53 protein-coding genes and 1 pseudogene (1 of these 54 only partly in view) are annotated in these 56676 nt (G+C 59.9%); 18 read left to right on the forward strand and 36 right to left on the reverse strand.

The genetic code is table 11. The annotated features are described in order from the left end of the window. Window positions 1-274 precede the first annotated feature (274 nt). A complete protein-coding gene (locus J2X66_RS19265; protein WP_310267190.1) occupies window positions 275-871 on the reverse strand; it encodes a DUF4157 domain-containing protein in 597 nt (198 codons plus the stop codon). 177 nt (window positions 872-1048) lie between these two features. On the opposite strand from J2X66_RS19265, the gene J2X66_RS19270 reads away from it, so the two are divergent. After that, entirely contained in the window at window positions 1049-1537 is a 489-nt protein-coding gene (locus J2X66_RS19270) for a VOC family protein (protein WP_310267192.1), read from the forward strand. Here the strand turns inward: J2X66_RS19270 and J2X66_RS19275 are convergent. Continuing rightward, window positions 1517-2620: a DNA alkylation repair protein gene (locus J2X66_RS19275; protein ID WP_310267194.1), complete on the reverse strand. Its 1104-nt coding sequence runs from the start codon at window positions 2618-2620 to the stop codon at window positions 1517-1519. The genes J2X66_RS19270 and J2X66_RS19275 overlap by 21 nt on opposite strands. A 25-nt stretch (window positions 2621-2645) precedes the next feature. Beyond that, window positions 2646-3257, reverse strand: a complete 612-nt coding sequence (locus J2X66_RS19280; RefSeq protein WP_310267195.1) for a glutathione S-transferase — start codon at window positions 3255-3257, stop codon at window positions 2646-2648. Between the two features lie 367 nt (window positions 3258-3624). Between J2X66_RS19280 and J2X66_RS19285 the strand changes: the two genes are divergently transcribed. From J2X66_RS19285 to J2X66_RS19295, 3 genes are all read left to right on the forward strand, one after another. After that, window positions 3625-4029, forward strand: a complete 405-nt coding sequence (locus J2X66_RS19285) for a TraR/DksA family transcriptional regulator (RefSeq protein WP_007907888.1) — start codon at window positions 3625-3627, stop codon at window positions 4027-4029. A 580-nt stretch (window positions 4030-4609) separates the two neighbouring features. Continuing rightward, the gene (locus tag J2X66_RS19290; RefSeq protein WP_405046797.1) at window positions 4610-5833 is read left to right on the forward strand and encodes a methyl-accepting chemotaxis protein; all 1224 of its coding nucleotides are present in this window, start codon (window positions 4610-4612) and stop codon (window positions 5831-5833) included. A 120-nt stretch (window positions 5834-5953) separates the two neighbouring features. After that, window positions 5954-6157 (forward strand): hypothetical protein, encoded by a 204-nt coding sequence (locus J2X66_RS19295; RefSeq protein WP_310267210.1) that lies wholly within the window; start codon window positions 5954-5956, stop codon window positions 6155-6157. Between the two features lie 9 nt (window positions 6158-6166). On the opposite strand, the gene J2X66_RS19300 is transcribed toward J2X66_RS19295, so the two are convergent. The 3 genes from J2X66_RS19300 to J2X66_RS19310 form a co-directional block, all read right to left on the reverse strand. Further along, on the reverse strand, window positions 6167-6406 hold the full coding sequence (locus J2X66_RS19300) for a DUF2789 domain-containing protein (RefSeq protein ID WP_310267212.1): 240 nt from the start codon (window positions 6404-6406) through the stop codon (window positions 6167-6169). Window positions 6407-6536: 130 nt separating this feature from the next. Continuing rightward, window positions 6537-6767: a hypothetical protein gene (locus tag J2X66_RS19305; protein WP_027925363.1), complete on the reverse strand. Its 231-nt coding sequence runs from the start codon at window positions 6765-6767 to the stop codon at window positions 6537-6539. A 158-nt stretch (window positions 6768-6925) separates the two neighbouring features. Further along, a complete protein-coding gene (locus J2X66_RS19310; protein ID WP_310267214.1) occupies window positions 6926-7174 on the reverse strand; it encodes a hypothetical protein in 249 nt (82 codons plus the stop codon). A gap of 410 nt (window positions 7175-7584) precedes the next feature. Here J2X66_RS19310 and J2X66_RS19315 point away from each other — a divergent pair, with 410 nt between their 5' ends. The 4 genes from J2X66_RS19315 to J2X66_RS19330 all read left to right on the forward strand — a co-directional run bounded on the left by J2X66_RS19315 (window position 7585) and on the right by J2X66_RS19330 (window position 9904). After that, window positions 7585-8055, forward strand: a complete 471-nt coding sequence (locus tag J2X66_RS19315) for a hypothetical protein (protein WP_310267216.1) — start codon at window positions 7585-7587, stop codon at window positions 8053-8055. Beyond that, on the forward strand, window positions 8055-8258 hold the full coding sequence (locus tag J2X66_RS19320) for a hypothetical protein (protein WP_310267218.1): 204 nt from the start codon (window positions 8055-8057) through the stop codon (window positions 8256-8258). Before J2X66_RS19315 ends, J2X66_RS19320 begins: the two co-directional genes overlap by 1 nt. Window positions 8259-8375: 117 nt before the next feature. Next, entirely contained in the window at window positions 8376-9392 is a 1017-nt protein-coding gene (locus J2X66_RS19325; protein WP_310267220.1) for an ABC transporter substrate-binding protein, read from the forward strand. A 74-nt stretch (window positions 9393-9466) separates the two neighbouring features. After that, window positions 9467-9904, forward strand: coding sequence for a DUF3995 domain-containing protein (locus J2X66_RS19330; protein ID WP_310267222.1), 438 nt, complete (start codon window positions 9467-9469; stop codon window positions 9902-9904). An 88-nt stretch (window positions 9905-9992) separates the two neighbouring features. Here J2X66_RS19330 and J2X66_RS19335 read toward each other — a convergent pair whose 3' ends face one another. The 7 genes from J2X66_RS19335 to J2X66_RS19365 all read right to left on the reverse strand — a co-directional run bounded on the left by J2X66_RS19335 (window position 9993) and on the right by J2X66_RS19365 (window position 17275). After that, window positions 9993-10355, reverse strand: coding sequence for a Na+/H+ antiporter subunit G (locus J2X66_RS19335; protein ID WP_310267224.1), 363 nt, complete (start codon window positions 10353-10355; stop codon window positions 9993-9995). Then, window positions 10352-10630 (reverse strand): K+/H+ antiporter subunit F, encoded by a 279-nt coding sequence (locus J2X66_RS19340; protein WP_027924693.1) that lies wholly within the window; start codon window positions 10628-10630, stop codon window positions 10352-10354. Before J2X66_RS19340 ends, J2X66_RS19335 begins: the two co-directional genes overlap by 4 nt. Further along, the gene (locus J2X66_RS19345; protein ID WP_310267227.1) at window positions 10627-11115 is read right to left on the reverse strand and encodes a Na+/H+ antiporter subunit E; all 489 of its coding nucleotides are present in this window, start codon (window positions 11113-11115) and stop codon (window positions 10627-10629) included. Before J2X66_RS19345 ends, J2X66_RS19340 begins: the two co-directional genes overlap by 4 nt. Next, window positions 11112-12797, reverse strand: a complete 1686-nt coding sequence (locus J2X66_RS19350) for a monovalent cation/H+ antiporter subunit D (RefSeq protein ID WP_310267229.1) — start codon at window positions 12795-12797, stop codon at window positions 11112-11114. Before J2X66_RS19350 ends, J2X66_RS19345 begins: the two co-directional genes overlap by 4 nt. Continuing rightward, window positions 12794-13138 (reverse strand): Na+/H+ antiporter subunit C, encoded by a 345-nt coding sequence (locus tag J2X66_RS19355; protein WP_007944721.1) that lies wholly within the window; start codon window positions 13136-13138, stop codon window positions 12794-12796. The genes J2X66_RS19350 and J2X66_RS19355 overlap by 4 nt, the downstream gene beginning before the upstream one ends. Continuing rightward, the gene (locus tag J2X66_RS19360; protein WP_310267232.1) at window positions 13138-16056 is read right to left on the reverse strand and encodes a monovalent cation/H+ antiporter subunit A; all 2919 of its coding nucleotides are present in this window, start codon (window positions 16054-16056) and stop codon (window positions 13138-13140) included. Before J2X66_RS19360 ends, J2X66_RS19355 begins: the two co-directional genes overlap by 1 nt. A 193-nt stretch (window positions 16057-16249) precedes the next feature. Further along, a complete protein-coding gene (locus J2X66_RS19365; protein ID WP_310267234.1) occupies window positions 16250-17275 on the reverse strand; it encodes a DMT family transporter in 1026 nt (341 codons plus the stop codon). Between J2X66_RS19365 and J2X66_RS19370 the strand changes: the two genes are divergently transcribed. From J2X66_RS19370 to J2X66_RS19380, 3 genes are all read left to right on the forward strand, one after another. Further along, entirely contained in the window at window positions 17270-17833 is a 564-nt protein-coding gene (locus tag J2X66_RS19370; protein ID WP_310267236.1) for an XRE family transcriptional regulator, read from the forward strand. The two genes, J2X66_RS19365 and J2X66_RS19370, sit on opposite strands and share 6 nt — an antisense overlap. A 157-nt stretch (window positions 17834-17990) precedes the next feature. Further along, window positions 17991-19442, forward strand: a complete 1452-nt coding sequence (locus tag J2X66_RS19375; protein WP_310267238.1) for an LLM class flavin-dependent oxidoreductase — start codon at window positions 17991-17993, stop codon at window positions 19440-19442. A 105-nt stretch (window positions 19443-19547) separates the two neighbouring features. Beyond that, a complete protein-coding gene (locus tag J2X66_RS19380) occupies window positions 19548-20972 on the forward strand; it encodes an FAD/NAD(P)-binding protein (protein ID WP_310267240.1) in 1425 nt (474 codons plus the stop codon). Between the two features lie 131 nt (window positions 20973-21103). On the opposite strand, the gene J2X66_RS19385 is transcribed toward J2X66_RS19380, so the two are convergent. Both J2X66_RS19385 and katG read right to left on the reverse strand, forming a co-directional pair. Beyond that, window positions 21104-21328, reverse strand: coding sequence for a hypothetical protein (locus J2X66_RS19385; protein WP_123435812.1), 225 nt, complete (start codon window positions 21326-21328; stop codon window positions 21104-21106). Window positions 21329-21520: 192 nt separating this feature from the next. Continuing rightward, on the reverse strand, window positions 21521-23776 hold the full coding sequence (gene katG, locus J2X66_RS19390; RefSeq protein WP_310267243.1) for a catalase/peroxidase HPI: 2256 nt from the start codon (window positions 23774-23776) through the stop codon (window positions 21521-21523). Between the two features lie 454 nt (window positions 23777-24230). On the opposite strand from katG, the gene J2X66_RS19395 reads away from it, so the two are divergent. Continuing rightward, the gene (locus tag J2X66_RS19395) at window positions 24231-24602 is read left to right on the forward strand and encodes a hypothetical protein (RefSeq protein WP_310267245.1); all 372 of its coding nucleotides are present in this window, start codon (window positions 24231-24233) and stop codon (window positions 24600-24602) included. Window positions 24603-24654: 52 nt separating this feature from the next. Here J2X66_RS19395 and J2X66_RS19400 read toward each other — a convergent pair whose 3' ends face one another. Then, window positions 24655-25515, reverse strand: coding sequence for a CAP domain-containing protein (locus tag J2X66_RS19400; protein WP_310267247.1), 861 nt, complete (start codon window positions 25513-25515; stop codon window positions 24655-24657). 221 nt (window positions 25516-25736) lie between these two features. On the opposite strand from J2X66_RS19400, the pseudogene J2X66_RS30300 reads away from it, so the two are divergent. Beyond that, a pseudogene (locus J2X66_RS30300) lies at window positions 25737-26492 on the forward strand (MCP four helix bundle domain-containing protein); the annotation flags it as partial. 132 nt (window positions 26493-26624) lie between these two features. After that, window positions 26625-27350: a methyl-accepting chemotaxis protein gene (locus J2X66_RS30305; RefSeq protein WP_405046798.1), complete on the forward strand. Its 726-nt coding sequence runs from the start codon at window positions 26625-26627 to the stop codon at window positions 27348-27350. 131 nt (window positions 27351-27481) lie between these two features. Here the strand turns inward: J2X66_RS30305 and ilvD are convergent, their stop codons facing one another. Both ilvD and J2X66_RS19415 read right to left on the reverse strand, forming a co-directional pair. Beyond that, entirely contained in the window at window positions 27482-29164 is a 1683-nt protein-coding gene (gene ilvD / locus J2X66_RS19410; RefSeq protein WP_310267251.1) for a dihydroxy-acid dehydratase, read from the reverse strand. Between the two features lie 66 nt (window positions 29165-29230). After that, window positions 29231-30127, reverse strand: a complete 897-nt coding sequence (locus tag J2X66_RS19415; RefSeq protein ID WP_310267253.1) for a LysR family transcriptional regulator — start codon at window positions 30125-30127, stop codon at window positions 29231-29233. A gap of 128 nt (window positions 30128-30255) precedes the next feature. Between J2X66_RS19415 and J2X66_RS19420 the strand changes: the two genes are divergently transcribed. Further along, window positions 30256-31596, forward strand: coding sequence for an MFS transporter (locus J2X66_RS19420; protein ID WP_310267254.1), 1341 nt, complete (start codon window positions 30256-30258; stop codon window positions 31594-31596). Window positions 31597-31927: 331 nt separating this feature from the next. Next, entirely contained in the window at window positions 31928-33994 is a 2067-nt protein-coding gene (gene treS / locus J2X66_RS19425; protein ID WP_310267256.1) for a maltose alpha-D-glucosyltransferase, read from the forward strand. On the opposite strand, the gene J2X66_RS19430 is transcribed toward treS, so the two are convergent. The 15 genes from J2X66_RS19430 to rfaH all read right to left on the reverse strand — a co-directional run bounded on the left by J2X66_RS19430 (window position 33972) and on the right by rfaH (window position 52024). Then, a complete protein-coding gene (locus tag J2X66_RS19430; RefSeq protein WP_310267258.1) occupies window positions 33972-35102 on the reverse strand; it encodes an acyltransferase in 1131 nt (376 codons plus the stop codon). The genes treS and J2X66_RS19430 overlap by 23 nt on opposite strands. Before the next feature lie 191 nt (window positions 35103-35293). Next, window positions 35294-36772 (reverse strand): family 16 glycosylhydrolase, encoded by a 1479-nt coding sequence (locus tag J2X66_RS19435; protein WP_310267260.1) that lies wholly within the window; start codon window positions 36770-36772, stop codon window positions 35294-35296. A 28-nt stretch (window positions 36773-36800) separates the two neighbouring features. Beyond that, entirely contained in the window at window positions 36801-37856 is a 1056-nt protein-coding gene (gene galE / locus J2X66_RS19440; RefSeq protein ID WP_310267262.1) for a UDP-glucose 4-epimerase GalE, read from the reverse strand. A 29-nt stretch (window positions 37857-37885) separates the two neighbouring features. Beyond that, on the reverse strand, window positions 37886-39304 hold the full coding sequence (locus J2X66_RS19445) for an oligosaccharide flippase family protein (RefSeq protein WP_310267264.1): 1419 nt from the start codon (window positions 39302-39304) through the stop codon (window positions 37886-37888). A gap of 13 nt (window positions 39305-39317) precedes the next feature. Then, window positions 39318-40271: a glycosyltransferase family 2 protein gene (locus tag J2X66_RS19450; protein WP_310267266.1), complete on the reverse strand. Its 954-nt coding sequence runs from the start codon at window positions 40269-40271 to the stop codon at window positions 39318-39320. 16 nt (window positions 40272-40287) lie between these two features. Further along, window positions 40288-41601, reverse strand: coding sequence for an O-antigen ligase family protein (locus tag J2X66_RS19455; RefSeq protein ID WP_310267268.1), 1314 nt, complete (start codon window positions 41599-41601; stop codon window positions 40288-40290). Next, the gene (locus tag J2X66_RS19460) at window positions 41598-42710 is read right to left on the reverse strand and encodes a glycosyltransferase (protein ID WP_310267270.1); all 1113 of its coding nucleotides are present in this window, start codon (window positions 42708-42710) and stop codon (window positions 41598-41600) included. The genes J2X66_RS19455 and J2X66_RS19460 overlap by 4 nt, the downstream gene beginning before the upstream one ends. Then, complete coding sequence (locus J2X66_RS19465) at window positions 42707-43789, reverse strand: glycosyltransferase (protein WP_310267272.1); 1083 nt, start codon at window positions 43787-43789, stop codon at window positions 42707-42709. Before J2X66_RS19465 ends, J2X66_RS19460 begins: the two co-directional genes overlap by 4 nt. A 2-nt stretch (window positions 43790-43791) precedes the next feature. After that, entirely contained in the window at window positions 43792-44496 is a 705-nt protein-coding gene (locus J2X66_RS19470; RefSeq protein WP_027924669.1) for a WecB/TagA/CpsF family glycosyltransferase, read from the reverse strand. Window positions 44497-44509: 13 nt separating this feature from the next. Further along, window positions 44510-45850 carry a UDP-glucose/GDP-mannose dehydrogenase family protein gene (locus J2X66_RS19475; RefSeq protein WP_310267274.1) on the reverse strand — a complete coding sequence of 447 codons (1341 nt, stop codon included), beginning with the start codon at window positions 45848-45850 and terminating at the stop codon, window positions 44510-44512. Between the two features lie 30 nt (window positions 45851-45880). Continuing rightward, a complete protein-coding gene (locus tag J2X66_RS19480; RefSeq protein WP_310267276.1) occupies window positions 45881-47272 on the reverse strand; it encodes an undecaprenyl-phosphate glucose phosphotransferase in 1392 nt (463 codons plus the stop codon). 147 nt (window positions 47273-47419) lie between these two features. Then, on the reverse strand, window positions 47420-49735 hold the full coding sequence (locus J2X66_RS19485) for a GNVR domain-containing protein (RefSeq protein WP_310267278.1): 2316 nt from the start codon (window positions 49733-49735) through the stop codon (window positions 47420-47422). A 2-nt stretch (window positions 49736-49737) separates the two neighbouring features. Next, on the reverse strand, window positions 49738-50271 hold the full coding sequence (locus J2X66_RS19490; protein WP_310267280.1) for a polysaccharide biosynthesis/export family protein: 534 nt from the start codon (window positions 50269-50271) through the stop codon (window positions 49738-49740). A 12-nt stretch (window positions 50272-50283) separates the two neighbouring features. Beyond that, window positions 50284-51444 (reverse strand): outer membrane beta-barrel protein, encoded by a 1161-nt coding sequence (locus J2X66_RS19495; RefSeq protein WP_310267282.1) that lies wholly within the window; start codon window positions 51442-51444, stop codon window positions 50284-50286. A gap of 37 nt (window positions 51445-51481) precedes the next feature. Continuing rightward, on the reverse strand, window positions 51482-52024 hold the full coding sequence (rfaH, locus tag J2X66_RS19500; RefSeq protein WP_310267284.1) for a transcription/translation regulatory transformer protein RfaH: 543 nt from the start codon (window positions 52022-52024) through the stop codon (window positions 51482-51484). Between the two features lie 607 nt (window positions 52025-52631). Here rfaH and J2X66_RS19505 point away from each other — a divergent pair. Beyond that, window positions 52632-53609 (forward strand): NAD-dependent epimerase, encoded by a 978-nt coding sequence (locus tag J2X66_RS19505; protein ID WP_310267286.1) that lies wholly within the window; start codon window positions 52632-52634, stop codon window positions 53607-53609. Between the two features lie 2 nt (window positions 53610-53611). Here J2X66_RS19505 and J2X66_RS19510 read toward each other — a convergent pair whose 3' ends face one another. Beyond that, window positions 53612-54511, reverse strand: a complete 900-nt coding sequence (locus J2X66_RS19510) for a bestrophin family protein (RefSeq protein ID WP_310267288.1) — start codon at window positions 54509-54511, stop codon at window positions 53612-53614. A 113-nt stretch (window positions 54512-54624) separates the two neighbouring features. After that, window positions 54625-55413, reverse strand: a complete 789-nt coding sequence (locus J2X66_RS19515) for an alpha/beta fold hydrolase (protein ID WP_310267290.1) — start codon at window positions 55411-55413, stop codon at window positions 54625-54627. A gap of 98 nt (window positions 55414-55511) precedes the next feature. Between J2X66_RS19515 and J2X66_RS19520 the strand changes: the two genes are divergently transcribed. Next, complete coding sequence (locus J2X66_RS19520; RefSeq protein WP_310267292.1) at window positions 55512-56456, forward strand: aldo/keto reductase; 945 nt, start codon at window positions 55512-55514, stop codon at window positions 56454-56456. On the opposite strand, the gene J2X66_RS19525 is transcribed toward J2X66_RS19520, so the two are convergent. After that, on the reverse strand, window positions 56453-56676 hold the 3' end of the coding sequence (locus J2X66_RS19525) for a glutathione S-transferase family protein (protein ID WP_310267294.1). It continues 448 nt past the right edge of the window; only the last 224 of its 672 coding nucleotides appear in the window; its start codon lies beyond the right edge, outside the window; its stop codon occupies window positions 56453-56455. The genes J2X66_RS19520 and J2X66_RS19525 overlap by 4 nt on opposite strands.

Below are 56676 nucleotides of genomic sequence, written 5' to 3' on the forward strand. Positions count from 1 at the left end.
AACTGGATTCGCCCCCATCAATTCAACGGTGGGCTGGCGCCAGCTCGGGCCGAAGAAAAACTTAACGTCGTGTCCGGGATTAGTTGACCACTACAACCTTCATGGCGGACTAAGTTGTCACCGCACATCTGGATCTCAATAGTCTTACTAGAGTCTCGAGAGTCGAGTATTTAATGAGTGCCTTATTCTTATCTGGGCGACCCTAAGAAAGGGAGCGGATTTATTTTCAGTTTTTTTCAATGCTTCCCCACGATGAGGCCAGCATCGCAACTCTTCAAAAATTCCCATCCCGCACCCACCGCCTGACCTCACCCTGCACGGCATAAGCCGGCGCCTCCACCGCATTGAAATCCTGCGTATACCGCTGGGCAAACCCCTCAACCCCCCATTCCTGAAACTGCTGCACATGCTTCAGTTCATGAGACCAAAGCGCGACGTTCTGCTCTGCCGTTTGAGCATCCCGAAAGAGAATGACGTCGATCAACGTCACTGCACCAACATCAGGATTTTGCAGCATGGCCGTGGCGGCGCTGAATTGACCGTTGTCGCTCACTTTGTAGCGTGCGGCATCGAGGACGCCGGGGTCATACCAGCGCAGCAGTTGCTCGCGGATGTGCGGCGGAATGGGCTGGGTGTCGGCGATGGCTGCTTCAGCTCGGGCTTGAGTCAGCCATAGCGCCAGTGCAGGTGCAGCGATCTGATAGATGCCATCAGGTGGAAGACCGAGTAATTGCCCCACGTCTGGCAGGCAGATGCAGCTGTCCAGGCACACTTGTTTTTCACCCGCCGGGCAGGGGGTTGTCTGGGCTGGCACTTCAAGGGTCAGGCAAAGAATAAGCAGCGTCATCAGGCGCGTGGTGATGGGCGGCATTGGGCGCTCCAAGGACGCAGTGTGAACAGTGGATCAAAATTGATCGACGACCCGGATCGCTTCAGCCTAGACCCGAACCAAGTCCCTCAGCATAATTTCAAAAAAAGGGAAGGATGGACTTATTTTCTATTTCTCATCCAAGGGTCAACAGGGCGCCGGGGCGGCAGGGGGCATGCTATGGAATTGAAGTTCAGCCACATCGATGTACTGGTCAGTAATCTCGACGAAGCTTGTGCTTACTACGCGAAAATACTGCAAGCCAGGATCTCTAAAACCCTCATTTGGGAACGCGGTGGTCTGCACGTGCGTTACGCGATTGCGCTGATTGGTCAAGAGCGCTTCATGTTGGTACAGCCGTTGGCGGGGAACCTGAAGGAACTGTTGGACGCCTCGGGCGAGGGGATGATTTATCGCCATTGTTACTCGACACCGGACATCGAGAAGGCCTTTGACGAATTGATAGCCGCCGGTGTTCTGCCGGAAGATGAAAACGGCAAGCCATTGGCCCGCGCGAACCTGCAATCCCCATCCGGGACACGCATCATCTGGTTGCCAAAGCGTTTCGGGCACTTCTCTATCGAAATCCTGGAAGAGAAAGCGCTGGAGGCATTTGTTGAGGCAGCGTTCGAGGACGAGGTCCTCGGGTCAGGGGAGGATTTCGAATGAGGTGCTGGCCAGGCGTTCGCCGTTTACGAGGATGTGCACGGCATGCACGCCCACGTAGTGTTTGCGGGTGGTGAGTTCTTTGATCTGCTGGCCACGGCTGACGAATTCGGTGGCGTTGCCGGGCAGCGTCAAGGTCTTGAGCTTGAACACCTTCGCCGACGTGCTGCCATTGGCTTTGACGTAATCAATCGCATAGTCGATCACCAGTCGTTGGCTGTCGGGTACGGTGGATGTCACACCAAACGACAGGGTGATTTTCTCTCCGAGTCGAATCACCGCCGGCTCGACCGTCACCCCGACAATCTCGACCTCAGCCTTGCCACTGGCGCCAATAATCGCCAGCGCTCGCTGATTGCCCTGTTTGATCAAGCTGCGCAACGCATGCCTGGCAATCCACGCCGTGTGCTTGTTATCCAGCGCCCAACCCTCGATCAGGTCCAGCACCCATTCCGGATGATCCTTGGTGATGTCATTGAGGTGGTTGGCCACGGACTTGCGCACATAAAGGCTTTCATCGGCCTTCAGGTTGTCGAGTATCGCTGCCGCCAGCGTCGGATCTGCCTGGATCTGCTCAAGTCGGAACGACCACGGCAACCGCGGTCGACTGCCTTCGCTGGCCAGACGGCGAACATGCTCATTCTCATCCCGCGACCATTCCTGCATCAGCGCCAATGAACGCTGCAAATCGCTGCGCAGAAAATACCGGACCGCAAATTCCGCCGAGCCAAACGCGGTGAAGTACTTGAGCGCCTCCATCGACTGCTCGAAATCATGTTCACCATACATCGCCACATAATGCGGCAGCGAAATGCTGACGAAAGCACTGTTCAGCCGAGGGGCGAGGGCGCGCAGCACCTCAAGCGACTCGTCATACCCCAGCGGCAGCACTGCATGCAGGCATTCACTGACTCGCGCCATGCGCTGCATGATCGACAGGTCGGCGAGGCCGTCGTTGGCCATCCTCAGGAAGGCCTTGGCCTTGAACCCGGGGTAAACCGCCGTCATTTCGGTTGCGATGTGCTTGAGGCGCTCGGCGTTGAAGATTTCCTTCAGCGCCGGGGCGGGTTGTTCGGCGGCGGTCATCGGTGATTCCGGTCAGGTGGGCGGCTCAGGTTATCGGGGTATTGATGAACGCCTCAAGCTTTTCTGCCTGCGCGGTGAAGGCGGCAATTCGCGGGAAGCGCTCGGCATCGACCTGATCCGGGATCACCAGATTGGTGAAGCTCCAGGCGACTGCCACTGTAATCCCGTCCTGCGCGATCAAGGCACCATTCGCTAACGGCTGCTTTTCCAGTTCACGTTCAAGTGATGAATAAGCGGCGGCCAATTGGCCTTCGACACGTTCGACCCACGGTTGAAACTGGATTTCGGCGGGGCGCAGGTTGCGTTCGTAATAAAGCTGCACTGATTTTTCGCACGCCGCCAACGCCAGGCCGATCACCCGCAAGGCGCGCAGCCGTTGCTTGAGGTCGCCGGGCATCAGGCTTTTGCCGGGGCTGGCGAGGGCTTCGAGATAGTCGATGATCAGGGTTGAATCCATCAACACGTCGCCGTCTTCCAGTACGAGCGTCGGCGCCTTGACCACCGGGTTGATCTGTTGAAATTGCTCGAAGTGCCGAAACACTGAGACCGATTGGTGCTCCAGGTTGATGCCCAGGTGTTGGGCAGAAATGGCCACGCGCCGTACGTAGGGTGAATCCAACATGCCGATCAGCTTCATCAATACACTCCTGCAGAGGACCCTTTTCGGGACGGTCAACCTTAGCTGAGGATCCGCATCCTGCAAGCAAAGGGAGGGCTTGTGCGGCCGTTTGTCTTCTATATACAGCCGCTCGATTGAATTTCTTGCTATAAACGCACTCCGATAACCGCCGCAACGGTCGCAGTAGAGCACTTTGCGTACCTTGTCGGACAAATTCGCTGACTTTTCAGTTGCTGGGGCCTCAAGTCGGCCTTAGACTGCCGCCCCTCGTAAATTGAGTGCCGGGTGGCGCTTGGAATAAACGGCGCCTTTCCGATGGCCTTCAACAGGTCCGCCGGAACGCTCCCTAATTCGCCTTAATGCACGTTTTTTTATAGAGATATCAATGACAAAGGACAAGTTGCTGGCCATGCCGGCGGATGACTACATGAATGCTGAGCAACATGCTTTTTTCAGCGAGCTGTTGCAGAACATGAAAGTCGAAACCCATGAGCGCATCGAGCAGAACCGCATCGCCATCGAGAGCCTGGACACCCCGGCCGATCCGGCAGACGCGGCTTCGGTCGAAGAAGAGCGCACCTGGCTGGTCAACGCGATCGATCGCGACCAGCGCATGCTGCCTCAGTTGGAACAGGCTCTGGAACGCATCAAAGAAGACAGCTTCGGCTGGTGCGACGACAGCGGCGAGGCCATTGGCCTGAAACGCCTGCTGATCAGCCCGACCACCAAGTACTGCATCGAAGCGCAAGAGCGTCACGAACAGATCGACAAGCACCAGCGTCAGGCCTGATTTCGTAGCGCCCCGCATCGCGGGCGAGCCTCACTCCCAAAGGAGCAAGGCTGGCCCGCGATGCTTTTTTTCGTCTGTAAAAAAGCTCATGCGCCTCTATTGATCTGCTGCACTACCCACGACTAATGGACCATAGATAATGGCCTTGTAGTGGCGTTTAATGCGAAGACAACAATTAGAAGATCGTGGGGTGACGAAGATGACGAGAGACGGATCTCTGGCGACGGCCGCGCCTGCGCCAGTACTTTTGCCGAAAAGCCCCTGGCTGACGCCGACCCTGCAAAGCATCGCCCTGATGCTGTTGTTGTGCGGCATGGCGCTGGGTGGATGGCCGCTTTACCTCGGCTTGCCGTTGGCGGTGTTGATTATCTGGTTGCCGCGTCTGCGTTCCCGCGCTGCGCCTCAAGATTCGCCGGCGGAAAACGCCAGCGCCATCACCACATTGACCCGCGATCTTTCCTACACCACCAGTCATAACGCACTGTCTGCGGCTGGCGTGGCCTTTTCAGTCAAGCAACTGGCGGACAAGCTGCAGTCGCAACTCAGCGCGGCGGCGCAGATTGTCCGCAATGCCGAGGCGATGATCGCGACCGAGGAAGTCACTTCCAAACTCAGCCGCGAAGCGCTCGGCGCCGCCAGTGAAGCGCATCAGAGCGGTGCCGCCGGGCGCCAGGAGTTGATCGAGTCCATCGCCCGCATGCATCAACTCAGCGAACGCGCCAGCAACAGTCGCGAGCTGATCGAGGCCCTGAGCCTGCGCAGCGACGATATCCAGCGGGTGACGCTTGTAATCCAGTCCATCGCCAGCCAGACCAATCTGCTGGCGTTGAACGCCGCGATCGAAGCGGCGCGGGCCGGAGAGCACGGGCGCGGTTTCGCGGTGGTGGCCGATGAAGTCCGGGGCTTGGCCGCGCGGACCGCGACGGCGACCGGTGAAGTCGGCGAGATGGTCGCCGATATCCAGCAACGCACCGCCCAGGTCGTCGAGCAGATCCGCCAACTCTCCAGCGACCTCGATACCGGTGTCGAGCAAGTCGAGCATACCGGTCAGCACCTGGAAAACATTGCGCGCCTGGCGGCGGGTGTCGAGCATCAGGTCGGGGAAATCGCCCGTGGCGCCGACACCAATCGCGAACAACTCGACAGCCTGTTTCATGCCATCGAACAGATGCGCAGCGATCTGGCGATCAGCGACCAGCAGACCCAGCGCCTGGCCCTGGCCGCCGTGCAAATGGAAGGACAGGCCGAATCCATCAGCGAGCGCCTGGCCGAAGTCGGACTGGATGACTATCACCAACGGATTTATGACCTGGCCCGGGAGGGCGCAAGCCAGATTGCCGCGCGTTTCGAAGCGGATATCGACCAGGGACGCGTCAGTCTCGATGACTTGTTTGATCGCAATTATCAGGCGATGCCCAATACCAGCCCGGCCAAGTTCCAGACCCGTTTCGACCGCTACACCGATCAGGTCCTGCCGACGATTCAGGAGCCGTTGTTGCCGCGTCATGAAGGGCTGGTGTTTGCCATCGCCTGCACACAGCAGGGTTATGTGCCGACTCATAACACGGTCTTCAGCCAGCCGCTGACGGGCGACACGAAGGTCGATACCTTGCAAAACCGCACCAAACGAAAATTCGCTGATCGTACCGGCATCCGCTGTGGCAGCCATCAACAGCCGGTGTTGTTGCAAACGTATACCCGCGACACCGGCGAACTGATGCACGATCTCTCGGTGCCGATCCTCGTGAAGGGCCGGCATTGGGGCGGTTTGCGCCTGGGTTACAAACCACAAGGGCCGCGCTAGCCGCTGGCGATTGTTACGATTCCGGCAACGAAGCTGTGCAGCCTCGTTGCTGTTTCCTCTCGGATGAACTCATTAACATGCCTTCATTGTTAGGTTGCTAATGAAATTCGAGAGGCCAACATGCAAAGCAAAGTGGATGTCGCGGTGATGATTGGCAGCGGGGTGCCCGCCTGTTTGCGCGCGATGGGGCAGAGCGTTTGTTGGGTGGTACTGCTCAACGGCGAGCGCCGGGGGACGGCGTTTTCCAGTCGCGGTGAGGCAGAGGAGTGCAGGGCTGCCTGGCTGGCGCAATTGAACGTCGAGTCAGCGGGCAGCCTGCACTGAGTGTGCGGGCTAGTGAACCTGGTGCAGGCGCAGGTTCAAGTCGTCGACCACTCGCGCCCAATCGGCGTCTTCACGCAGTTGTTCTTTGAGGAAGCCGGCTTGCTGCGGGGTCCAGAACTCGGCGTCGATCATTTTCTTGTCGTCGGCCAACGGTGAATGCTTGGCAATGAAATCGTCGATGCCTTTCTGGCTGGAGTCCAGGCCGAGTTGGTCGAACAAACCTTTCAAGTCGTGTGTAGGTGAATCCATGTTCATCTCCTGGTGGGTCGCGTCGAATGCGAGATCTGAAGGGCGGCTTCAATGCATCTGAGGCGGCCGCGCTTCAGGAGTTCGATGGATGTTTCAAAGCAGGAGTGAGCATAGACGGCAAATTCCAGGATCAGGCTTTCAGTGCACCTGCATCGACGGCTGCCTTCAGTTCAATGGCCGCTTCCTGAGCCGCGATGGCGGCGACATCTGCCGTTTTGAACCAGCGATCTTTCTCGACCTGGTGATACGTCACCGTGGTCAATTTTGGTTTGGCGCGCATGACTATCACTGCCTGGAATTCGCCGTCGATCTCTCTGGCTTCGCCCCGGATAATAAATTCGCCGATATCAAATTCCGTCACGTAGCAGCCTTCCCTTGGAAATGTTTTGTTGTTTTGAGCGCCGTCCGACGTGGGAACGGGTTTCATGGGGCGGGCAGTATGGCAGTAGTTGCCCGCCGACGGCTGAGTTAACTCGACGGTGTGACGAAACGACTATTGGAATGAACTCAGGCGTGGCTTTATTCGCGTGATTCAAGTGAGCGAGCAAGCGCACAAGCCTGGTTGTGGTCACCGCGGAAACCTCTGACACGTCCTGTGGAAGTTTCCTTGATATGGAAAAACGCGTTACCGGCCAGGACGACCTGAAACCTGGGGCGGGCAGGGCTTACAGGAGGGAAGGGCGGTTGTTCGTGTAACGCCTGCGACAGCGCTAAGGCGTCGTGCGTGTAAGGCGATTGGTCGGTTGCAAAGTGAGTCATTGTGCACATATGAAGTCCTTTTCATTGTTTTGCCGACGTATGTATGCCGTTTTGGCTAGTCTCTGTCAGCATCGCTGCTCTAGAATCGCCATCAAGGTTGGGCGAATGGTGCCCATCTAAAGCAATTTTTTGCGTGCGATATGTCGGAAAAGTGCTTTTCTTGTAGGGTTTTTTCCTTAAAGTTGGTAGTCCTGTTTCCTCTGGCAGCAAGAAGGGCATTTTCCTTCAACATCTGACGACGTTGAGGGAAGACGGCGCGAGTGTTAATCCAGTACGCTCACTGACCTCGCGATGCATAAGCCCTCTGCCCGGATCAGGATTTCAACCCGGTTTTTTAGCTAGACCCTCGGCATGGCCGCTTTTTTCTGCTGCGCGTTTTTCCTGCGTGCGGCATTCATTTCAGATGTGGGGATGTTTCCTTGGCAGTAAGTAATCTCGATATGCATGCTTTGTTCGTGCTGGGTGATTTGCGCGCAAAGTTGGTTAAACAGTTTCAATCTCGTTTCGTCTATGTCACCGAACAGAGCGCCGAAGGCATTTACATTGCCGAGATCGACACCGAAGAAGCACTGGTGGTGGATGACAAGCCAGGACTCAAACTCAAGGTTGGCGATCATTTCAGCGCCTCGGTACTGCCCAGTCGCGAAGGCGGCAAGCTGGACATCAAGTTCCGTGAGATCAAACTGACGGTGTATGGCTTGGGCGATTACGCATTTGTCACCACCGCCGATGGTCAGGCGATTGTGTTCAAGGAAGGTCATAGCGTGGTGATGGTGTTTGCCGCTCATCAACAGCTGCAGGAAGGCCTGACCAAAACCCTGAAAGCCGTGACCGCCAAGGCCGCCAAGTGGCGCAAGGGCGAGCTGGTGACCTTCAAGGCCAGCGAGTAATGACCCTGACCCGCGCCGACTTCCACGAACAGAACCAGGCCAGTGCCCATACTGAAGCCCTTCGGTTGTTCGAGCACAAGGCTGTTCTGCAGGGAGCCTGGCTGAATTGGGTGGCGTCACAGCTCTATACGCTGCGCCCGGCGGCGTACGCCAGCATGGTCAGAAGAGAGCTATCCCTCTTGCAGGAATCTTCCGAAAATTAAATCCCGTCCCTCGAAATCAGGATCCTCTACTACAGTCAATTGACTGAATATTTTGAGGCTCGCGGTCTTTCATCAGGCCATTCTGCTATTGCTGTGAACAGCACGAGGTGCAAAAGCATGAAAGGATTTCGACGGTTACTGGCTGCGTCCGTGGCCAGTTTCGGGTTGTTGATGTCACCTGTTCCGGTGTTCGCCGCCCAGGCACCGATCCACTTCGCCGACCTGAACTGGGAAAGCGGCAGCTTGATCACCGATATCCTGCGGATCATTGTCGAGAAGGGCTACGGGCTACCGACGGATACCTTGCCGGGCACCACCATCACCCTGGAGACCGCCCTGGCCAATAATGACATTCAGGTCATTGGTGAAGAGTGGGCCGGCCGCAGCCCGGTCTGGGTCAAGGCTGAGGCCGAAGGCAAGGTCGCCAGCCTGGGCGATACGGTCAAAGGCGCGACCGAAGGGTGGTGGGTTCCGGAGTACGTGATCAAGGGCGACCCGGCCAAAGGCATCAAGCCACTGGCGCCGGGGCTGCGCAGTGTCAGCGACCTGCCCAAGTACAAAGACGTGTTCAGCGACCCGGAATCCCCTGGCAAGGGCCGCTTCCTCAACAGCCCGATCGGCTGGACCTCGGAAGTGGTGAACAAGCAGAAGCTCACTGCCTATGGCCTGAACGACAGCTACGTGAATTTTCGCAGCGGTTCCGGAGCGGCGCTGGACGCGGAAATCACCTCGTCGATCCATCGCGGCAAGCCGGTGCTGTTCTATTACTGGTCACCGACGCCCTTGCTCGGACGCTTCAAGCTGATCCAGCTGGAGGAGCCACCGTTCGACGCCGAAGCCTGGAAGACCCTGACAGACGCTGACAATCCGAATCCAAAACCGACCCGTTCACTGGCCTCGAAGCTGTCCATCGGTGTGTCTACGCCGTTTCAAAAACAGTACCCGCAGATCACTGAGTTCTTCAGCAAGGTCGATTTGCCCATCGATCCATTGAACAAGGCCCTGGCCGAGATGAGCGAAAAACACACTCCGCCTCGCCAGGCCGCGGAAGCGTTCATGAAGGCGCACCCGGACGTCTGGAAGGCATGGCTACCCAAGGAGGTGGCTGATAAGGTCTCCGCCGACCTGAAGTAAACAGGTGCTCCACACAACTGCATTCGCTATCACCGCCCGGAGCGCGTGCGCTCTCACTGGATGGATAACTGAATATGAACCTGTTGGTTGCGCAATGGATGGCTTCAATCTTTCTGATGATAAGCCTGGTCCATGTGTACTGGGCATCGGGCGGCAAAGTAGGCAGTGAGGCGGCAGTACCGCGATTGCCCGGGGAGGGCGGCGCGCAATCAAGGCCTGCGTTCAAGCCGTCGGGGTTGGTGACGTTGCTGGTGGCGGTGGGATTGCTGCTGATCGCGATGCTGGTGTGCCTGCGGGGCGGGCTGTGCTTGCCGGCGGTGCAGGATGGGTGGCTGCAATGGGTGATCAGTGGCATCGCGATACTGATGTTCGCCCGGGCGATTGGCGATTCGAACTTGGTGGGTTTTTTCAAAGAGGTGAAGGATTCGAAGTTTGCCCGGCTCGATACCTGGGTGTATTCGCCGTTGTGCGTGGCGTTGGGGGCGGGGTTGTTGGCGGTGGCCTGGATTTGAGTGGTTGCGGAAAATGCCATCGCGACCAAGCTCGCTCCGGGCAGCGTTCCGACGATGAGGCCCTCCCCGTCAATACAAATCCCCGGATTCAGCTGCCCCTCTCATTCCGCCGACTACTCACCTCCGCCGGCACATCATCCCCAGCCATGCGCTTGCGAAACAGCGCCGCCCGAGCCAGCAACAAGGTCGTCACCGGCACGGTAATCGCCAACAGAATCGGAATCAGCCACGCATGCAGCACCGGCCCCGATTTGAGCGCCGAAAAGTAAATGATCGATGCCAGTGCCACGCACCACGCGCCCAAGGTCGAGGCCAGCGCCGGTGGGTGCATGCGCTGGAAGTAATCTTTCATCCGCACCAGTCCAATGGCGCCAATGAGCGCAAACAGACTGCTGAGCAGCAGCAGAATCGCCACTGGAATCTCAACCCACAGCGACAGTTCGCCAGTCATTCGATCACCTCGCCACGCAGCAGGAATTTCGCCAGGGCAAACGAGCCGACGAAGCCGAACAGGGCGATCAACAACGCCGCCTCGAAATAGGTGTCACTGGCATAACGAATGCCGAGCGTCAGCATCATCAGCATCGCGATGATGTACAGGTAATCCAGCGCCAGTACCCGATCCTGGGCCGATGGTCCTTTGAACAGACGCAGCAGCGTCAGGATCATCGCCACGGAAAACAGGAACAGGCTCGCCAGGATGGCGTTCGACAGCAGCGCGCTCATTCGAAGATCTCCATCAAGGGGCGCTCATAGGTCGCCTTGAAGTGCTGGATGAACAGCGCTTCATCATCCAGATCGAACACATGCAGCAACAGGATGCTGCGATCAAGCGCCAGTTCCGACCAGACGGTGCCAGGCACTACGGTGCAGATTGCCGACAGCGCGGCGAGGCCGTTGGCGTCACGCAAGTCCAGCGGCACCTTGATGAATCGCGAGCGGGGCGGACGGCGACCGGCGTTCAGCACGCCCCAGGCCACGGCGAGGTTGGACACCACCACATCGCGACCGACCAGCAGCAGCAAGCGCAGGATCACCCCCGGACGACGAATGCGAATGGGCAGCGGCCGCAACCGGCGCATCATCAACGGCGCGCAGAAACCCAGCATCGCACCGAGCAGCAGATTGCCAGGGCTGATCGACTGGTTCAGCACCAGCCATAACAGCAAGAGTGCCAAGGACAACCAGGGAGCAGGGAACAAGCGCTTCATGGCTGCACCTCCGCCATCGCCGCCTTGGCTTCCGGGCTTGGCACCGCACGGGTGCCGAGCACCGCCATCACGTATTGCTGCGGGTTGTTCAAGGTGTCAGCGGCCGCTTGGGTGTAGCGCAGCAGCGGTTCAGCCTTGAAGGTGAGTGCAATGCTCAGCCCCAACAGGAGGATGATCGGCACGCATTCAAAGCGACGCAGCAGCGGTGATGGGCGTTCTTGCGGGGTCCAGAAACGCTGGATGCCCAGGCGCGAGAATGCGATCAACGAGGCGAGCCCCGACAGAATCAACAGGGCCAGCAATCCCCACGCCGCATTCGATACCGGTTCGCCGACGCCATTCCCCAGGCCCAACGGGTTGAGAAGGGCGTTGAGCAGGCTGAGTTTGCCGATGAACCCGGAGAGCGGCGGCATGCCAATGATCAGCAGCGCGCAGGCAATGAAGCTCAGGCCGAGGAAGGCCATGGTCCAGGGAATTACCTGACCGACTACGGCTTTCTGGTCGTCATCGAGGTTAATGCCTTTGAGCGGTTGCGCGGCCGGCGATGGTCGCGCAATCAGGTCGGCGTCGTCGAACAGCGGCAGTTCATTGACCGAGCGCGAGCGCTCGATCAACTCGGCCAGCAGGAACAACGCACTCAACGCCAGGGTCGAGCTGACCAGATAAAACAGCGCCGCCGCGATCAGGTTTGGCTGGGCGAAACCAATGGCGGACAGCAGGATCCCGGCCGACACCAGAATGCTCAGGCTGGCCATCTTTTCCAGGCGTTGCGCCGCCAGAATCGCCAATGCCGCGCAGACAATCGTCGCCATGCCGCCGTAGATCAGCCAGTCGCCGCCAAAGTAGGCGGACGCCCCGGCCTGACCGGAGAACAGCAGCGTCCACAGGCGCAGCAAGGTGTAGACACCGACCTTGGTCATGATCGCGAACATCGCCGCCACCGGAGCGCTGGCCGAGGAGTAGGCCGGCACCAGCCAGAAGTTCAGCGGCCACATCCCGGCCTTGGCCAGAAACGCCACCGCGAGAATCCCCGCGCCGGCATGCAGCAAGCCGCGATCAGCTTCCGGCACCAGCGGGATTTTCAGCGCCAGGTCGGCCATGTTCAGCGTGCCTGTGACGCCGTAAATCAGCGCCGCGCCAATCAGAAACAGCGACGATGCCAACAGGTTGATCGAAATGTAATGCAGCCCCGCCGACACCCGCGGCCGGCCCGAGCCGTGCAGCATCAAGCCGTAGGACGCCGCCAGCAGTACTTCGAAAAACACGAACAGGTTGAACAGGTCGGCGGTCAGGAACGCACCGTACAGCCCCATCAATTGAATCTGGAACAGCGCGTGGAAGCTTGACCCGGCGCCGTCCCAACGGGCCATGGCGAACAGCAAGGCGCTGACACCGATGATCCCGGTCAGCACCAGCATCAAGGCCGACAGCCGATCGACCACCAACACCAGGCCGAACGGTACTTGCCAGTTGCCCGGCAGGTACACGCCGATGGAACCCGGCACGCCAGTGGTTTGTGTCCATTGCAGCAGCCACACGGAAATTCCCAGGCCGAGCAGGCTGGAGAACAGGTTGATCTTGGCCTTCAGCGGGCGGTGTTTCTCGCCGAGCATCAACATGATGGCGGCGGTCAGCAGCGGCAGCAGAATCGGTGCGGCGATCAGGTGCGTCATCGCATTCATTCTTTAGGCTCCCGGCCATCCACATGGTCGGTCCCGGTCAAGCCCCGGGAAGCGAGCAGTACCACCAGAAACAATGCGGTCATGGCGAAGCTGATCACGATGGCGGTCAGCACCAGTGCTTGCGGCAGGGGGTCGGTGTAATGCAACAAGTCCTGCGGCACGCCATCCTTGATGATCGGCTCGCGGCCGATGAACAGGCTGCCCATGCTGAAGATGAACAGGTTGACGCCATAGGACAGCAGGCACAGGCCCATCACCACCTGAAAGGTCCGTGGCCGCAGGATCAGCCAGACGCCGGAGGCCGCAAGCACGCCGATCGCGATTGCGATGACTTCTTCCATCAGACGGCTCCTTGCGTGGCGACGGGTTTAGGCTGGGCCGCGGTTTTGTGGCCGCGAACCGATTGGTGAGCGAGGGCGGTGAGGATCAACAGCGTCGAACCGACCACCACGGCATACACGCCAACGTCGAAAAACAGCGCGCTGGCGATGTGAATGTCCCCCAGTACCGGCAGTGAAAAATGCCAGGTGTGGGTGGTCAGGAACGGGTAACCGACCACCATGGCCCCAAGCCCGGTGACCGTGGCGAACAGCAGCCCGGTGCCCATCCAGCGCAGCGGTCGCAGGCTCATTTGCGCCTCGACCCACTGCGTGCCGGCGACCATGTATTGCAGGATGAACGCCACCGACATCACCAGCCCGGCGACAAAACCGCCGCCCGGTTGGTTGTGCCCGCGCATGAACAGGTAGAACGACACCACCAGGGCAATAGGCAGCAGCAGGCGTACCAGCACCGCCGGAACCATCATGAAACCCAGTGCGGTATCGCTGGCGTGGCGCGGGTTGACCAGATCGGTGACCACGTCCGGTGCCAACAGGCGTTGCTGCGCCGGCAGCTGCAGGCTTTCTTTCGGCGGGCGGAAGCGTCGCAGCAAGGCGAACACGGTCAGGGCGACGGCCACCAGCACGGTGATTTCACCGAGGGTGTCGAAGCCACGGAAGTCCACCAGCATCACGTTGACCACGTTGCTGCCGCCGCCTTCGGGCAGGGCGCGACTGAGGTAGAACGAGGAAATGTCGTTGGGCGTCTGGCGCGTCAGCATCGCGTAGGCCAGCAAGGCCATGCCGCCACCGACCCCGGTCGACAGCAGCAAGTCGCGGATACGTCGGATGCGCGCCTTGCGCAGGGTGCTCGGTAGTGGCGAGACTTCTTCGATCCGTCGTGGCAGCCAGCGCAGGCCCAGCAGGATCAGCACCGTGGTCACCACTTCGACCGCCAGTTGCGTCAACGCCAGGTCCGGCGCGGAGAACCAGACGAAGGTTACGCAGGTCATCAAGCCGCAGACGCTGACCATGGTCAGGGCCGCGAGCCGGTGATACTTGGCCTGCCACGCTGCGCCGAGGGCGCAGGCAATCGCCAGCAGCCACAGGGTCACGAACACGATTGAACCGGGGATTTTCGGCCGCTCGCCCCAGCTCAGGCTGCTGTGAAGCATCGGGATCAGCCCGGCCAGCACGGCGGCGAGCACCACGAGGAACAATTGGGTTTGCAGGCGGTTGGTGCTGATCCGGTGCACCAGGCGACGGGCCAGGCGCATCATGATCACCAGGCCGCGCTCGAACAGGCGCTTGCCGTTGAACCGGCCAATCACCGGCGGGTATTTGAAGCGCCCGCGCTTGAGCTGATTGCGCAGCAGCAGATAGAGCACGATGCCGCCGGACATGGCGATCAAGCTCATGATCATCGGCGCGTTCAAGCCGTGCCAGATCGCCAGGCTGTATTCCGGCAGGGTTGCGCCGACCACCGGCAGGGCCGCGGCGGCCAGGATGGAACCGACCACTTGCGCCGGGAACATCCCCACCACCAGGCAGGTGAACACCAGCAATTCTACCGGCGCACGCATCCAGCGCGGCGGTTCGTGCGGGGTGTGCGGCAGGTCGGTGGCGGTCGGGCCAAAGAACACATCTACGGTGAAACGCAGTGAATAGGCGACGCTGAAGGTGCCGGCGATGGTCGCGACGATTGGCAGGCTCCACTCGACCCAGGCTGTGGCATTGATGAACACGGTTTCGGCGAAGAACATTTCTTTCGAGAGGAAACCGTTGAGCAGCGGCACACCGGCCATCGAGGCGCTGGCGACCATGGCCAGGGTGGCGGTGAACGGAATCAGCTTGATCAAGCCGCTGAGCTTGCGAATGTCGCGGGTGCCGCTTTCGTGGTCGATGATCCCGGCGGCCATGAACAACGAAGCCTTGAAGGTTGCGTGGTTGAGAATGTGAAACACTGCGGCGACGGCCGCCAGCGGGCTGTTCAAGCCCAGCAGCAGAGTGATCAGGCCCAGGTGGCTGATGGTCGAGTAGGCCAGCAACCCTTTGAGGTCGTTCTGGAACATCGCGCAGTACGCGCCCAACAACAGGGTGCAGGCGCCGGCGCCGCTGACGATGTAGAACCATTCTTCGCTGCCGGACAACGAAGGCCACAGCCGTGCCAGCAGAAACACCCCGGCCTTGACCATGGTCGCCGAGTGCAGATAGGCCGAGACCGGCGTCGGTGCCGCCATCGCGTGGGGCAGCCAGAAGTGGAAGGGGAATTGGGCGCTTTTGCTCAAGGCGCCGATCAGGATCAGGGGTAACAGAATAGGGTAGAGGGCATGTGCGCGAATCAGCTCGCCGGCGGCCAGGACCTTGTCCAGGTCATAGCTGCCGACCACATGGCCGAGGAGCATGACCCCCGCCAGCAGGCACAAACCGCCTGCGCCTGTGACCATCAGCGCCATGTAGGCGCCGCGTCGCGCGTCGCTGCGGTGGTGCCAGTAACCGATCAGCAGGAACGAGAAGAGGCTGGTCAGCTCCCAGAAAAACACGATCTGGATCAGGTTGCCGGAAATCACCAGCCCGAGCATGGCGCCCATGAACGCCAGGAAAAATGCGAAGAACCGGGGCACCGGATCGTCCGGCGACATGTAGTAGCGCGCGTACAACGACACCAGCGTGCCGATGCCCAGCACCAGCATCGAGAACAACCAGGCGAAGCCGTCCAGGCGCAGGACGAAGTTAAGGCCGAGGCTTGGCAGCCAGAAGAATTCTTCGCGGATCACACCGCCATGGGCGATTTGCGGGTACATGAGCGCGACCTGGACCGTGCCGATCAGTGCGATCAGGCCGGCCAGCAGGGGGGCGGTATTGCGTGCGTTGTGTGGCAGGACGGCTGCCAGACAGCTGCCGATAAAAGGCAGAAGCAGTAGAACTATCAGGGACATAGGCTTCTAATCTGCGGAAGTTTGTGAAGCATCATACGTGCCACTCCCAAGATCGCCAAACGCCAAGCTGTCGCAGAATCCTTCACGGTAGACGGAAAAAGGCGGAATCACATGGTTTCCAGGGCCAGTTTTCAGCAGGTTTGGCCCCTTCGCGAGCAAGCTCGGGATAGCGATCTATCCGGCAATAGAATGATCAAGGTTCAACCGAGGTTTCCCGCTCCAACTCTCCCTCAGCCGAAGTCCCCTTACCTTTGGTCTTCAACTCACTCACAATCACCGCCGCCACAATCAATCCCGCGCCCACCAGCGCAATCGCCGGCAACCGCTCCCCGGCGATCCGCCCGACAATCCCGGCCCACACCGGCTCGCCCGCATAAATCAAGGTCGCCCGCGTCGGCGAAACGCTCTTCTGCGCCCAGTTCATCGCCACCTGAATCGCCGCACTCGCCGCGCCCAGCCCCAACGCGCTGCACAACAGCAGCCAGGAAAAGTCTGGAATGCGTTCCTGGGTCGGCACCACCATCAGAAACGCCAGCACCGAGGTGGTTGCCAATTGCACCACCGTCACCCGCCGCACATCGACCTGACCGGCATAGGTACTGATCAGAATGATCTCTGCGGCAATTGCAATGGCACTGATCAGCGTGGCGATTTCACCGGGACTGAAATTGAACGAAGCGCCGGACGGTCCCGACAGCAACATCAGCCCGGTAAACGCCAGCATGATCCCGATGCTCGGCATCAACGCCGGGCGACGTCCCAGCACCAGCCATTGCAGCAGCGGCACAAAGGGCACGTACAACGCCGTGATAAACGCCGATTGACTGCTGGGAATGCTCTGCAAGCCCACGGTCTGCAAGCCGTACCCGAGCATGATCGCCACACCGATAAAGGCCCCGGCCTTGAGTTCGAACAAGGTCAGTTCCCGCAAGTGGCGCCAGGAGAACAGTGCCACAAGACTCGCGGCAGCGGCGAAGCGCAGGCCGACGAAAAACATCGGGCCGCTGACGGTCATGGCGTGCTGCACCAACAAAAAGGTGCCGCCCCAGACCATGGTGATCAGCACCAGCACGCACTCGGCTGTGCTGAACCGTGAGAAACGGGGGGAAGAGGAGTTCACCGACGTCATGACCTTGCACGCTACCTGAGGGGGACGCACAATGCGCCGAATGTTGCGCAGTATACTGCCCAACCCCACCAAGTGAGCAATATAGTGCACAAAGATTCCACGCAACGGGCTTCGGTCCTCCAGCACGTCAGCCAAAACGTTCGGCGCCTGCGCCATGCCGCCGACATGAGCCAGACCGCGCTGGCCGAAAAGTCCGGGGTCAGCCGCCGGATGCTGGTGGCCATCGAGGCCGGCGAAAAGAACGTCAGCCTGACCACCCTCGATCGCGTGGCCGAAGCGCTGGACGTGAGGTTCAGCGACCTTATTCAGGCCTCGGACGCCCGCGATGCGAGTCGCATCAACGAAGTGGCCTGGGCCGGATTAATCCCCGGCAGCAAAGCTGTTTTATTGTCCAAGGCCACCGCGACTCGCGAAGTGGAGCAATGGGAATGGTGCCTGCAACCAGGTGAGGTTTATCCGTCGCAACCGGATGCCGAAGGCTGGAGTGAACAGATTTACGTGTTCGAAGGCTGCCTGACCCTGATGTTGGGTGATACGCCACAGCACATCGCTGCCGGTGAGTTTTTCATGTTCGCCAGCAACCAGCCTCATGCCTATCGCAACGATGGCGCGGTGGCGGCGCGGTTTGTGCGCAACGTGGTGATCTGACTGTTTGCCGATCAACAGTGGATAGACACTTTGCCTTTCTATAGCTGCAGATTTTTCTTGGAAGGTTCGCCAACCCGTTGAAATAGCTCAGGATAGTATTCGGGCACGACTCCTGCAAAAGGTCCTGGAGCCTTTATCAGAATCCCGGAGTCGGCCCATGACAACCCCAGCCCAGCCCCCACGTAATTCCCGCGAAATTCGCCTGAACGCCTTCGACATGAACTGCGTCGGCCACCAGTCGCCGGGCTTGTGGGCGCATCCACGCGATCGTTCGTGGCAATACAAGGACCTCGAATACTGGACCGACCTGGCGAAAATCCTTGAACGGGGCAAGTTCGACGGCTTGTTCATTGCCGACGTGCTGGGCATTTACGACGTCTACAACGGCAACGGTGAGGCGGCGATCCGTCAGGCTGCGCAAGTGCCGGTCAACGATCCGCTGCAACTGATTCCGCCGATGGCCCTCGTGACCGAGCATTTGGGGTTTGGCCTGACTGCCTCGTTGTCGTTTGAGCACCCGTATCCGTTCGCCCGACGCCTGTCGACCCTGGATCACCTGACCAAGGGCCGTGCCGGCTGGAACATCGTCACGTCGTATCTGGAGAGTGGCGCCAAGAATATCGGTCAGAAGAGCCAGACCGAACATGACGCCCGTTACGACTTCGCCGAGGAATACCTGGAGGTTTGCTACAAGCTCTGGGAAGGCAGTTGGGAAGAGGGCGCCATTCTGCGTGATCGCGAGCGGCGGCTCTTCAGCGACCCGAGCAAGATCCACGAGATCCGTCACGTCGGCAAACACTTCCAGGTGCCAGGCATTCACCTCTGCGAACCTTCGCCACAGCGCACGCCGGTGCTGTATCAGGCTGGCGCTTCAAGTCGTGGCAAGCAGTTTGCGGCCGAGCATGCCGAGTGCGTGTTCGTCGCCGCACCGTCGAAAGTGCTGCTGAAGAAAACCGTGGCCGACATTCGTCGGCGTGCCGCCGAGGCCGGGCGCGATCCGAGGAAAGTCCTGATCTTCAACCTGCAAACAGTGATCCTCGGCGAAACCGACGCGAAGGCCAAAGCCAAGTTCGAGGAATACAAAACCTGGGTCAGCTACGAAGGCGCGATGGCGTTGATTTCTGGCTGGACCGGCATCGACTTCAGCCAGTTCAAGCCCGATGAACCACTCAAGCATGCACACACCAATGCGATTCAATCAGCGGTGGAAGCGTTTTCCACAGCGGACCCGAACAAGGTCTGGACCCCCAATGAACTGGCGGACTGGGTGGGGATTGGCGGGTTCGGGCCGTTGTTTGTCGGCAGCCCCGAGACGGTTGCCGATTTGTTGCAAGAGTGGGTGGAGGAGACCGACGTGGACGGGTTTAACCTGGCTTATGCGCTGACCCATGAAACCTTCATTGATGCCGCGCAGTTGCTGGTCCCGGAGTTGCAGAAACGCGGGGTGTACAAGACCGAGTATGCGTCGGGGACCTTGCGCGAGAAGTTGTTTGGGGAGGGCGCGCGGTTGCCGGAGAGTCATCCGGGGGCGGGGTATCGGGATCTGGCGACGTTGAGGCAGCAGGAGAAGAACGTGGCGTCAGGTCAGACAGTACAAAGGGTGTACTGACCCTCCGCATCGCGAGCTCGTTCCTACTAAGGGTGGGTTTGTGTGCGGGAGAGCAACCCATTAAGGTGGCACGCAGCAGCTTTCCATTTCACCAACGAGCATGGCATGAGCGAAATCCAAAGCGCACAGACGACCCGAACCACTCGCCGCGCTGACATTCTGATCATCGGCGGCGGCCTCAGCGGCGCGATGCTGGCGGCGCAGTTGTTGCGCTTGCCGGGCCGCCGTTCGGTGCTGGTGATCGAACCACGTGCCGAACTCGGTCGAGGCGAAGCCTACAGTGCCGTCGAATTGGGTCATACGCTGAACGGCAACGCAGCGCGGATGAGCGTCGACCCGGACAATGCCGATGACCTGACGCAATGGCTGACCGAGCACATTGCCGCTGGTGGCTGGCCGGAATCGGCAGAGCAACCAGTGCCGATCAGCGAGTTGTTCCCGCCACGAGGGCTGTTCGGTGTGTACGTGCAACAACGTCTGGCGGAAGCGCGAGCGGTCGGCGCGTTGAATGGCTCAACCGTCGAGCATGTACAGGCTGAAGTAATCGATCTCCAGACCGACGACGATTCGGTGCGGCTGACCTTGAGTGACGGGCAACGCTTGCAGGGCGCTTATGCGGTGCTGGCGACAGGCATGTTCCCCGCCGCGCGCACACCACAGACCGAGTCCAGCGGTTTGAACGCCGCCGCGCTCGATCCGTGGGATGTCGCCGCGATGCGTCAGCTCGATCCACAATCAACAGTGTTGATCATCGGTTCCGGCCTGACCATGGTCGATGCCGTGGTGTCGCTGGAACAGGCCGGGCATCGCGGACCGATCGAAGTGTTTTCCCGCCACGGCTTGCTGCCGCATGTGCGACGGCAACCGCCGGCCTGGGTGGATTTTCTGGCCGCGGATCACAGCCTTCGCACCCCCCGGCAACTGGTGCGCGAACTGCGTCGTCAATGCCGCGAGGCGATGGCCCAAGGCATCGACTGGCAAGCACCGCTCGATACCGTGCGGGCGCACATTGGACGGTTGTGGAATCAGGCGACGGACCTGCAACGTCGGCAGTTTGTGCGGCATGTCCGGCCATGGTGGGAAAGTCATCACCACCGCTCACCGCCGTTGAGTGCGGCCCTGGTGGAACGGTTGCACCGGGAAGGGCGGTTGCGGATTCAGGCCGCGTCGTTCAAAGGGCTTGAGCCCGCATCGCAGGGCGGCGTCAATATCCGCATTCGCCGCCGTGGCGAGGCCGACACCTGTGTGGTGACTGGCGCGGCGTTGATCAACTCCAGCGGTATCGAATACGACTGGCGTCGGGTCGCTCGACCGTTGCCGCAACAATTGCTGGCGCGCGGACTGATTCAACCGGGACCATTGGCGCTGGGAATCGCGGCGGTGGTCGACGGTGCCGTATTGAACGCCGATGGCCAGGTCGCCCGTCGCCTGTTCGCCATGGGCCCGCCGTTGCGCGGCATGTGGTGGGAAAGCACCGCCGTCACCGACGTAGCGCTGCAGGCCAAAGCCTTGGCAGCGCGACTTTCGTAAACCTATTGAGATAAATGTAACTGCGGGAGCCGAGCTAGCTCGGCTCCTACAGGTTTCTACTCTCAACGAAAAACCCCGGGGAGATCGGATCTACCCGGGGTTTTTTGTTCAAGCAGCGCAAAGGCGGTTAATCAATAACGCTGATATTTCGAGCCGAATTCAGGACGGTTTTCTGCAACATAGAGTTTGCTTGGCTGGCTGTCTTTGTGATCGAGACCGACCGTGTTCACGTTCAGTGTCGCCGGTTGGCTGACCTTGACGGCGGCGACAACCTGCGAAGTGGCATGCGGGGCGGCGATAGCGGACGTAGCGCCAAGGACCGACAGGGCGAAACCAAGACCGATGATGCTTTTCATGATGTTGCTCCAGAGTGGGGGAAGAAGATGTGGCCACTGTAGTGCTGGAGCCCGGTAATGAAAAAACACCCTTGGGCATAGTCGTTATCGAGAGCGTTGATTCCTGGTCAGTGAGGTGTGCGGTCGCTGACACCACCGAGCCGAGTCAGGCCACCCCGGCCCTTGTTACCGGGTCGGGGTGGCACTGGTGCTTCACTTCACGTCAAACCGGTCGAGGTTCATCACTTTGGTCCATGCCGCCACGAAGTCGTTGACGAACTTCTCCTTCGCGTCGCTGCTCGCATACACCTCAGCCAATGCCCTTAATTGCGCATTCGAACCAAAGACCAGATCCACCCGCGTCCCGGTCCACTTCACTTGACCGGTTTTGCGATCCCGGCCTTCAAACTCTTGAGCGGTTTCGGAGGTCGGTTTCCATTCCACGCCCATATCGAGCAGATTGGTGAAGAAGTCGTTGGTCAGCGCTTCCGGTTGCTGGGTGAACACGCCGTGCCGGGTTTGTCCGACGTTGGTGTTCAACACACGCAGGCCGCCGACCAACGCGGTCATTTCTGGCGCGGTGAGCGTCAGCAATTGCGCCTTGTCGATCAACAAGTGCTCGGCCGGTACGCGGTAGTTGGTTTTCAGGTAGTTGCGGAACCCATCGGCAATCGGTTCGAGGAAGCCGAAGGATTCCACGTCGGTTTGCTCTTGTGAGGCGTCCATCCGTCCTGGCGTGAATGGCACGGTGACGGTGTGCCCGGCATTTTTTGCGGCCTGTTCAACGCCTGCGTTACCGGCCAGCACGATCAGGTCCGCCAGCGAGACTTTCTTGCCGCCGCTGTTGAACTCGTTCTGGATGCTTTCAAGTTTCGCCAGCACGTTCGCCAGTTGTTCCGGCTGGTTGGCTGCCCAGAATTTCTGCGGGGCCAGACGCAGGCGTCCGCCGTTGGCCCCGCCGCGTTTGTCGGAGCCTCGGAAGGTCGAAGCCGCTGCCCAAGCGGTGGACACAAGCTGCGAAACCGACAGGCCGGAGGCGAGGATTTTGCTCTTGAGTGCGCCGACATCGCTGTCGTTGACCAAGGCATGATCGACCGCCGGGATCGGGTCTTGCCACAGCAGTTCTTCATTCGGCATTTCCGGGCCGAGGTAGCGGGAGAGGGGACCCATGTCGCGGTGGATCAGCTTGAACCAGGCGCGGGCGAAGGCGTCAGCCAGTTGATCGGGATTGGCCAGGAAACGCCGTGAAATCGGCTCATAAATCGGGTCGAAGCGCAGGGCGAGGTCCGAGGTCAGCATGGTCGGATTGCGCCGTTTGGACGGGTCGTGGGCATCCGGAATGGTGCCGGCACCGGCGCCGTTTTTAGCGACCCACTGGTTCGCCCCGGCGGGGCTTTTGCTCAGTTCCCACTCGAAGCCGAACAGGTTTTCCAGGTAGTTGTTGCTCCATTTTGTCGGCGTGGTGGTCCAGGTCACCTCCAGGCCGCTGGTGATGGTGTCCGCGCCTTTACCGGTGCCAAAACTGTTCTTCCAGCCAAAGCCTTGCTGTTCGAGTCCGGCGGCTTCGGGCTCGGCACCGACATTGTCGGCAGGTCCGGCGCCGTGGGTTTTACCAAAGGCGTGCCCCCCCGCGATCAGCGCTACGGTTTCTTCATCGTTCATCGCCATGCGGCCGAAGGTTTCACGGATGTCCTTGGCGGAGGCGACGGGATCCGGATTGCCCTCAGGGCCTTCGGGGTTGACGTAGATGAGCCCCATTTGCACGGCCGCAAGCGGGTTTTCCAGATTGCGGCCCTGTTCGGTGCGGCTCTCCTCGTTTTCTCCCGGTTCAGCCACGAGCGGGCCGTCGCCGGGTTCTTGCATGGGCTCGTTTTCTTTGCCATAGCGGGTATCACCGCCCAGCCATTTGTTTTCGGAGCCCCAGTACACGTCTTCGTCCGGCTCCCAAACGTCGGGACGACCACCGGAGAAGCCGAAGGTCTTGAAGCCCATGGACTCCAGCGCGACGTTGCCGGTGAGTACGATCAGGTCCGCCCATGAAATGTTGCGGCCATATTTTTGCTTGATCGGCCAGAGCAGGCGGCGTGCCTTGTCGAGGCTGACGTTATCCGGCCAGCTGTTGAGCGGGGCAAAGCGTTGCTGGCCGGAACCGGCGCCACCGCGGCCGTCACCGGTGCGATAAGTACCGGCGGCGTGCCAGGCCATGCGAATGAACAGTGGCCCATAGTGACCAAAATCGGCTGGCCACCAGTCCTGCGAATCGGTCATCAGCGCCGTGAGGTCTCTTTTGACCGCAGCGAAGTCCAGCTTTTTGAACGCTTCGCTGTAGTTGAAGCCCTCATCGAGGGGATCGGACAGGGAAGAGTGTTGATGCAGGATTTTCAGATTCAGTTGATTCGGCCACCAATCACGGTTTGTCGTGCCACCGCCAGCGGCGTGGTTAAACGGGCATTTCGATTCATTTGCCATGTGCGAGCTACCTTTGGTCGTGTTCATCCGGGCTATCCGGCCCTTTGTGGGTTCTGGAATAGCGACGAGCGAAAGCAATGACACAGGCTGCTGGGCCAGCAGTTCGATTCACTGATTGTTTTGATCACACGGCTATCGGAACAGCGAAAAACGAGGTGCAATCACGGTGGCCCACGGCAGGCTTAGTCATGTTGCTGACTCATTCCTGTCTCCTTATCAGCTCAAAACCGGCCGGCTGACGCCAGCGCTGGGATAAGGTTAGACGCGTATCCTCAAGTCAGCTAATAGGAGGAGTATTCGGGGCTGATAGGAAAAAACTTTTATGGGCGGCGTCGGGATTGACTGCCGTGAGGGGCTTGGAGAGCCCTTCAGCACGGGCGAATCAATTTGATTTGTAGAGGCATCATTTGTAGGCTCCGGACGTTTTTCAACTCGACCCTTACAAGGACTCCCCATGGGATTAAGTAAACGCGATCAGACCCACATTGAACGTCGTCTGGTCGCCACCCTGACCGAGGCCTGTGAAACCGCCAAAGCGGAAGTCGTCGGGTTTGACTGGTTGACCCATGATGTCGACTACGCGGCGTTCCCTTCCAGCCTCAGGGTGATCTGGGTTTTCGACACTCAGGCTAACAAGGATCAGGCATTGGCCGGCGGGCAGGGCGAGCGCATGGTCGAACTGACGGCGATAGCATTAGCCGACGCGCAGGTCATTGTCAGTCCGGTATCGGCCCACGTGCAGTTCGATTCAGAGGAACAGTGCCAGCACGCCAATGGCGGCAACTGGCAACAGCGATTGGCGCGCAAGCATCATACGCGAAACTGAAGCCGGCACCCTCCCGGCCCGGCGCTAAAAAACGCAGCAGGCGTGGTGCCGATCAAGGCGCCCCGAACAGCATCGTCCAATACACCCCTTCATCGCTGCGAGCATCCGCCGCATACGCCGCGCCGACCTGGGTAAACATCGGGTTCATCAGGTTCGCACAATGCCCGGGACTGGCCAGCCATCCGGCCATCGCCTTATTCGGCGAGCTCTGCCCAGCGGCGATGTTTTCGCCGATCTGCCGGCCGCGGTAACCGGCGGCCCTGGCTCGATCCGCAGGCATGTCGCCGTCGGGGTCGCGGTGGGCGAAGTAATTGCCATATGCCATGGCTTTGCTGTGCCCTTGTGCGGCAGCGCCCAACGCAGGGTTCCAGCTGAGCGGCCGCGCGGCGGAGAAGCGCTGGCCGCCACACATCCGGGGTTTGGCACGCGCGGCGTTGACTTGCGCCAGCAAGGCTTTGGCAACGGTTCGCGAATCGCCGACCTTGTGATCGAGCACCGGCTGCGCGAGCACCACTTGCCATTCACTTCGGGCGCGGCTGACGCCAATGTCGGCGTATTGACCGTCCAGCAGCGCCCCGCAGTAATCGTCCTGAAGCCTGTCGAACGCCTCATCGGCATCCTGCGCGCCGACCACCCGAATGCTGCGCACCGTCAACGCTGAATACCCGGAAGCCTTCAGCCGATCGCGCAAACCACCGCCATAGCCGATGGGCAACGCCAGGTTGGAATTCAGCGCCAGCGGCGCCAGGCGTTGTGCCGGGCGCCTGTCGCAGCGCTGGGGATGGGCACGGTAGTCGTTGATCGCCGCCACCAGTTGGCGTTCGCCATTGGCATGAGCGGGGGAGGCAAATAGAGCAAACACAGGCAAAAGACACAGCGAGGCGCGGCGCAAGGCGTGGACAGTCGGGTGCATGAGGCGGACAGCTCTGATCAGAGACAACGGAAAGTGGGAATTCACGGCGCCTGTATGACTGGGGTTTTGAAACTAGGTTCAGGAGGTAAGGGCGCAAAAAAACAGCGGCTTTAACTACCGCATGTCGCAAAAAGCGAAAAGGACCGGCCCCGCCTTAAATATGTGGCGTTTACAGTCGATAGCGTTTTCATCATGCCGACGTGCCAACAGAGGGCCGCACCATGTCGATAAAACTCCGTTTACTCCTGTTGATCGGCACCAGTTTGCTGACCGCGCTGATCGTCAGTCTGGTCAGTTACGTGGGCAACGCGCAGATGGCCGATGCGGTGAATGAGAGCGAGGTCAGCATGACCGCGCTGCGCAACCACCTCGAAGCCGACATGATGCACGACGCCCTGCGCGCTGACGTGTTGTCGGCCATGTTGGTGGGCTTGGGCAAAAGCACCAGCAGCAAGGCTGAAGTACACAGTTCCATCGAGGAGCACACGAAGCATTTTCGTGACGTACTGGGAGAAAACCTCAAGCTGCCGGTCAACGACACCCTCACGGTTGCTCTGAACAAGGTCAAGCCGAGCCTCGACACTTACATCAGCGCGGCCGAGCGCATCGTTGGCCTGGCATTGGAAAATCCTGAAGCAGCGCAAAAGGAACTGGGCACCTTCAATACCGCGTTCAGCCAACTGGAAGATCAGATGGCGGCCCTCAGCGAGTTGATCGAAACCAATACTCAACAGACCAGCCAAGGTACCCAGCAAGCCATTCATAGTGCCAACTTCACCCTTGGCATTGTGCTGATCGCCAGCCTGGTGTTGCTGCTGATTCAGGGGCGCTGGGTGATTCTGAGCATCATGGGGCCGTTGCAGACCGCCAGCCGGATTGCCCAAAGCATCGCCCACGGCAACTTGAGCGAACCGATTGTCGAGCCGACGCAAAAGGACGAAGCCAGCGCATTGATCCGCAGTCTGGCAACCATGCAGCGCGACTTGCGCGGCATGATCGAAGTGGTGCGCAGCAACGCTCACGGTGTGAGCGGCATGAGTGATCAATTGAGCAGCGGTTGCCATCAGGTCGCCGACAGCAGCCAGCAGCAAAGTGCCGCCGCCAGCACCATGGCCGCCGCCGCCAGCGAAATGACCGCCAGCATCGAAGAAATTACCCGCCACGCCGAACGTGCGCTAGACATGGCCAACCAGGCCGAGTCACTGGCCAAGGATGGTGGTCGCGTGATTCATCAGGTGGTCGAAGACATGGACGGCATCGCCCGTTCCGCGCAGCAGTCGGCTCAGGTGATCCGCACGCTGGACAAGGAGTCGGAAGGGATTTTCAACATCATTCAGGTGATCAAGGGCATCGCTGACCAGACCAATCTGCTCGCTTTGAACGCTGCCATTGAAGCCGCCCGGGCCGGTGAACAGGGCCGTGGCTTTGCCGTGGTTGCCGACGAGGTGCGTAGCCTCGCCGGCCGCACCAGCGCCTCCACCCAGGAAATTGCCAGCATGGTCGCGCGCATCCAGCAAAGCACCCGCGAAGCGGTGACCAGCATGGAAGCGGGCGTGGCGCAGGTCGACAAAGGCATGGCCGTGACCGCCGACGTCGAGCGCGCGATTCGTGAAATTCTCGACGCGACGCTGAGCACCACGCAACTGGTCAACGACATTACCCGCACCATCGGCGAGCAAAGCCTGGCCAGCAACGAAATCGCCCATCAGGTGGACATGATTGCCGGGATGTCGGAAGGCAACAGCAAGGTGATCGGGCAGACGGCTTCCACGACCGATGAATTGTCGAGCCTGGCGGGGAAGCTGTCGCAGTCGGTGGATAGGTTCAGACTTTGATTTGATATTGCCTGTATAGACGCCATCGCGAGCAGGCTCACTCCTCCATTGGATTGGTGAACAACCGAGATCCAATGTAGGAGTGAGCCTGCTCGCGATGGCAATAGCTCAAACAATACCAATCCAAAACCCTAAAGATACTTATCCGTCACAGCCCCTTCCGAAGCACTGGACACTGTCTTCGCATATTTCGCCAACACCCCACGTTTGTACTTGGACTCCGGCCGCACCCAGCGGGTCTTGCGTTCAGCCAACACGGCATCGGTCACGTCCACCGTAATCAACCGGGTTTCCGCGTCAATGGTGATCCTGTCGCCATCCTCAACCAAGGCAATCGGTCCCCCCTCAAACGCCTCCGGCGTGATATGCCCCACGACAAATCCGTGCGAGCCACCCGAAAAACGCCCATCAGTAATCAGCGCCACTTCCTTGCCCAACCCTTTACCCATCACCGCCGAAGTGGGCGAGAGCATCTCGCGCATACCCGGCCCACCCTTGGGCCCTTCATAGCGGATCACGATCACATCGCCAGCCTTGACCTCACCATTGAGAATCCCGGCCAGCGCGCCTTCCTCACCGTGATAAACCCGGGCCGTGCCTTCAAAGCGCAAACCTTCCTTGCCAGTAATCTTGGCCACGGCGCCGGTGGGTGAGAGGTTGCCGTGCAGCACCACCAGGTGCGAATCCTTCTTGATCGGCGTGTCGAAGGGCAGGATCACGTCCTGGCCTTCGGGATAGTCGGGTACATCTTTGAGGTTTTCCGCCAGGGTTTTGCCCGTGACCGTCAGCACATCACCGTGCAGCATGCCGGCGGCGAGCATGCGTTTCATCAGCGGCTGGATACCGCCAATCGCCACCAGTTCGCTCATCATGTATTTGCCGCTGGGGCGCAGGTCGGCGACCACCGGCGAGACCTTGCCCAGTTCGACGAAGTCGTCCAGCGTCAGGTCGACATCCACCGCGTTCGCCATGGCCAGCAGGTGCAACACGGCATTGGTCGAGCCGGCGAGGGCGATAACCACGCGGATCGCATTTTCAAAGGCCTGGCGGGTCATGATGTCGCGGGGTTTGAGGTCCAGCTTGAGCAGTTCCATGACCTGCTGGCCGGCGCGGTAACTGTCTGACGCCTTGTCAGTGCCGATCGCGTCCTGAGAACTGGAACCGGGCAGGCTCATGCCCAACGCTTCAATGGCCGAGGCCATGGTGTTGGCCGTGTACATCCCGCCACAGGAGCCGGGGCCGGGAATCGCCACTTCTTCGATCTGCTTGACTTGAATCTCGTTGATATCCCCCCGCGCATGCTGACCCACAGCCTCGAACACAGAAATAATGTCGGTATGGCCCGCACCCGGCCGGATGGTGCCGCCATAGACAAAAATCGACGGGCGATTGAGCCGCGCCATGCCGATCAGGCAGCCCGGCATGTTCTTGTCGCAACCGCCGACGGTCACCAGGCCATCAAAGCCTTCGCAACCGACCACGACTTCAATCGAATCGGCGATCACCTCACGCGACACCAGCGAATACTTCATGCCTTCGGTGCCGTTGGCGATGCCGTCGGAAATGGTGATGGTGTTGAAAATGACGCCTTTGGCGCCGGCTGCATTGGCACCTTTTTCGACTTCAAGGGCGAGCTTGTCGATGTGCATGTTGCACGGCGTGACCATCGCCCAGGTGGACGCGATGCCGATCTGCGGCTTCTGGAAGTCGGCATCGGTGAAGCCCACGGCGCGCAGCATGGCGCGGGCGGGCGCGGCTTCGATGCCGTCGATGACCTGGGAGGAGTATTTGCGCAGATCGTCTTTGTCGCTCATGACTTTTGCTCACATCAGCAGACCGTATCGGCAAGGATTGAAGTCTAGACCCGGGTGCGGCAAAAATCAGTTCCCCTGCGCGCACACCTCACGAACGCAGTCGCGCAACCACCGATGCGCCGAGTCCGCATCCATGCGCGGGTGCCAGAGCATGGAGACCGTGATCGGTGGCGTCGGGATCGGCAGGGAGAAACTGTGCAACCCCGCGCGCAGGTTTTGCGTGTGCCGTTCGGGGACGGTCGCGATCAGGTCCGAGGCGCGGGCCAGTGCCAGTGCCGCGGAAAAACCGCCGACGATGGTGACGATGTCTCGCTTCAGCCCCAGTGATTGCAACGCCTCATCCATCGGCCCGCGGTCCCGTCCACGTCGCGAGACCAGAATGTGCCGGCCAGAGGCGTAACGGGCGGGGGTAATCTCGCCCTCGTTCAACCCGTGCCCGGCGCGCACCACGCCGATAAAGCGGTCCTGAAACAATGCGCGGGTGCGCACTTCGGGGCTGGTGGTGTCACCGACCACGCCGGTTTCCAGATCGACGGTTCCGTCCCGCAGCAGCGCGCTGTCCTTGTTGAGTTTCTGCAGGAAGTGCAAACGCACGCCGGGCGCTTGCTCGTTGAGACGGGCGATGAGTGCCGGGCCAAAGTTTTCGACGAAGCCGTCGCTGGTGCGCAGGGTGAAGGTTCGGGTCAGGTGCTGGAGGTCGAGTTGCTCGGCGGGGCGCAGTACCGCTTCGGCGTGCTGCACCAATTGGCTGACGTGTTCGCGCAGTTCCAGCGCTCGCGGTGTCGGCACCAGCCCACGGCCGGCGCGCACCAGCAGCGGGTCGCCGGTGGTTTCGCGCAACCGCGCCAGCGCCCGGCTCATCGCCGACGGGCTCAGGCGCAAGCGTTGGGCGGCGCGGGCCACGCTGCCTTCGGCGAGCAAGGCATCAAGGGTAATCAGCAGGTTCAGATCGGGCGTGGTCATGGCTGAACGTTAGCACGACTTGGCGGTGACATGGCGTTGTGTGCATGTGTCAAGTGCAAACGCTGCGTCTTCCGCCATGCCAACGGTGCGCTTACGCTGAAAGCCAATCTTTCAGAAGGGGCCTGCCCATGAAAACCCTCACGCCTTCCACCCCGGTCCGCTGGGCGCTTGCCAGCCTTTCGCTGTCGATGTTGATGCCTTCCCTGGACACCAGCATCGCCAATGCCGGATTGCCGACGTTGGCTCAGGCTTTTGATGCCGCGTTTCAAGACGTGCAGTGGATTGTCCTGGCGTACCTGCTGGCGATCACGACGTTGATCGTCAGCGTCGGACGACTCGGTGACCTGATCGGGCGCAAACGCTTGCTGTTGGGTGGCATCCTCATTTTTACCCTGGCTTCGCTGGGCTGTGGGCTCGCGCCTTCGCTGGGCGTGCTGGTAGCGGCCCGTGCCGTGCAAGGTCTGGGGGCGGCGATCATGTTGGCGCTGACGGTGGCGTTTGTCGCCGATACGGTGCCGAAAGCGCAAACCGGCAGCGCCATGGGCTTGCTGGGGACGATGTCGGCGGCGGGCACTACGCTAGGACCTTCGTTGGGCGGTGTGCTGATTTCCGGGTTTGGCTGGCAGACGATCTTCCTGGTCAACGTGCCGTTGGGTGTTTTGAATTTTGTACTCGCTTACCGCTGTTTGCCGGCAGATCGGCCGGTAGCTCGGCGTAGCGCTTTCGACTTCCCGGGGACGCTGCTGTTGGCGTTGACGCTCGGTGCGTATGCGCTGGCCATGACGTTGGGTGAAGGGTGGGTGCTGCTGATTGCTGGTGTCGGTGGTGGGGTTTTCCTGTGGGTCGAAGCGAGATCCACGTCGCCCTTGATCAAGCTGGCGCTGTTCCGTGAGCGTGGCCTGGGTGCGAGCCTGGCCATGAGCGCATTGGTGTCGACGGTGATGATGTCCACGCTGGTGGTCGGGCCGTTTTATCTCTCGGGCACGCTGGGGCTGAACGCCGCGCTGGTCGGGTTGACCTTGTCGGTCGGTCCGCTGGTGGCGGCGCTGGGCGGGATGCCGGCGGGGCGTCTGGTGGATCGATTCGGGGCGCAACGCATGACGGTGGTCGCACTTGCGACCATGGCGTTGGGCGCGGGGGTGCTGACGATCATGCCGGCGGGTTTTGGTGTGCCTGGCTACGTCGTTCCCATCGCGGTGATCACCGCCAGTTATGCGCTGTTTCAGGCGGCGAATAACACCTCGATCATGACAGGGGTCAGTGCCGATCAGCGCGGGGTAATTGCAGGATTGCTCAGTCTGTCGCGCAATCTGGGGTTGATCACAGGGGCCTCGGCGATGGGCGCGGTGTTTGTCGGTAATGGCATGCGGGTGACGTTTGCGGTGGCGGCGGGGTTGATCGTTTTGGCTGTGGTGATCGCGTTACGTACCCAAAAACCTGAACTCACCGCTATCCCTTGCAGGAGCTAAGCTCATTCTCGGTCGGATCCGAACCACCACCCTGGTTCAACGCCGCTTCCAGCGACAAGTGCTGGGTCAGGGCCGCTGTAATAATCGGTGGTGAGACGGCCCTGCTGGCGCAGACGGTCTTGTCCTTGGAACTGGAGACCGCACCGGGCCTGGATGCACCCAACACCAGGGCATCGGCATTCATTCCCGCGTATCGGCGCCGATACCTTCTACTTGAAAGCGTTCGCCGGTCAATGCAACGAATCCCGCCACAGGGCCTCATATAAAAACGAGCGACGCCCTATGAACACGGGCCTCGCGCCTCTGACTTCAATGACAGGTGATTGTTTTTATGACCGCAGCGGACAAGAACCATGTGATCTGGCTGGTTGAACAATCCATGCTGCACGCCGCCCGGCAGCGGGCCAGGCTCTATTCCGGGCAGGGCCGTTTGTGGCAGCAACCCTATGCGCATACCCGGCCGCGCGATGCGTCGGCGTTGGCGTCGGTGTGGTTCACGGCGTACCCGGCGTCCATCGTCACCCGGGAGAACGGCACCGTGCTGGAAGCCCTGGGCGATGAAACCTTGTGGCATGCGCTGTCGAGAATCGGCATTCAGGGCATTCACAATGGCCCGCTGAAAATGTCCGGCGGCCTGACCGGCACCGAACGCACGCCGACGATTGACGGTAATTTTGACCGCATCAGTTTCGACATCGACCCGCAGCTGGGCACCGAGGCGCAGTTGCAGGCGCTGGTGCGCATGGCCGCCGCGCACAACGCAGTGATCATCGATGACGTGATCCCGTCGCACACCGGCAAAGGCGCGGATTTTCGCCTGGCCGAGATGGCGTACGAGGACTATCCCGGCCTCTACCACATGGTGGAAATCCGCGAAGAAGACTGGCCGTTGCTGCCCGACATCGCCGAGGGCCGCGATGCGCAAAACCTCAGCCCGTTGCAGGTCGACGTGCTCCGCGACAAGCACTATATCGTCGGCCAATTGCAGCGAGTGATCTTCTTCGAGCCCGGGGTCAAGGAAACCGACTGGAGCGCGACACCGGTTGTGGTGGGCGTCGACGGCAAGCCGCGCCGCTGGGTCTATCTGCATTACTTCAAGGAAGGGCAGCCCTCGCTGAACTGGCTGGACCCGACCTTCGCCGCGCAGCAGATGATCATCGGCGACGCGCTGCACGCCATCGATGTGATGGGCGCGAAAATCCTGCGTCTGGATGCCAACGGTTTTCTCGGCGTCGAACGCAAACTCGACGGCACCGCCTGGTCGGAAAGCCATCCGCTGTCGATCACCGGCAACCAGTTGCTGGCCGGGGCGATCCGCAAGGCGGGCGGCTTCAGTTTTCAGGAACTCAACCTGACCGTTGATGACATCGCCGCCATGTCCCACGGCGGCGCGGATCTTTCATACGATTTCATCACCCGACCGGCCTACCAGCATGCGCTGCTGATGGGCGATACCGAGTTCCTGCGCCTGATGCTGCGGCAGATGCACACCCTCGGCATCGATCCCGGCTCGTTGATCCATGCCTTGCAAAACCACGACGAACTGACCCTGGAACTGGTGCATTTCTGGACGCTGCATGCCCACGACAACTTCCTCTATCAGGGGCAGACCTTCCCCGGCAACATCCTGCGCGAGCACATTCGCGAGCAGATGTATGAACGCCTGGCCGGGGAACACGCGCCGTACAACCTGAAATTCGTCACCAACGGCGTGTCCTGCACCACCGCCAGCATCATCACGGCCGCGCTGGGAATTCGTGATCTGGACGCGATCACCACGGCGGACATCCAGCAGATTCGCCAGGTGCACTTACTGTTGGTGATGTACAACGCGATGCAGCCCGGCGTATTCGCATTGTCGGGTTGGGATCTGGTCGGTGCGCTGCCATTGCCGGCCGAACAGGTCGCGCATTTGATGCACGACGGCGACACCCGGTGGATTCATCGCGGCGCTTATGATCTGGTCGACCTCAACCCCGAAGCAGAACATTCCGCCGGGCAGATGCCGCGACCGAAGACGTTGTATGGCAGCCTGACCAGCCAATTGAAGGATCCGGATTCGTTCGTCTCGCAACTCAAGCGAATCCTCGCCGCACGCCGCGCCTACGACATTGCCGCCAGTCGCCAGATCCTGATTCCGGATGTCGAGCATCCGGGGCTGCTGGTCATGGTCCACGAATTACCGGCCGGCAAAGGCACGCAAATCACTGCGCTGAACTTCGGCTCCACGCCGATCACTGAAACCCTGCACCTGCCCAACATTGCGCCGGGGCCGGTGGTCGACATCATCAATGAGCGGGTCGAAGGAGATCTGACGCCTGAAGGGGAATTCACCATCACGCTGGATGCGTTCGAAGGATTGGCGCTGCGGGTGGTCAGCGCTTCGCCGATGATTTAGGGTGTTGGCTCGGCGGTTGAGCGTCCACTTGACGCTCAACCGGCTGCAGATACGTGGGCTTATTCGCCTCGACACGCTTGAAGGAGAATGTCAGGGCTTTTTTAATGTGCCTGGCAATGGGGGTTTCTATTTTTGTGTGGATGACATGAGACGCACCGATCATCAACGCGATAGAGCCCCACAGCAGGACGTGCGGGTTTACCGCCGGATAGGCGATGTTGAAGATCATGAAGCCGATCATTTGATGTATCAGGTAAAGCGGGTAAGTCAGCGCGCCTAATGCCGTCCAGTTGAATGCCCCCATGCCTGCTGTCTTGTTGGTTGCGACCAGCAGGAACGTCATGAAAAACAGGATGATCATGCTGCAGACGATCAGCGGATCGAAGTCGGTTGGGTATTTGGTTTCGAGCAATTCGGCCCATACGATGGCGGTGAAGCAGGCCAATGCCAATGCGCCTGCCAGGAGCAGCACGCGTCTTTTGGTGAACCCCTTGGCCCATATCATGTAGAACGTCGCACCCGCGATGAAATAGGCGGCGTAGTCGGTAATTAATGTCGAGCGCAACTTTTCAAAAGCGAATACTTCGGCGCTGGCAGAGATCAGTAGCCAGCACACAAGAAAGGTTTCTATTTTTTCTATTTTCTTGAAGGCCAGGAGAATGGAGATCATCAGGTAAAATTTGATCTCTACAAATAGCGACCAGTAAACGCCGTCTATGGGCTCGACACCCACAAAGTCGCCGAGCAAGGTCATGTTGATAATGTATTGATAAACAGTAGCGGTGTATCGCGGCTGTCCGATGGCCAGCGTGATCAGAAAAGTCAGGGTGCAGCACACCCAGAAAGCAGGGTAGAGGCGAATGGCGCGGGAAATGAAAAATGCTCTGAGATTATTGCCCGACGCGGTCATCAGAATGACGAATCCGCTGATCATGAAAAACAGTTCGACGCCCAAGTAACCGTATTTGGCAGGCTCTGCCAACAGCGGATAGGGCATTTCAGACATGTCGCCTTTTGCATACCCGCGAAAAGCATAGTGAAAAAACACCACGGCGAGCGCTGCCAGGAAGCGCAGCAAATCCAGTTCATTCAGCCGGCGTTTGATCACGTACACACTCCAGATGGATTGGTGCTGATTGACGACCGACCTCCCTGTCGATTGAACGCTGAGCCAGCGCGACCGCGCGCGGGAATGATCGGGCGTGCGGTTGGGGCTGGAATTCTGTCGACTCGCCTGCTCGAACGAAAGTTCAGGGCTAATCGGAGGCACCTGACGGGCTGATCCATGATTGATAAACGCTACTGGCTGCGTTGCCACACCTTGACGTAATCGACCCTGAAGGTAGAGGGCAAGTCAGCATCGTCGACCACGCCGAACCATTGCCACATGGCCTCACTGTCGAAGACGATCTGCATCGGAAAGAAGAAATTGGTATTTTTCGATTCCCGGACCAGCACGCCATCGACGTACCAGCGCAGGGTGTCGGGCTGCCAGTCGAAGCCGTAGACATGAAACGTACTCGCCAGGCGCCAGGGGCTGACCCAGTTGCTGCCGTTGGCGATATGTTCGGTGCTTTGCGGGGTGGCCCATACGTGGGCGTTCATGTTGTACAGCCGGTCGAAGGCCGCGTTTTTGGTCTTGCCGCCAATTTCGAAGATGTCGATTTCGGTGGCGTTGTCTTCCATACCCGTCCAAGCCAGCCAGAAGGCGCTGGAACCTGCCGAGTCCATGGGTTTGGCGCGTGCCTCGTAGTAGCCGTAAAAACCGCGGTCGACCGTGCGCACCATGGCGGAGGAATAGTCCTTGAAACCCAGGTCCACGTACTTCTGTGGCAAGGCTTCCTTGCGAAAGACGATGTTCAGGTTGCCGTTGGCCACGAACGAATTGGCCGGCTTGAACAGTGCCGGCTTGCGGCCCAGGGATTCATTCCCCTGGGCATTGTTGACGTGCCAGCGCACGGGGTCGAGAGCATCGCCATTGAAGTCATCGGACAGGTTGCCGTCGAATATCCAGTTGCCGGCATTGGCCTGATCGGACAGGGGCAAGCTGGCGTCGAGGGGTTTGGGCAACGTGCCCAACGGTCCGACCCGGGTCCAGGTATCCGCCTGCCTGGGAACGGCAATCGACCATTTGTTCGCCAGGTATTGATACGCCTCCTGTTGCTGCGCAAGGGAGGCGAACGGGCGGTCGTACACCAGCACTTCCGCGATATCGCCTTTGAAATTATCGGCGTTGCCGATTACGTTGCGCCCGACCGCGTAGGGGCCGATGGGCACGTCCTGAAGTTCGAGGACGGAAAAGGTCGGCGCGTAGGCGTCCGCCTGTCGCAGGCTGATGGCGAAGTTCGGCAGCACATTGTCGTTATCGACGCTGTTCGGGCGCGAGCTGAACAGCCGCTGCCACGGGTCTGCCGGAGTCTGTTCGGGCCGCCGGCGGGAGACGATCAGCAGGGTTGCCGGACCCTTGTCGGCGCGGATGGTTTTGCCCAGCAACGCCGAAGTGCCAGTGAAACGCACCACCGCGTTTCCGTTCAGGGCGTTGGCCACGCGCTGCGGACGCGAGGATGCAATGGCATCGTCGACCGTGGCGTGGCTGGATTTGCCGGACTTGTCATTCCATTGCTCGAGGCGGTCTTGAGCATCGACACTCATGCTCGACGCATCGGCCGCGTCCAGCCACAGCACCAACCCGGCGGCGGGCGGACGGGAAGGCGCTGGCGCGGCGCTGCACGCCAGCGAAACCGAAAACAGCAGTCCCCACAGACAGTCTCTGAGCATGTGTTTTCCTTGCCGTTGGAACGACTGCCTACTTCACCGCCGTCAATGCCGGGACGTCGAATGAGGATTGATAGCCCTGCGGATTGCACGACTGCCAACGCCAGGAATCCTCCATCATCTGATCCAGATTGCGTTGCGCGCTCCAGCCCAAATCCCGTCCAGCCCGGCTCGGGTCGGCCCAGCATTGGGCGATATCTCCGGGGCGGCGCGGGGCGATGCGGTACGGAATGGCAATGCCGGTCACGTCTTCGAAACTGTGGATGATCTGGAGCACGCTGTAGCCGATGCCGGTGCCGAGGTTCCAGCAGTGAAGGCCGCCCATGTCTTGCAATACCTGCAGCGCTTTGAGGTGACCATTGGCCAGGTCGACCACATGGATGTAGTCGCGCACGCACGTGCCGTCCACGGTGGGATAGTCGCTGCCGTACACCGTGAGTTCGGGCATCCGTCCAATCGCGACCTGCGTCAGGCACGGCAACAGGTTGTTGGGTCGGCCCTTGGGATCTTCGCCGAGCATCCCGCTTTCGTGCGCGCCAATCGGGTTGAAGTAGCGTAGCAAGGCGATGTTCCAGCGCGAATCGGAGTGGCACAGGTCGGTCAGCAGCTCTTCGATCATCAGCTTGGTCCGGCCGTAGGGATTGACCGGTTTGCCCGTGCCGAGGTCTTCGGCAATCGGTATTTGCGTGGGGTCGCCATACACCGTGGCCGACGAGCTGAACACCAGGTTGAATACTTCATGGCGCAGCATCGCCTGGCAAAGATTGAGCGTCCCGGCGACGTTGTTGGCGTAATAGTCCAGTGGCTTTCGGACGCTTTCTTCCACGGATTTGAGACTCGCAAAATGCACCACGGCGTCGATGTCGTAACGACTGAAAATCTGCTCGAGCAAAATCGGGTCGCCCATGTCGCCATTGATGAAATCGACCCGGGTGTGAGTCAGTAGCTCAAGGCGCGCGATGCACTCTCGGCAGCTGTTGCACAGGTTGTCGAGTATCAGCACACGGTGTCCGGCGTTGATGAGCGCCAGGGCGGTATGCGAGCCGATGTAGCCCGCTCCGCCGGTGATCAGCGTAGTTTTGCGCATGGTGAGGTGTTCCTGTTTTGGGACTGAATTCAGCGGGCGGTGAATACCGATTTGAATTCTTGCGGCCAGCGCGGGTGCATGAGGCTATACGCCACGGCATAGCTCAGCGCGCCGGCCACGATGCTGCAGATCAGGTGCAAGTAACCTTCAAAACCCGATCGAGAAGAAACAAGGAGAACGATCGCGGCCATGACGAGCGAGGCAATCACGCTGCGACAGTTGGTGTCGAAAAACAGCCGCCAGCCATAGCCGATGGCGCTGTTCAAGCCACGGATCTGCAACGGCGTGATGATCACCATCCGGGCCAGTAATGCCAGGGCGGCGGCCATGCCGCCATAGAGACTGCCGAAGCCATAGACCAGCGCCAGTGCCAGTACGGTGGTTGCCACTTCGGCTTTGATGGTCAGGTGACTGCGATTGACCGCGACCAGCGCAGTGGTGGCGTACATGGCGATATTGCCAATGGCTGCCGTGCACGCCAGCACCTGCAACAGGGGAATGGCCTCGGTCCATTTGGCGCCGAAGATCAACAGGATCACGTCGTGAGCGGTGAGTGCGATGCCGATGAACAAGGGCGTCAGCAGGAAGCCGCTGACGGCGGTCGAATCGCTGATGATCGCGCGCAACCGTGATGGATCGGCGCTGCGCCGGGCGAACACCGGCAGCGCATAGCTCAGCAGGCCGTTGTAAATCGCCGTGCGCGGCAGCTCGATGATGCGCATCGCCATGTTGAACATGCCGACCGCGTTGGCGCCGGCCGTCATGCCCAGAACCACGTTGACCCCGCGCTGCAGCGTTTGCGAACTCAGCGCGTTGACGGCTACCGGCGCACCGGCCTTCAACAGTTCGCGCAAGAACGGGCCGTCAATATGACAGGCAATGCGTCGCGGGTCGGCGCGCATCAATACAACGATGGACACGAACTCCATGATCAGTGCCTGGGCAATGACCGCCCAGGCCCCCAACCCCAAAAGCGCGACAGCGACCCCGCCGACGCCACCACACACTTTGCCCAGCAGCGTGCGCGACGCCAACGTCTTGAAGTCGCCGCTACGGCGCATCTGCGCCACATAGACACGCGCCATCATGGTGAACAGAATTTTCACCGAGGCCACCGCCGTCATCCATTGCAGCACCGGGTCGGGCGTATACAGAGCTGCCGCCCCCGAGATGACGACTATGGACATCAGACTGACGAGTACCGCCGCCCAGAAGGCCGTGGAAATGTGGTTGTCCTCCAGCCGTTCGAGTCGCACCAGCGGGTCTTCCAGTACCGATGAATACACCAGGCCGATCAACTCGACGATGGCAATGATCACCGTGCCCACACCCAGCTCGGCGGGCGACAGCAGCCGGGCATACACGACAAAGGTAATCATCGACAGGAAGATCAGGCCGAATTTCTCGGTGAAGATCCAGATCAATGTCATCAGACGATGATTGGCCATGGCGGGTACCGGTTCAATGAGCGGTGGTTGACGCCGTTGCGTTGCGCCATGAGCGGGCGCAGGCATTGAGGTAGCGCAAGGTCGGTTTGCCGTTGGCGAAGATCAGCGTTTGCCAGGAATAGTCCAGCATTCGCCGGTAGACGCCGATCACGTCGGCATACTCGCCTTTGCGGGAAAAGGCATTGAGAAAGTCAGTGTGGTTGCCCAGCACGAAATCGATCCGTTGCTGTTTGGTCAACTGCGCGCCGTAGCGGGCGAGGTACACCTCGATGAACCTGATTTTGTTCGGGTAGTACTTCTTCGGTTGCGCGGTCATGTTGTTGCCATTGACCGTGCGCTCCAGCAGCACCTGCGGCACCGTGTGGATCTCCCAGTGTTCGGCGATCCGGGCCCACATGAAGCGGTCTTCGGAGTAACGCAGGCTGGCATCGAAGCCGCCGTATTGCATGATCACGTCGCGCTTGACCAGTGCGGTGGATACGCCATTGAGGACGTTGGCGTGGATGAAATCGTAGAAATGCCGGCCGTTCTTGCGCAGATTGTCCAGTTGCCGCCTGCCGTCGCTGTAATTGACCTGCGTGTAGCAGTCGATCAGCCCCACCGGCCGGCCTTGACGACTGAGTTCGTCATACAGGGCCAGTTGCAGCTCCAGCTTTTGCGGACGGAACTGGTCATCGGCATCGAGAAACGCGACAAACGTCTCTTCAGAATGCCGCAGACCGTGGTTGCGGGCGCTGGCCTGGCCTTCGTTGGCCTGGTGCAGCAGCGTCAGGCGAAACGGCGCCGCGAAGGCTTTGACCCGTTGTGGCCCGTCATCGGAGGAACCGTCGTCGACGACGATGACGTGGTCGGGCAGTCGGGTTTGCCCGGCCAGGGAGGTCAGCGTTTGCTCAATGCTGTCGGCGCCGTTGTACATCGGGATCACGACACACACTGAATGCGGTAAAGACGGGGCTTGGTCTGACACGGGTGATTCTCCTTTTTTACGCGTTGGCTGAATCGCGCGGGAATGCTTGGCCAGACGGACGCTGACGCACGGGTGACGATGACAACTCGGGACAGGTCGCGTGGTGATGCCGGAAGGACAGGGCCAGGGTGCAGAACACCAGGAACTCGGCGGAGCGGTAGTTGGGAATCACGTACGCCACGTAGTTGGTGATGATGAACAGACCGATGATCACCAAGGCGCTGGCGCGAAATTGCGCAGACTGGTTCGCCGTCACGGCCCTGTACTGTTTGAGCAGTGCTTCAGCGAACAGCAGAGCCAGCGCGGCCAGCTGAATGATGCCGCCATTGAGCAGCGTTTCCATGTAGCCGCTGTGGGCATTGCCGATGTAGCCCCAACGCTTGATGAACGCGGCAGCATCGGGGCTCGACCAGAAGGCGCCGAAGCCGTAGCCCTTGAGGTACTGATCGTCGACAAACGGCCCGAGCAGCTCCCAGATCATCGTTCGGTCGGTGAGTGACGGATCGCGACCGGCCATTTCCAGGACCACCGCAAAGTTGCTGTAGAGAAACAGGCAGCCCAGCAGGTAGACGAGGGTGCAGCCGAGGAACAACAGCTGCGATCGGTTCATGCGCAGACGGATCAGCGTCAGGAAATACCAGTAGCTGATGGTGCCGGCAACGACCAGCACCACACCGGTTGCAGATTGGGCGAGCAGGATCGCAATCAGCGAGAAGAACGAACAGAACAGTGCCCAGCGGTTGCGCTGACGAATCATCGGCAGCAGCAACAGGATCGCGATGGCGTTGATCCGCGCGCCGGCATTCTTCTCCATGAAAATCCCCTTGAACGCGCCTTCGCGAATGCCGCCGGAAACGAACGCGGCACTGGGCATCACCAGCGCCAGGATCAAGCCGATCAACGCCGCCGCGCCAATGGCGCAGCCGAGCATGAAGGTGATTTTTTCGAGGCTGTAGTTGTAGGCAATGAAGCCTGCAAAAAACACCACGCTGATCATTGCGACAAACCGCTTGAGGCTGAGCATCGGGTCGAAGGACCAGCCGATGGAGGCGATCACGCAGAGCAGGAACAGCAGCAGAAAGAAGTTGCCCCGGTAAAAGCTTTTACTGAGGAACACCTTGTTGCGGATGAAGAAAAACAACGGCACCAGCAGCGTGATCAAACCGCAGACCTGGTTGGTCACGTTGCCTTCGAGGTCTTTGTCGATGTCGTCGAAACTCGAGGCGCTGCCCAAACCAAGGACAAAGGAAATCACCTGGATGTAAAACAGCACGCCGAACAAGGTGAAACCGTCACGCAGGGTGGAATAGCGGATCTCCAGTCTGTTCATGGCGAGGGGCTCCCGAGCAGGGCGGTGAGGTAGGTTTTCACCGCGCTGGCGTTCATGAACCGGGCCGCCGCATCGAGGCGGGCCTGGCGGTGTACATCGCGTGGAGTGGTGAGTTGCAGGGCAATCGCCTGCGACAGGGCAATCGGGTCGTCGACCGCCACGAGGGGGGCGACGACGCCATTGATCAGGATGTCTTGCGGGCCATGGGGGCACCGGGTCGAGACCACCCGCGTGCCGGTGGACAAAGCTTCGACCAGCGCGTTCGGGCTGCCTTCGAAACGCGACGACAACACGAAGCAATCGGCCGCGGCCACTTCCGCCATCGGGTCATGGGTGTAACCCGGCAGGTCGACCCGATGCTCCACACCCAGTTTGCGCGCCTGCGCCAGCAAACGATCGCGCAGTACGCCTTCGCCAAAAATGATCAGGCGCGCACTGCGATTGGGCAGCGCGGCGAACGCGGTGATCAAGGTGTCGAAACCTTTTTGCGGCGCCAGGCGGCCCACGGCGACAATGACCGGGCTCGACGCTTCCAGCAGCCAGCGGTGGCTGGGCGGGCGTGGCGGTTTGTCGCGAAAGTCGTTGTCGAGCACCGGGTTGTCGGCAATGGTCACGTCCTGTCGGCGCGCAATAGTCGTGTCGATCAGGTCCTGGGCGACGCCACGCGACACGCAAATCACCGGGTTGGGAATCAGTCGATACAGCAACGGCGCTACGCGGTAGGCGATCCGTACCATGAGGTCGGGGTTGACGTGCTTGTCGTGAGAAAACGCATTGCGCTCGCTGACGTGCAGCCGGGCCAGCGTCCCCGACAGCGCGGCGGCAACGATGGCCACCACGTTGACGTGAGTCAGCGCTGCCAGTTGTGCGTCGAAACGGTTTTGCCGAAGGAAGCGCGCCAGCGCCGGCACCGCCCTTGAACTGCGCGGGCTGCCCAGTTCAACCTTTTTTACTCGGGGGTCGAGGTGTGCCACGTTGAGGCCGCCGCCGGTGAGCATCAGCAGGGTCACGTCGTTGCCCGCGTCCACCAGCGCACCGGCCAGGCGCGTCATCATTTTTTCCGCCCCGCCTGCGCTGAGGTCGTGGAGGATAATCAGCAGCTTTTTCATTGGTTCCATACCTGGTAATACGCCTGCGCGGCGTCCTGGCTGGTGTACTGGCGGATCGCGTCACGGATCATCTCCCCGCTGATCGCCACCTGACCCAGCAAAAACAGGCTTTGCAGCATGCCTTCGGCCAGCGCCGGCACGTCGTTGACGTTGACCAGCTGGCCGAGTCGGCCGTGGTCCAGCAGTTCCCGGGGCCCGGTCTCGCAGTCGCACGCCAGCACCGGCGTACCCAGCGCCAGGGCTTCGATCAGCACGGTCGGCATGCCTTCGTGCAGCGAGCTGAGAATGAACAGTCGTGCCTGTTTGAGCAGGGGATAGGGGTTACTCAGGAACCCGGTGAAATGCACCCGGTGCGCGATGCCCAGGCGGTTTGCCTGAATGATCAGCGCTTCGCGCAACGGACCGTCACCCGCGATCACCAGGTCCGGCACGGCTTCGCTTTGCAGGGCCATGGCGTAGGCATCGAGCAGGAGGTTAAAGCCTTTGGGTTCGACCAACCGGCCCAGCCCCAGCCAGTAGTTGCGGGGAACTTCGGTGGGCAACGGACCCTTGGCGGCGCGCAGGAGCTGGTCGGTGATGACCGCGTTGGGGCAATAGCGGATACGCTGCCGACCCCACGGCATCATCTCGGCCAGGGATTGGCGCAGCGCGGTGGACACCGCCACCACCTTGCCGCTGCCACACAGGTACAGCGCGTAGAGCAGGCGCAGGCTGGTGGGGCCGGTTTTCTGTTCCGAGCAATCGAATGATGCGTGACGGCTATAGATCACCTTGCAGGAGCTGCCGAGGGTGGCGAACCACGTGCACAGGTTGGCCTGCTCCTTGGCGGAAATGAGGTGGGTGAAGCCTTCGCGGTGAATCAGCCGGCGTAACTGGACGATCGATTTGAGCATCCCCCAAAGACCGCTGCCATCGCCGTCATTAAGACTTCGCACGCCTTCAGTGTCGGGCGTGTCGCCGTTGATGACGAAGAAGCTCACATGTTGGCCGTCCTTGAGAAACTGCTCGGACAAGCGCTGCTGAACGCGCTCGACACCGCCGCCCGAAGTGAAATCCTTGAGGATGAACAGAATGTGCATGGTCATTCCCCGACACTGATGGTGACTTCATGCCGAACGACCATCCCCAGCAGTTGCAGGAAATTGCTCGGGTAGTCGACGAGGTAGCGCTTGATGGTGTGCGGCTCGCGGTACATGCGATAGAACGCGCGCAGGTGCAGGCGGTTGATCACCGCCGGGTAGTAGTGACGCGTGGCCATGGCCTCCTGACGAATGAACCCGCCACAGGTAAAGGCAACACCGCGAAACCCGGAGCGCTGCGCGTCCTGCTCGAACTTTTCTTGCAGTCCGGCACCGAGGCCGACGATCAGAATGTTCGCTTCGCTGCGGCAGATCTCGGCCTGAATGCCCTCGGCCTGCGCTGCATCGAAATAGCCGTTGTGATAACCGGCGATGATCAGTTGCGGATAGCGCGCCTTGATCTTGCTGATGAACAACTCGAGTTCGTCCTGCCGGGCACCGACGAAATACACCCGTTTGCCCTGTTGCTCGGCGCTGCCAAGCACCGGATGTGCGATGGAAGTGAAGTCGAAACTGACCCGGCCGACGTTGCGCCCGGTGACCCGCGACATGAACGCCGACATCAGCATGCCGTCGCAAAAGTAGGCAACGGTGCCCGGGGTGTGTTTGATCAGGCTGCCGATGGACGCGAAATTAATGAAGGAATATGCCTGGCTGGCATCCAGCAACGTCGGTGAGTATTGCCTGACGATTTTCAGCGTGATCATGGCCTGACCCCCTTCAGATTGCGGCGTGGGTCTGGCGGCCCACGGACACGTAGGTGAAGCCACGCTTGCTCAAGCGCTGCGGATCGAACAGGTTGCGTCCGTCGAAAACCAGCGGTTGCTTGAGCTGTTGGCTGATCAGGTCGAAGTCCGGCGCGCGGAACGCTTGCCACTCGGTGACGATGATCAAGGCGTCGGCATTTTTCAGCGCCGCTTCCTTGGTGCCCGCCAGGGTCAGGTCGTCGCGCGAGCCGTAGATACGCTGGGTTTCTTCCATGGCTTTCGGGTCGTAGGCCTGGACGCTCGCGCCGGCGTGCCACAAGGCTTCCATCAAGACCCGGCTGGGGGCTTCGCGCATGTCGTCGGTGTTGGGTTTGAAGCTCAAGCCCCACAGGGCGAAAGTCTTGCCGCGCAGGGCGCCGTCGAAGTGAGCGGAAATCTTGCTGTAGAGGGTGGTTTTCTGCTCGTTGTTGCGCGACTCCACGGCCTTGAGCACCCGTGCATCGATGTCGACGCTGGTGGCGGCGTGAATCAGCGCCTTCACGTCCTTGGGAAAACATGAGCCGCCGTAGCCGAGGCCGGGGTAGATAAATTGATAACCAATGCGCGGATCGGACCCGATTCCGTGGCGGACCAATTCGATGTCTGCGCCGAGCTTTTCGGCGATGTTGGCCATTTCGTTCATGAAGCTGATCTTGGTCGCCAACATGCAGTTGGCCGCGTACTTGGTCAGCTCGGCGCTGCGAATGTCCATGACAATGATTTTTTCGCGGTTGCGATTGAACGGTTCGTACAGTTCACGCATGACCTCTTCGGCGTGCGGGCTGTCGGTGCCGATGACGATCCGGTCCGGGCGCATGCAGTCCTCTACCGCACAACCTTCCTTGAGAAACTCCGGATTGGAGACCACATCGAAGGTCAGGTGGCTGCGACCGTTGTCGGCCAGCACCTGCTCGATGCGTGCACGTACCAGGTCACCAGTACCGACGGGGACGGTGGATTTGTCGACGATGATCGGGTGACGATCCATGTGCTGCGCGATGGTTTGCGCCACGCTCAACACGTACTGAAGGTCTGCCGAACCGTCTTCGTCAGGCGGCGTGCCGACGGCGATCAACAACACATCGCCATGCTGCACGGCGCTGGCCAGGTCGGTGCCGAACTGCAGGCGGCCGCTCTGGTAATTGTCGCGCACCAGGGCTTCCAAACCGGGCTCGTAGATCGGCAAGGTGCCGTCCTTGAGGGCATCGACCTTGGCGGCGTCGACATCCACGCACATCACGCTATGGCCGACTTCCGCCAGCGCGGCGCCCTGGACCAGGCCCACATAACCTATACCGAATACGCTCACATTCATGATCAAACCTCGGGGAGTCGAAGCAGGGCGTCAGTAGATGTTTTTCGAGAACAACGTGAAGGGCGTCTTGATCAGGATCTTGATGTCCAGCCACAGCGACCATTGGTTGATGTAGTTGAGGTCCTGGGCCACGCGCAGCTGCATCTTTTCCACGGTCTCGGTCTCGCCGCGATGCCCGGTGACCTGGGCCAGCCCGGTAATCCCGGGCTTTAGGCGATGACGGGCCATGTAGGCGCGGACTTTGCCGGTGTAGTAAATGTTGTGGGTGACGGCATGCGGGCGGGGGCCGACGAGGGCCATCTGGCCGAACAGCACGTTGAACAGTTGCGGCAATTCGTCGATGGAACTGCGGCGCAGGAAGCGTCCGACCGGCGTGACGCGATCGTCTTCGCGGGTGGCCTGGCGCACCTCGCGGTCGTCATGGACGCGCATTGAGCGAAACTTCCAGACCTTGATCACTTCGCCGTTGCAGCCGTGGCGGTTTTGCTTGAACAGCACCGGCCCAGGCGAGCTCAACTTGACGGCGGCCGCGACCACCAACAGCAACGGGCTGATCACAATCAGGGCCGTGGCCGCCAGGCTGCGTTCGAACAGGTCCTTGCAAAACAGGCTGGCGGGGTGCGAGCTGATCAGGCTTTCGTTGAGGTAGATCGCCGGCATCCGTTCGATTTCCGAGATCGAATGATTGAGCAGCACCATACTGCTGAAATCCGGGATCCAGACTACGTCGACGTTCATGTCCAGCAGGTCGATGTACAACGCTTCAATGGTCGCGGCATGCGCCATCGTCAGGACGATATAGACGCGCCGCACGGCCAGGCGAGTGATGATTTCGCGGATGGCGTCGACCCGGCCCAGCAGCGGCAGAATGCTCGGCGCCGGGCCCCTGTCGTCGGCGGCGGCGATGAACCCCAGGACCAGCGCGCGGTTCGGCCGGGAGAGTTTTTTCGCCAGCTCATGGGCGGTCGGACAGGTGCCGATGATCACTGACCGGCGTTCCTTGCAGACCATGCGCGCATGCAACCGGGCGAAGTAATGCAGGGGCAGGAAACTCAGCGCCTGAACCAGAAACCCCAGCACCGCCCAGACCATGATGACTTGTCGCGAGTACGTCGCACTGGTCTGGGTGATGAAGGCAATGGCCGCCAGCACGGCCAGCAGGATCAGCCAGCCGGCCAGCAATCGGCCGAGCCCGACCAGCAAGCCATGACGCTTGTGGTAGACCTGCATCAGGCTGTAGATCGGCACCGACCCGAGCACGGTCAGAATGATCAGAATCCGGTAATCGCTGGTCAGGTTGCCGACGCGCCACAGTACGAGCAGCATCAGCAGCCCGATGGTCAGCGTCATTGCGCAGACCCACTGACCCCAGAACGTCAGGCCTCGGCGGTGGGTCAGGTGAGCGGTATAGAGCGGTGTCATGGGCTTGACCTCAAGGCAGAAGTAAATGCACCAGCACAAAACGGGCGGACACGGCGTGGCTCCCGCAGGCTTTTCCGTTGCTCGGCAGAGGTGAAGCAGCTGTTTTTGTATTGGCAGAGGTGACGCGTTGGCCAGGTCGCCCCGGTGTTAACGGGGCGCGAAGTCGTAGTTATAAAACGTGCGGGAATGGTTGTAGCCATACTTGCGCGCCTTGCGCAGGTCGACCTGGTTGAGCACGGTACCGAACACCGGTACGTGGCTTTGTTGCAGCATCGCGATGCCCCTTTGCACCTGGCTGATCGGCGTGCTGTCGGCCTTGACCACGTAGATCACGGCGTCCGAATGCTGGGCCAGCAGCAAGGCATCGCTGATCATCTCCGCCGGCGGCGAGTCGATGATGATGTGGCGGTAACGCGACTTCAGTGCTTCGAGCATCCGCGCCATGCGTGGCGAACTGAGCAAGTCCTGGGGCGGAGGCTGGCGTGCCGGGTTGAGCGCGTCGGCGGGAGATGGCAGGCGCGGCGCGGTGAACAGGTCCACCGAGGGCTGCAACATTCTCCCGGCCGGCAGCAAATCCAGGTTGCCCACCGAGACGATGCAGTCTTCGAGCCGAGCCGTGCCCGCAATTACATTCGCCAGCCCGGGGGCGTCCGGCGGGAAGTCGAAGTTCAGCGAAAGGGTCGGCTGGCGCATGTCGGCATCGATCAGCAGCACCCGCTCAAGGGAGGTGAGCGAGCTGGCGAGGTTGTTGGCGATGGTGCTTTTACCCTCACCGGCCACCGTCGAGGTTACCAGCACCACCTGCGACGGCATCTCGCTGCTTTGCAACATCAACCAGGTGCGCAGGTTGCGAATGGTCTCGGAAAAGCGCGGGTTGTCGTTGTCCTCAAACAACCGCGCCAATTGCCGGCGGCTTTTCTTCATCACCAACGGAACGACGCTGAGCAATGGAATATTGAGCGTGCTCTCGATGGTCTCGTCGGTCTTGAAGGTGTTGCTCAGGCTGTCAAACAGCAGGGCCAGCGCAACGCCAATCAGGGCTGCCAGCAACCCGACAATGCCCACGATCAACGTTTTGCGTGGCTTGCTGGCCTCCATCGGAACAATTGCCGGGTCGACGATGCGCACCTTGGTCGAGTCCATGTCGGCGGTGGCGGCGGTTTCCTTCAAGCGAGTGACAAAGGTTTCATACAGCGCACGGGTGCTGTCGACCTCACGTTGGAACTCACGCAACTGAAACTCTTTGCGTGCGATGTCCTGGATCTGTGCCTTGTTGCTGTTGAACGATTGACGGATCGAGGCTTCGCTGGCCGAGGCGAGCTGGTATTGCCGCTCGATCCCGGCGACCACTTGCTGCACCTGCAATTGCAGGGCAGTGGTGGCGGCGCGCAATTCGGACTGTGCGGAAATCAGGCTCGGGTGTTTCGGCCCATAACGCCCCGACAGCTCATCGACCTTGGCTTGCGCTTTGGCCCGGTCAGCCTGGAATTGCTGGACCAGCGGATTGGACAACACAGCGGGTACGCTGGAGAGCCGACTGAGGTCGCCAGTGCTCAACGCCTTGGCCTGACGGTATTCGCTCTCGGCTTCAGCGCGGGTACGGCGGGCGTCGACCATACGGCTGCCGGTCGCCTCCAGTTCGTTGGCGCTGATGGTGGAAACGCCGCCGACATCGACCAGTCCTTGTTCTTCGCGGTAGCCCTGAAGTTTTTTCTCGGCCACGCGCAAGTTGTTGCGCAGCTCGACCAGTCGGGTGTTCATCCACGCCGTGGTCGACTGCGAAGATTTTTCGCTGGTATCGATCTGGCTGTCGGTAAAGCCCTGGGCCAGTGCGTTGGCCGCTGCGGCGGCGAGATCAGGGTCCGGCAACTCGACTTCGATGTTCAGCAGTTGGCTTTTGCCGACAAACTTGACCGTGGTGTGCAGCATCAGGTTTTGCGTGACCTGATTGAAGATGTCTTCCTCGGTTGGCGCGTCCTTCACCGGCAACAGCATGCCCAGTCCGGGTATCCATTGATCAAGGTTGAGGTCCGCCAGCCATTTGCGCGGCGTGAACCATGGCGCCGGTTGCTGGCGGGGGTCGGTGATCGGATTGGTGGTGAGGCCGAGCTTTTTCACCGCACGCTCGGCCAGGTCCCGGGATTCCAGAAGGGCCTGCTGGGTCTGCAAGTAGTCGGTGGCGTTGCCGCCTGAATCCTTTACTACTTGCTGGAAGGACATCAGCGGCGGCGTCTTGTCGTTGAACAGCAACGTGGTGCTGCCGATGTATTGCGGGGTGATCAGCGAGACGGCCACCACCGCCAGGGCAACGCTGAGCACAACCAGCCAGCCGATTTTCCATTTCGCGCGCCAGATCACCCTCCACAGTTTGAGCAGATCAATGGTGTCCCTGTCTTCGCTGTGCTGTTGATACACGTGCGTTTGCAGAGGACGTTCGACGTAGTTGCTAGGGCTGTTGTCCATGATTAGAAAAAGCCTTGTGCAATGGAAATAGTGTCGCCGGGGGCAATCGTGGTGCTGCGCGTTACTTCATCGGTAAGGGTCTGGCCGGTGTCGCCGCGCACGATGGTCACGCGTTTGATCGAGGCGCGCTCGGTGAGTCCACCGCCCAAGGCAATGGCTTTTTCAAGCGTCAGACCGGGTACGAAGGGGTAACTGCCGGGCTTGGTGACTTCGCCGTTGATGTAGAACGAGCGGTATTCGATCTGGCTCAGGCTGACTTTCGGATCGTTCAGGTAGCCCTGTTTGAGCCCGTCGACGATGATCTTTTCGACCTGGTTGGGGGTGAGGCCCTTGGCGGAAATTTCACCGAGGAACGGGTAGGAAAACGTTCCGGCATCGTTGAGGCGAACCCTTTTAATGCTCAGCTCTGGCTCGCCGAACACGGTGATGCGCAACACATCACCCGCCGCCAGTTTGTACTGGGTGCCGGAGTCCGCTGCGTACGTAGTGGGGACAAATGCCAATGTGAACAACAAGCCAAGAGTGTGTGAGTTCATCGCAAAACCCTCCTAAAGGCTTACGTTGAAGCTGATTGAAACAACGTTGCGGGTGTAGCTCTCATCTTCGGCGTCCGAGTTGTTATCCCGGTAGCGATAGCCGAGTTCGATATCCAGCCAGCGGCGCATGGCGTATATCAGGGCCAGGTTGTAGTCCTGAAGATTGTCTGTGCGGCTTTCGCCTTCGTAGACATAACGACCGTAACCCGCCTGGGCCACGGAGGTAATGCGTTCGGTCCAGCCATGGCGCCAACCGACCTGGGTGAAGGTCGATTTCACCGCGTCGGCGCCATCGTCACCTTCGGCGAGGGCCTGGCGGGCGACGAAGGTAAAGGTCGAGTAAGTACGCGGCCTGTATTGCAGATCCACTTGCCAGGTGGGGTTGTCGAGGTCTTTGGATTGGCTGCTGTCGAAATTCTTTTTCTCGTAACCAATGCGCACTTTGCCCGAGGTGCGGGCGGTGAAGTCCCATGTGGCTCCGCCCAGGATGGCGTCGGATTTACTGCTTCGCGGGCTGTTGGATTGCAGGTAATCGAAGTTCGTGTGGTCGTATTCCAGCAAGCCACGGGTATTGCTGCCGATGCGGTGATACCACGTGGTGGTCACGCCCGTTGTATTACGTTCTTTGTCTTCGTTGACGCCGTCGGCATTGGTGTAGCGAAGTTCTGCGTAGTTGGCGCCGACATCAATCTGGTTATCAGCACTCCTGGCGCCGTAAGTGTACAGGCCGCCCACGCGTTTGTTGTTGAGTTTGTCATTCTGGTCTGGGATCGCTGTCGATTCCGTGCGCTCCCATTTGCGGTATTCGGCCTCAAGTTTCAGACGGTGCCGGTCGGTAAATTCCATGATGCTGTCGGCTCGCACCCGTTGTGCCGTATATGAAGCATCCGGCTCGTCATGGTAAGTGTTCTGAGAGGGTTGCCAGATCAGCCGGGTAGCACTGTTGCGGTCTTCAGCCTTGAGCTCGAAGGAGGGTGCCAACCGGGTGATCATGGAAGATTGTGTATTGTTTTCCAGTTCGCGAAAGTTGTCGTCGTAACTTTCTGAGAATAGCAAGGTGGGTGTGAAGTTGAATCCGTAAATATCAATGTTTTGGGGGTTGATACTCCATGCCATCCCTGGATAAAGAGAGGCCATAAGCAGTGCAACAGGGCAGTGTGACTTTAAGGCCATATCATGGCTCCTGAGGAAAAGCATATAAGGCAAATTATTAGTTGTTAAGTTGTATTGGCGTACTCTGGCGTCCGAGATCACTGAGCGGAACGCAAATGGTTTGATCGCGATTAAGAAATTGCAGCAGGATCATCACGCGTTCAGCCCCCTGCGAGGACACGAAGATGCCTTCCAGTGTCGACAGTGGCCCACGAATGAATTGCAAGTGTTCGCCGGGTTTCAGATCGTGGTCGACGTCGACGTGCGCATCCGCCGATTCAAAACAACGCGCGCGCAGATGCTCGATGACGTGCTCTGCCACTGTCGCAGGACCATGATTGAATTCGACAATACGACTGACGCCGCGGGTGGAACGTAAGGGCGCCCAATTGTCGTTGCGGCTGAGGTGGATAAACAGATACCCAGGGAACAGTGACTCCAGGACCCGGTGGCGCTTACCGCGTATCACGCGTTCGGTCACCAGCTGGGGGTGGAAAATCACATAGTTCTGCTGAAGCAGGTTGAGATGGGCACGTTCATCCTGACGTGGTTTGCATTGCAGAAGGTACCAATTAGACCGCTCGGAGCTATGTGCTGGCATGCTGGTAAACTCTGTGAATTGAGAAGTTTAGGCAGGCAGTGGCTCTATAGTGAGGCCTATGAAATGTTATTCGAGCAGATATGTTTTTCTTATAGAGTTATGCTGTTGTGTATCAATAATGAATCACAAAACGCCTCACGAAAGGGCACAAACCAATGACGTGACGCTATACCGTGCAACATATCAGGCATAAGCCTGAGTAAACTTTGCTTTGGACAAAGCTACCGCACGGTCCGCACAAGGAACCCACATAAAAAATAATTCGGTAGGGGACTAAGGATCAGGGGCTAAACAGATAGTCCGCACTCGCACAACTGTTCCAATAGACCGGTGTAGTTATCGACCACTCTAAGCGAGCTGTCAAACGTTCCTCGTCAAAAAGCACGCCTTTTATCCATTAGTGATTTTGCTACTACTCAAGCAGTTGTTTTTAAGGGGAATTTTTCATTCGTCGGGTGGATTAAACTTTTGGTGCCAGTAATAGTCGGTCGGTTGAGAATTATCCCCAGTTATGGGGGTTGTTAATCAGTAAGCTTCGAATCTGGACCCCGTGCAATAGCAACGCTATAACTAAGCCCTTCTTGTGTTAACAGGGGAGCATGGCACTATGACCGTTCTTGTGACTGGCGCTGCGGGATTCATCGGGTTTCACACGGTCAAACGGTTGTGCCTGCAAGGCCTTGAAGTGATAGGTATCGACAACCTCAATGACTATTACAGTGTCGAACTCAAACAGGCCCGGCTCAAACAACTGAGCGTGTTGCAGGGCTTCCGTTTTCAGAAGATGGACATTATCGACAAACCTGCGTTGATGGCGTTGTGCAACGAACATCACTTCACCGAAGTGGTGCACTTGGCGGCGCAAGCGGGAGTTCGTTACTCGCTGGACAACCCGGACGCCTATGCGCAATCCAACCTGGTGGGTTTCCTGAATGTGCTGGAAGCCTGTCGACACTATCCGCCCGCGCACCTGATCTACGCGTCGAGCAGTTCGGTGTACGGTGCCAATAACAAGCTGCCGTTCAGTGTGGATGACCCGGTGGATCATCCGGTTTCGCTGTATGCCGCGAGCAAACGCGCCAACGAATTGCTCGCCGACAGCTACTGCCATCTCTACGGCCTGAAGGCCAGCGGGTTACGCTTTTTCACCGTCTACGGGCCTTGGGGTCGTCCCGACATGGCGCTGTTCAAGTTCACCGAAGCGATCCTCAAGGGCCAGCCGATCGAGGTGTTCAACCACGGCCAAATGGCGCGCGACTTCACCTACGTCGACGACATTGTCGAAGGCATCGCCCGCTTACGAACGAAGCCGCCAGTGGCGACACACGAGAGTGGGGGCGTCAACCGGCTCTTCAATATCGGCCGTGGCCATCCGGTCGCGTTGCTGGATTTTATCGAATGCCTGGAGTCGGCATTGGGGGTCAAAGCGCTGCGCAATAACCTGCCGATGCAAGCGGGCGATGTGATCAAGACCTGGGCCGATGTGTCGGCGCTGGCGGACTGGGTCGACTTCCGCCCGCAAGTGACTGTTGAAACCGGTGTGGCGCAATTTGTGGACTGGTACCGGCACTTTTATCAGGTGTGAAATCACTTCAACACAAAGTCCACCGGTGCCAGCGCCGGTGGAAGTTGTGTTTCCCCCATCGCGGTGAGGATTTCCCGCTCGATGGTGCGCACGATCGCATCAAGGGGCAGGTCGTTTTCGTCGCGGCCAAACGGGTCCTCCAGCTCATCGCCAATCGCATCCAGGCCAAAAAAGGTGTAGCTGACAATCGCCGTGAAAATCGGGGTCATCCAGCCCAGGGGTTCGGCCATGGCGAAGGGTAGCAGGAAGCAGAAGAGGTAGCTGGTGCGGTGCAATAGCAAGGTGTAGGCAAACGGCAGCGGCGTGTGTTTGATCCGTTCGCAGGCGGCCTGTGCCTGGGCCAGGTGCGCCAGATGATTGGCCATGATCGTGTAACGCCATTCATTGATCACCCCTGACTCGCTGAGTGCCGAACACTGCTGGCCGAGGTGTAGCAAAATTCGCCCGCTGAAGTCGGGCAAGTTGTCCTTGGGGATCGGGTCAAGCCAACGGCCACTCGCCGCCAACTCGTTTTCCTGGCGCAGTTTGGCGTTGAGCGCGTGGGCGAACCCGCACAAATGACTCAGCACGGTGTTGCGCGTGTCGGTGTCCTTGATGATCACGGTTTCGCGAATCATCGAACGAATCGCCACGATCACATCGCCCCAGGCTTTGCGGCCTTCATACCAGCGGTCATAACAGGCATTGTTGCGAAAGCTCATGAAGATCGACAGCGACAAACCGAGCAACGTGAACGGTGTCGCGCTGACTTTGGAAAAGTAGCTGGGGTGCAAGGTCTCGACGAGCACGATGACCGACGCCAGCAGCGTCACCATCAAACTGCGCAGGGCGATCCGTTTGGCGATGGAGCCCTTGGTGGCGCTGAGGATATTGATGAAGTTCGGTTTGGGTCTGACGATCATGGAGTTCTGCCTTCAGGTGTTTCGCGTCGCGCGCAGGCTAAGAGCTTGTGGGCGGCGAGTCCAATCACTCTCGATGACCGCATGATCGATGCTGTCTATGAATGCGTTCGTGCTCATAAACCGTCACGTATCAATTTGAGGTACTCGGGGCTATCGGAAATGGAGTTGTGGCCGGTGTCCGGTAACACCTTCAACGTTGCCACGCCGGGTGCGAAATGGGTGTAGAGCTGCTGCGTACTGGAACGCGGGATGACCTCGTCGTGGCTGGCGGCGATCAACAGCGTCGGCACTGTGATGTGCGCGGCGTAACGCCAGGATTCGAAGCGGTCCTGTAGCAGCCACTTCACCGGGAACCAGCGGAACTGCCGTCTGGCGAGGCTGTCCAGGCTGTTGTAAGGCGTGATCAGGATCAGCCGCGAGGCCGGGCGTTGACTGGCCAGGCGCACGGCGACGCCAGAGCCGAGACTGCGCCCGACCACGGCAACCTTCGGATGGCTGCTGTAGACCTTGTCAAACAAGGTCAGCGCATCACGAGCAATCGCTTCCTCCGATGGCGATCCAGAACTGCCACCAAACCCTCGGTAGTGCATCAAGTACAACGCGTGCTCGGGCAACGCCTGGGAAAAGCCGGACAGGTTGCGAGACACATCCTCGGCATTACCACCGAAATAGATCAAGGCGTTCGGGCCATCGTGCGGCCTGACGGACACCTGTATTTGCGCGTCTTCGGCCGTGAGCGTCAGCAGCGAAGCGGGCGTTGTGACCGCGCTGGGTTGCGGGTAGTAGATCAACGCTCGCTGAAAAAAGAACAACGCCGCACACAGCGCCAGGTACAACGCCGCAATGATGACAACGAGAAGCGTCAGGGTTCTGAACATTCGACTAACTTTAGGGGGCGACATTGACGGCTCTGGGATCGAGGTCCACTAACACAAGATCGGTGCCAGAGTTTAGTTCAACGGTAGCGGGGCACGCCGGGTTGGGCCACACGAGCAATACGATGAGCCACACTGACGGATACACGCGTCGACGATTTCTCACGCTGGCTGCCGGTGTTTCGGCGGTCTTCACCTTCGATCGGGCTTTTGCCACCTCGGCGCCGTCGACGGAAACAGGAGGCAAGACCATGCTGACCCGCGCCATTCCCTCCAGCAACGAGCCATTGCCCATCGTCGGGCTGGGCACGTATCGCGGTTTTGATGTCGAGCCTTCCAGCCCCGCCTACAAACAATTGCCAGAGGTGCTCAGCGCCTTGTTCAAGAAGGGCGGGACCGTCATCGACAGCTCGCCGATGTATGGCCGCGCCGAACAGACCACCGGTGAATTGCTGTCGATTCATGAGCCGCGCTCGCCGGCCTTTCTCGCCACCAAGGTGTGGACCCGTGGCCGCGAGGAAGGTATTGCGCAGATGGAGCAGTCCTTCAGCCTGCTGCAAACCGACCGCATCGACCTGATGCAGATCCACAACCTGCTGGACTGGCAGACCCATTTGCCGACGTTGCGCGAATGGAAGGAGCAAGGTCGGATTCGCTACATCGGCATCACCCATTACACGCCGACGGCCTATGAGGAAGTGGAGGCGGTGCTCAAGGCTGAGCCCCTGGATTTTTTGCAGATCAACTATGCGCTGGATGATCGCGGTGTCGAGCAACGCATCCTGCCGCTGTGTCGCGAACGCGGGGTGGCGGTGATCTGCAACCGGCCCTTCGGTGGCGGCGGTTTGCTCGAACGCTTGAAGGGCAAGCCACTGCCCGGTTGGGCTGCGCAAGTGGGGGTCACCAGTTGGGCGCAAATGGCGTTGAAGTTCTTGCTGTCCCATTCGGCGGTGACCTGCGTGATTCCCGGCACCGGCAATCCGCGTTACATGGCGGACAATGCCGGCGCCGGTTTCGGGCCGATGCTCACGGGGGCGCAGCGCGAACAATTGATCGACATCGTGCGTTAGGGGCGCGGGTGAAACCGTTGCGGGATGTCTTGCTCGAACGGGTAGAGCGAGAAGTAAGGCCTGGCTTCGTCGATCACCCGCTGCACGGATGGCCGGTTCATCAGCCGCTCGAAATAGGCGTTCAAGTGGCCGTGTTCACCAGGTACCTGCTCAAGGGTACTGGCGTAGAAAAGTGCCGGGGCCGCTGAACAATCGGCCAGGCTGAACTCCGCGCTGGCCA

This window comes from Pseudomonas sp. 3296 (assembly GCF_031456615.1).
Lineage (GTDB): Bacteria > Pseudomonadota > Gammaproteobacteria > Pseudomonadales > Pseudomonadaceae > Aquipseudomonas > Aquipseudomonas mucoides.

Coding starts and splice junctions, on each gene's coding strand:
- J2X66_RS19265 (WP_310267190.1), bottom strand. CDS start 871: ATGCCGCCCATCACCACGCGCCTGATGACGCTGCTTATTCTTTGCCTG.
- J2X66_RS19270 (WP_310267192.1), top strand. CDS start 1,049: ATGGAATTGAAGTTCAGCCACATCGATGTACTGGTCAGTAATCTCGAC.
- J2X66_RS19275 (WP_310267194.1), bottom strand. CDS start 2,620: ATGACCGCCGCCGAACAACCCGCCCCGGCGCTGAAGGAAATCTTCAAC.
- J2X66_RS19280 (WP_310267195.1), bottom strand. CDS start 3,257: ATGAAGCTGATCGGCATGTTGGATTCACCCTACGTACGGCGCGTGGCC.
- J2X66_RS19285 (WP_007907888.1), top strand. CDS start 3,625: ATGACAAAGGACAAGTTGCTGGCCATGCCGGCGGATGACTACATGAAT.
- J2X66_RS19290 (WP_405046797.1), top strand. CDS start 4,610: ATGATCGCGACCGAGGAAGTCACTTCCAAACTCAGCCGCGAAGCGCTC.
- J2X66_RS19295 (WP_310267210.1), top strand. CDS start 5,954: ATGCAAAGCAAAGTGGATGTCGCGGTGATGATTGGCAGCGGGGTGCCC.
- J2X66_RS19300 (WP_310267212.1), bottom strand. CDS start 6,406: ATGGATTCACCTACACACGACTTGAAAGGTTTGTTCGACCAACTCGGC.
- J2X66_RS19310 (WP_310267214.1), bottom strand. CDS start 7,174: ATGTGCACAATGACTCACTTTGCAACCGACCAATCGCCTTACACGCAC.
- J2X66_RS19320 (WP_310267218.1), top strand. CDS start 8,055: ATGACCCTGACCCGCGCCGACTTCCACGAACAGAACCAGGCCAGTGCC.
- J2X66_RS19325 (WP_310267220.1), top strand. CDS start 8,376: ATGAAAGGATTTCGACGGTTACTGGCTGCGTCCGTGGCCAGTTTCGGG.
- J2X66_RS19330 (WP_310267222.1), top strand. CDS start 9,467: ATGAACCTGTTGGTTGCGCAATGGATGGCTTCAATCTTTCTGATGATA.
- J2X66_RS19335 (WP_310267224.1), bottom strand. CDS start 10,355: ATGACTGGCGAACTGTCGCTGTGGGTTGAGATTCCAGTGGCGATTCTG.
- J2X66_RS19340 (WP_027924693.1), bottom strand. CDS start 10,630: ATGAGCGCGCTGCTGTCGAACGCCATCCTGGCGAGCCTGTTCCTGTTT.
- J2X66_RS19345 (WP_310267227.1), bottom strand. CDS start 11,115: ATGAAGCGCTTGTTCCCTGCTCCCTGGTTGTCCTTGGCACTCTTGCTG.
- J2X66_RS19350 (WP_310267229.1), bottom strand. CDS start 12,797: ATGAATGCGATGACGCACCTGATCGCCGCACCGATTCTGCTGCCGCTG.
- J2X66_RS19355 (WP_007944721.1), bottom strand. CDS start 13,138: ATGGAAGAAGTCATCGCAATCGCGATCGGCGTGCTTGCGGCCTCCGGC.
- J2X66_RS19360 (WP_310267232.1), bottom strand. CDS start 16,056: ATGTCCCTGATAGTTCTACTGCTTCTGCCTTTTATCGGCAGCTGTCTG.
- J2X66_RS19375 (WP_310267238.1), top strand. CDS start 17,991: ATGACAACCCCAGCCCAGCCCCCACGTAATTCCCGCGAAATTCGCCTG.
- J2X66_RS19380 (WP_310267240.1), top strand. CDS start 19,548: ATGAGCGAAATCCAAAGCGCACAGACGACCCGAACCACTCGCCGCGCT.
- J2X66_RS19385 (WP_123435812.1), bottom strand. CDS start 21,328: ATGAAAAGCATCATCGGTCTTGGTTTCGCCCTGTCGGTCCTTGGCGCT.
- katG (WP_310267243.1), bottom strand. CDS start 23,776: ATGGCAAATGAATCGAAATGCCCGTTTAACCACGCCGCTGGCGGTGGC.
- J2X66_RS19395 (WP_310267245.1), top strand. CDS start 24,231: ATGGGATTAAGTAAACGCGATCAGACCCACATTGAACGTCGTCTGGTC.
- J2X66_RS19400 (WP_310267247.1), bottom strand. CDS start 25,515: ATGCACCCGACTGTCCACGCCTTGCGCCGCGCCTCGCTGTGTCTTTTG.
- J2X66_RS30305 (WP_405046798.1), top strand. CDS start 26,625: ATGGCCGCCGCCGCCAGCGAAATGACCGCCAGCATCGAAGAAATTACC.
- ilvD (WP_310267251.1), bottom strand. CDS start 29,164: ATGAGCGACAAAGACGATCTGCGCAAATACTCCTCCCAGGTCATCGAC.
- J2X66_RS19415 (WP_310267253.1), bottom strand. CDS start 30,127: ATGACCACGCCCGATCTGAACCTGCTGATTACCCTTGATGCCTTGCTC.
- J2X66_RS19420 (WP_310267254.1), top strand. CDS start 30,256: ATGAAAACCCTCACGCCTTCCACCCCGGTCCGCTGGGCGCTTGCCAGC.
- treS (WP_310267256.1), top strand. CDS start 31,928: ATGACCGCAGCGGACAAGAACCATGTGATCTGGCTGGTTGAACAATCC.
- J2X66_RS19435 (WP_310267260.1), bottom strand. CDS start 36,772: ATGCTCAGAGACTGTCTGTGGGGACTGCTGTTTTCGGTTTCGCTGGCG.
- galE (WP_310267262.1), bottom strand. CDS start 37,856: ATGCGCAAAACTACGCTGATCACCGGCGGAGCGGGCTACATCGGCTCG.
- J2X66_RS19445 (WP_310267264.1), bottom strand. CDS start 39,304: ATGGCCAATCATCGTCTGATGACATTGATCTGGATCTTCACCGAGAAA.
- J2X66_RS19455 (WP_310267268.1), bottom strand. CDS start 41,601: ATGAACAGACTGGAGATCCGCTATTCCACCCTGCGTGACGGTTTCACC.
- J2X66_RS19460 (WP_310267270.1), bottom strand. CDS start 42,710: ATGAAAAAGCTGCTGATTATCCTCCACGACCTCAGCGCAGGCGGGGCG.
- J2X66_RS19465 (WP_310267272.1), bottom strand. CDS start 43,789: ATGCACATTCTGTTCATCCTCAAGGATTTCACTTCGGGCGGCGGTGTC.
- J2X66_RS19470 (WP_027924669.1), bottom strand. CDS start 44,496: ATGATCACGCTGAAAATCGTCAGGCAATACTCACCGACGTTGCTGGAT.
- J2X66_RS19475 (WP_310267274.1), bottom strand. CDS start 45,850: ATGAATGTGAGCGTATTCGGTATAGGTTATGTGGGCCTGGTCCAGGGC.
- J2X66_RS19480 (WP_310267276.1), bottom strand. CDS start 47,272: ATGACACCGCTCTATACCGCTCACCTGACCCACCGCCGAGGCCTGACG.
- J2X66_RS19485 (WP_310267278.1), bottom strand. CDS start 49,735: ATGGACAACAGCCCTAGCAACTACGTCGAACGTCCTCTGCAAACGCAC.
- J2X66_RS19490 (WP_310267280.1), bottom strand. CDS start 50,271: ATGAACTCACACACTCTTGGCTTGTTGTTCACATTGGCATTTGTCCCC.
- J2X66_RS19495 (WP_310267282.1), bottom strand. CDS start 51,444: ATGGCCTTAAAGTCACACTGCCCTGTTGCACTGCTTATGGCCTCTCTT.
- rfaH (WP_310267284.1), bottom strand. CDS start 52,024: ATGCCAGCACATAGCTCCGAGCGGTCTAATTGGTACCTTCTGCAATGC.
- J2X66_RS19505 (WP_310267286.1), top strand. CDS start 52,632: ATGACCGTTCTTGTGACTGGCGCTGCGGGATTCATCGGGTTTCACACG.
- J2X66_RS19510 (WP_310267288.1), bottom strand. CDS start 54,511: ATGATCGTCAGACCCAAACCGAACTTCATCAATATCCTCAGCGCCACC.
- J2X66_RS19515 (WP_310267290.1), bottom strand. CDS start 55,413: ATGTCGCCCCCTAAAGTTAGTCGAATGTTCAGAACCCTGACGCTTCTC.
- J2X66_RS19520 (WP_310267292.1), top strand. CDS start 55,512: ATGAGCCACACTGACGGATACACGCGTCGACGATTTCTCACGCTGGCT.